The following is a 44,287-nucleotide window of genomic DNA, read 5'->3' as shown; positions in this document are numbered from 1 at the left end:
ATACATCGGCTCCCGCTCTCGCACCAGCACCACCCTCGTGCCGCCAGTCTGCTCGCTTCTCGACTTCAACGCCGCCACCCGGGCCTACGCCATTTATGCTGGTTCCCGCGCCAGCAACACCATCGCGCCGTCCGCTTGCTCGCTCCTCGCCTTCCCCAGTGCCGCTCGTGCCTACGCCGTCGCCAGCATCCGCCCCAGCGCCGCCCCATAGCAGCTCCAGCCGCCAACGCGGCTTGCGCACGACCGCGAACACCGCCTGGGGCGTCTGCGCGTCCGTGCACTTGGCCAACACGGCCTCGCTCACGCTCACCCACTCCGCCGCCTCGCCGGCCGGGCTCGTCCGCAGCTCGCTCAGCTCGTCCGGGATGCCGCGCTCCGACGAGTACGCGACCGTCTCCACCTCGGCGCCGGAGCGCAAAGCCTCGAGCACGAGATGCGTGCCCTCCACCAGAAACTGCCCAAGCTGGTCCCGCCCCTTGCGCTCCAGCAAGCGGCTCCACGTTTTTACTTTAGCGTTTTGTAGCGATGCGATTTCCACCGAACCTGGCTCCTTCATACGTTCTTAAGTCCCTCACTCCGAAAACTGGCGCTCAAATTGCTGCAAATTATCGTTCCGTCCCACGACGACCAATATATCCTCCGGCTTGAGCCGATCGTCCGCATGCGGGGCAATGTTCATTTTGTCCCCCGTTTTGATCGCCATCACGTTGCAGCCGTATTGGGCCCGAATGTCGAGCTCCCGCAGGTTTTTGCCGATCAACCCGCTGGTGGCGCGAATCTCCACGATGGAATAGTCTTCGGACAGCTCGATATGATCCAGAATGTTGGGAGAAATCAAATTATGCGCCACCCTCACGCCCATATCGCGTTCCGGGTATATGATTTTATCCGCGCCGATCTTCTTCAGCACCTTCCCGTGCAGTTCATTCTGCGCCTTCACAATCAGGGTTGGGACACCCATGTCTTTCAAAATAAGCGTTGTCAGAATGCTGGACTGAATATCCTGGCCGATTGCCACGACGACGACATCGAAGTTCCGAACGCCGAGAGCACGCAACGCATCCTCGTCCGTCGAGTCCGCTTGAACCGCATGAGTGACCCAATTCACCACTTCATGCGTACGGGACTCGCTGGAGTCGATTGCCAGCACTTCATACCCGAGTCCGTGCAACGACTTGGCGACACTGGAGCCGAAACGCCCCATCCCGATAATGGCAAACTGCTTCGCTTTCATACGCCCGCCTCTCCTCCCGCAACCGTGCAGATCGTCTTTTCCCGTATTATACCACAAGTTCCCCGCATCCCCATCCTCCGTTCGCCATACATGTTTCCGCCTCAAATGCAGCATCCTATTCCAGTTGCCTTATGCTGGCACAGCATACAGCGCCTACAAGTCGACCCTGGAGGAAATACGGCATGATTCACCTGAATTTGAGACAAGCGATCGTGAATCGGGTGCACGGAAAATCGGCGGGCGAGCTGCAGGAGCTCCTTACCGATTCGCTGCATGGAGACGAGCTGGCTTTGCCGGGCTTGGGCGTTCTGTTCGAGATCATCTGGGAGCATACCCCGGAGGATGTGCAGGCCCAGCTAGCGCAAACGTTGAAGGAGCAGCTCGACTTGCGGGAACCGGTCAGCCCGCTTGAAGAGCACCCGTCGACCACTCCGCTTAACTGAACCTGAGAATCCTGTATGCAAAGCACCGTTTCCGATTGTAGCAGGGACGGTTTCTTTGGCATGTTTGACATCTTTTATTAAAATTTGTATAGTTAAAATATCTATTTTAGCTATTATAGCTAAGGGGGCTTTGTTTATGAAGATAAGCTCCACTGAATTGCAGAACAATTTCGGGAAGTATTTGATGCTTGCGGCTCATGAAGATATTATTGTGACACGAAACGGAACCGAGATCGCGAAATTGTCCGGTATTATAGATGAATCATCAGATTTCGTAACTGTGTCGAAGTCGAAGTCGAATAAGGTGATGGAACAGCCGGCGCCTTATAACGTCGAGGGGCGCAAGGCAACTTTTGAAGAGTATATGGAGCTGGTTGAACATTCTGAAGACCGATACGAGTACATTGATGGGGAAATTTATTTGCTGGCGTCGCCCAGAACAGCGCACCAGATCGCTCAGATTGAACTGACTGTAATCCTTTACAACTGGTTTCGGGGGAGCAAGTGTACTCCGCTTGTAGCACCTTACGACATTAAGCTCTATCGGTCTCCGGAGAGGAAGAACGTCGTTCAGCCGGATATAATGGTCATTTGTGACCTGGAGGAGCACCTGGACGAGAATGATTACTACCAGGGCATCCCATCACTGGTAGTTGAAATCATTTCAGAAAGCTCACGTCGAAAGGATCTAGTGAAAAAGCTCGATCTTTACATGTGCTGCGGTATTAAAGAATACTGGATTGTAAACCCGTTGAATAAAGAGATTACCGTCTATTTATTCGAAAATCAATCCATCAGCCAGAATGTTACCTATAAAAATAACGAAATCGCGCATTCTTTCTTGTTTTCAGGACTAGCTGTGGAGCTCGCTGCCATTTTTAAAGGTTCCACTCCATAACAACAAGAAAAACCTGACCGTGAATTGTTTCACTGGTCAGGTTTTTTTCAGTCTATTTTCCTTCCATCATTAAGGCGCCGTCTCCAAAAACTTGGCGCTCGGCATTTTCTCCATCGCGGTCCGCATCGCGTACTCATTCTCGAACAAGGCCACGTAGTTGTCCTTCTTGTCCTTCACCAGCTGCGAGTTGATGCGGAACTTCGTCGGATCGAGCTTGTCGTCCACAACCCAGCGGGCGAACTGGAACGGCATCCGATGCAGCAGGATGTCGACCCCGTACTCGCTCTTCATCCGATGCTCCATCACCTCGAATTGCAGCTGCCCGACCACGCCCAGAATCATCTCGTCGAAGCCGCTCGTTGTGTGGAACACCTGCACGGTGCCCTCCTCGGTCAGCTGGTCGATACCCTTCAAGAACTGCTTCTGCTTCAGCGCGTTTTTGATCGTCACCTTGCTGAACAGCTCGGGCGAGAACGTCGGCAGCTCGTCGAACACGATCTCCTTGCCGGTCGAGAGCGAATCGCCGATCCGGAAGATGCCCGGGTCGAACAGCCCGATAATGTCGCCGGGGAACGCCGTGTCGACGATGTCGCGGTCTTGCGCGAGGAACTGCTGCGGCTGCGCCAGCTTGATGTCCTTGCCCGCCCGCACATGCTTCACGCTCATGCCGCGCTCGAACTTGCCCGACACGATGCGGAAGAACGCGATCCGGTCGCGGTGCGCCGGGTTCATGTTCGCTTGAATCTTGAACACGTAACCGGTGAAACCGTCGTAAGTCGGCTCGATCTCGCCTTGGCTGCTCTTGCGAGAAGCCGGGGATGGAGCCAGCTGCAGGAAGTTCTCCAGGAACGTCTGCACCCCGAAGTTGTTGATCGCGCTGCCGAAGAATACCGGCGTCAGCTCGCCTCGCAGCACTTTCTCGTAGTCGTACTCGTCACCTGCCACGTCAAGCAGCATCAGCTCCTCCTGGAGCTGGTTGTACAGGTGCTCGCCCGCCATGTCGCGGATAATCTCATCCTCGTAGCCGCTTACCTTCTGCACGGTGATCTCCGAATGATCGTCGCCCTTGAACAGCTCGACCTGCGTCTTCACCCGATCGTACACGCCGCACAGCTGCTTGCCCGAGCCGATCGGCCAGTTCATCGGATAGGAGCGGATGCCTAGCACATTCTCCAGCTCCTCCAGCAGCTCGAACGGATTGCGCCCTTCGCGGTCCATCTTGTTGATGAATGTGAAAATCGGAATACCCCGTTTGCTGCACACTTGGAACAGCTTCTTCGTCTGTGCCTCGACCCCTTTGGCCGAGTCGATCAGCATCACCGCGCTGTCCGCGGCGGTCAAGGTCCGGTACGTGTCCTCGCTGAAATCTTGGTGACCCGGCGTATCGAGAATGTTGACGCGATGTCCGTTGTAGTCGAATTGCATCACGCTGGACGTAACCGAGATCCCGCGCTGCTTCTCGATCTCCATCCAGTCCGAAGTGGCGTGTTTGCTCGCCTTCCGTCCCTTGACCGTGCCTGCCAGCCGAATCGCGCCTCCGAACAGAAGCAGCTTCTCGGTCAAAGTCGTTTTCCCCGCATCGGGGTGAGAAATAATCGCGAACGTGCGCCGTTTCTCGATTTCTTGCAGCATATTGGCATCCAGTGCATTCGTGCTCATGTAAAAAAGTCCCTTCGCTTAGCGTAATCTTTACCTATTATATCCGTTTCAATGGGCAAATGTAAGGGAAACGCAGAAGAACAGGCTATCGCCTACTCATAGCCTGCTCCCATTCGCCCCGCTATTTTATTGGCGCAGCGTCTTTCACCGAAGACATCTCTACAACCTCGGCTTCGCGCTGACCGTTCACCGGCCACCAGCGATAGCCGTCCCGCTCCAGCAGCTGCTGTGCAGCCACCGGCCCCCAAGTGCCGGCCGGGTACATGTACAGCTCGTTCTCTTGCGACTTCCATGCCTGCTCGATCCGGTCGACGAACTTCCAGGCAAGCGCCACTTCATCCCAGCGGGTGAAGTACGTGTGGTCGCCGCGCGACGCGTCGTACAACAGCCGCTCATAAGCTTCCGGCGTATTGATGCCGACCTCGGCGCTTTGGCTGAAATCCATCGCGATCGGCACGATCGACCATTGCGAGCCGGGGCGCTTGGCGTTCATCTTCAAGTAGATGCCCTCGTTTGGACTGACTCGGAACACCAGCAGGTTCGGCTCCAGCTGCGTCTTCTGGGCGAAATATATATTGTCCGGCATGTTCTTGAACTCGACGACGACCTCGGTCGTCTTGGCCGGCAGCCGTTTGCCGGTCCGCACATAGAACGGAACGCCGGCCCAGCGGAAATTATCTACGTACACACGTGCGGCGAAATACGTCTCCGTATGCGAGTCGTCAGGCACCGCATCCTCGTCGCGATAGCCCGGTACCGACTTGCCCTTGTGCGTGCCGCTCGAATATTGGCCCCGCACGACGTTTTGCTGCACATCCTCATCCGACTTGTAGGCTCGGAGCGAACGCAGCACCTTGACCTTCTCGTCGCGAATATCTTCCGGATGCAATCGGCTCGGCGGCTCCATCGCCATCATCGTCACCATCTGCAGCATATGGTTCTGCCCCATGTCGCGAAGCGCGCCGGAATGGTCGTAATAGCCGCCTCTCTCCTCGACGCCGACCGTCTCGCTCAGCGTGATCTGGAGGTTGGCGATATATTTATTGTTCCACAGCGGCTCGAAGAAAGCGTTGGCGAACCGGACCACTTCGATATTCTGCACCATTTCCTTGCCCAGGTAATGGTCGATCCGGTACACTTCCTCCTCCCGGAACACCTGGCGGATCTGATCGTTCAGCTGCTGCGCGGAGGCCAAATCGTACCCGAACGGCTTCTCGATAACGAGACGGTTCCATCCTTGACGGGAATCGAGCAAACCGCCGGATTTCAAGTTGAACGAAACATTGCCGAATAGCTCCGGCGCCAACGCCAAATAGAACAGGCGATTCCCGTCTGTCTTGAACTGGTCGTCCAGCTGGTCCGCCAGATTGCGCAGCTTGACGAACTCGTCGACATGGTTGATGTCGAGCGACATGTAATGGAAGTGGCTAGCGAACGCCACCCAATTATCGTCGCCATCCGCCTTGTGGCGGGCGAACTCCTGGATCGAGTTGTACAGGTCCGTACGGAACTGCTCGTTCGTGCGGCCGCGACGGGCCAAGCCGACTACGGCGAAGTTCTCAGCGAGCTTGCCTTCCCGGTACATGCTGTACAGCGCCGGGAACAACTTGCGTCTAGCCAAGTCGCCTGTCGCTCCGAAAATAAAATAAACCGCGCCTTCGGAACGTTCCGGAGCGCCGATCGCATTTATGGTCACAGTCATCACTCTTCTATGTAAGATTGGACGGGTAAATGAGAAAGCAGCACCCCGCCATGGTTATGTATTGTAGTGTAGCATATTGATGCTGGACAATCCATATTATCCGTTCCCCGCAAAAAATGGGCGATCATCCCATAGGCCAACAACCACGCGCTAACGCCTCCAGTCGAATAGCCTATAAGCAGATTCCTAAGGAGGTGAGTCAATCCCCATGCAGCTGTATCACCCGATCAGCCATGAAGAATGTCAGCCGCTCCTCGGCATGCCGGTATGCGCCATTATGCAAGATGGCACCCGCCATTACGGCATCCTGAGCCGAGCCGAGAACGGCAAAGTCTACCTGAACGAAGAAGCCGCGAACGGAACCTCTCCCATCACGGCCTCCCCTGTGAAATCGAAGGGCAAAACTCAAGCAAAAACGAAATTGAAGGCGAAAGTGAAGGCGAAAGGAAAAGCTTCCCACGCGCAAACGCAAGCACTCTCCCCGGCAAAGGGCACCAAACCGACCGTATCCAACTTCGGCGTTCCGGAGGAAGAAGGCTTCGAGCGCGGCTTCGTACCGTTCTCCCCCTTCCGAAACCGCGTCGTCTTGGACTTGGCGACGATCGCTTTCCTGTTCCTGCTATTCCTCTAGCAGTCGTATGACGAGACGCAAACTGCCGATTCCCGGAGAGCTTCAAAGCTTTCGCGAGAATCGGCAATTTGGCTTTTATCGCAGCGGCTTCTCCAGCTCGTAGGTATCATACTGATCGATGTACTGTCTCGTCACATACCCTTTACGGACATAAAAGCGCTGCGCGCCTCGGTTGGCCTGGTCGACATACAGCACCGCCTTCGTGCATTTGTTCCGCCGCCCGAAGCTCTCCGCCGCTTCCATCAGCCGCGAGCCGAGTCCTCGGCCCTGTGCATGCCGATCCACCGCCAGCATATCGATGTTAAGCGTCTTCCCGCGAAGCAGACAGCAGACGAACCCAACCGGCTGGATTCCTTTGCGCAGCAGCACGAAGGTCGTTCCCTCGCTCAGCCGTTTGGACAACGTTTGCCGATCCACCGTAATGCCGGGCATCGTGCGCTCGGTATACGGAAGCAGCTCGTTTCTCACGATGCGCAGTATCGTCCGGTCATCCCGCTGCGCGATTCGTCTGGTGATCATAGCTCCTTCATCTCCCGCCTGTTCGGCACCGGCTCAAGGCAGATGTCTCTACTACTGTATGCGGAGGACGGGGGGGCCGTTTGTGCGGCAACACAAAAAAACGGCTGTTTGCCGTCTCCTCGCCCTGGATTGCTATAGGTTCGACGGGTTATTTCCGCCATTTCTTGCTCATCGCCCATGTGAAGGCTACTGTCAGCACGATGAAAACGATCAGTACCGTTGCTTGCATTCCGCTCATTCTGCTTGGTTCTCCTTTATTCCAACCTGACCCGACAGGAGGATGCTACTCGGCGAGTCCGTTCTTAAACGCGTAAATCGCCGCTTGGGTGCGGTCTTCGACTCCGAGCTTCGCCAGGATGTTCGTGACGTGGAACTTCACCGTCTTCACCCCGATATACAGCTCGTCCGCCACTTCCTGATTGGATTTGCCCTTGGCAATCAGGCGAAGCACTTCCATCTCGCGCTCCGTCAGCTCCTCGTGCGGAGCCGCCGCCTGCTTCGGCTGGCGGAAGCGGTTCATCATCTTCGCCGCAACCTGCGACTCGAGGATCGATTGCCCGCGCGCCGCCGCCCGAATCGCTTGGGCGATCTCGGACGCCCGCGATGTCTTCAGCAAGTAGCTGAACGCCCCCGCCTCGATGACCGGGTACATTTTCTCGTCGTCGAGGTAGCTCGTCAGCACGATCACTTTGCACTCCGGGTACAGCTGCAGCAGCTTCTTCGTCGTCTCGATCCCGTCCATGCCTTCCATGACGAGATCCATCAGCACGACGTCCGGCCGATACTCCTGCGCGAGCCGGATGCCTTCCATGCCGTTGCTCGCCTCGCCGACAACCTCGATCTGATCCTCCGTGCCCAGCACGGCCGCCAGGCCGATCCGCACCATCTCGTGATCGTCCACCAGCAGCACTTTAATCGGTTGCTCCATCGGTTTCTTACTCCCCTTCCTCTTCCGCCAATATCGGTACGCGTATCTCAATCCGGGTGCCTTTGCCCGGCGCGGTAATGAAGTGAATCGTGCCTCCAATCTCGTTGACCCGCTCCTTCATCGACTGGATGCCGTAGGAGGCGTGTTTGCCTTCGTCGAGCTCGAAGCCGACGCCGTTGTCGCGGATCGACAAGCGAATGCTGTCCGAAGGGCGAATCAGCTTGAGCTCCATCTGGGTCGCCTTGGAGTGGCGCAGCGTGTTCGACAGCGCCTCCTGGACAATCCGGAACAGATGATCCTCGATCCCCTTCGGCAGCCGGATACGCTCGTCCATGTCCCAGGCGATCGCGATCGGCACTTTGGCCTGCAGCTCCTGCAGCAGGTCCATGAGGCCCTGCGACAGCCGCTTGCCCTCCAAGTGGACGGGCCTTAGATGCAGCAAGAGCGCGCGCATCTCGGATTGGGCGACGGACGACATCTCCTCGATCAGCGCGATTTGGCGCTTCGCCTTCTCGAAATCCTTCTCTAGCGTCCGTCCGACCGCGGTGGCGGTCATCGAGATCGCGAACAGCTGCTGGCTGACCGCGTCATGGAGCTCGCGTGCGAGCCGCTGACGCTCTTCGACGACGGCGGAGACGCGGGCCTTCTCGGCCAGCTCCGCATTGTTCGTCGACAGCCGCTGCAGCGAGGATACCTGCTCCTCCCAGCGCGTGCCGATGCTGCGCAGCTGCTCGCCGAGGCGGCCGATCTCGTCGTAGCCGAGATACGGGATCGGGCGGCTCAAGTTGCCGCGCTCGAGATGCAGCATCGAGTCGCCTAGCTGCTCGAGCCGCCGCTTCGTGCGGCTGCCGGTCCAGAAGCCGTAGCCGCCTCCGATCACCACTACTGCACCCACAAGGATTAACATGAGCTTCGCCCCTTCGATCCAAGACGGAAAGGGGCGAACATAATCGTAATAGTAGAGCAGATAGACGACGGTGCCGAACAACGTGAGACTGAGAACAATCGACTCGCCCATACTGCGCCATATCATATTGGTCAGTTTCTTTTGCACCCGACGGTCCTCCGTCTACACGAGTTTTATATCAATATCCCCTACGAGATAGGAGACAATCAGTTTCACTTTCGTATCGCTGGCCTCGTAATTCGGCGATTGCCAGACGACCTTGTTCAAGACGCCGGTATCTTTCTCCCGCGCCGCTTCCACCCGCCCCATCAACACCGAGGCATGCACGCTGACCCCCAGATCCTCGGGGACGATAATGTCTACATCGCCGAGCACGCCTTGCACCAGCAGCGTCGTTTCCTTCTGCTCGGGCACCGCCAGCGACAAGTCGATGTACACTTCCCCGATCAAATTCCACAGGCTAGCGTTTTTCAGTTCCCATGATTCCTTGTTCCACTTGATGTTCTCGATGAGCGTATGCTTCTGGTAATACCCTTCTCCATTGTGAGCGCGTTTGGAGTTCATATAGAACCAGCCGAGCGAGATCAGAATGATCGACAGGATGAAGGCCATATGGCTGCTGAAAAACAACACCACGCCGATCCCCAGGATCACATAGCCGGATTTGTTGGGAGCGGTGCGGATTTTGTACAGCCCAAGCAGGACAAATATCAGGGCGGCCGTGGTATGAAAGCTGACATAATGCTCGATCAAAATAAATAGCCCCGCTGCAATCAGCACCAAAGCTGTGTTCCGATTCCGTTGGTCCATTGCCGCACCCCCCTTTCCAATTCGACTAATCACAGCGTTGGTCCCCTTATTAAGAAAGAGCCATAGGGACGACGTCGGCCGTCCTATGGCTGGCTTTCCTAAGAATATCATAACTCGGTCTTGCCTTCCAAGCTTTTACTTGGTCTTGCTTATTCGGCTGCAGCTGTCGCTGCCGGTGTCGCCGTCGGTGCTGTCGGTACTGGCGGCGCAACAGGTGCGATCGGAGCCGCCTTCCCTGCGCTAGCTCCGGAGATTTTCGCTTTCAGCGCTTGCAGCTGTTGATCTACGCGCTCTTGCTTCACCGCGTCTAACGCGGGGGCTGCAGGGGACAGCGTCGAAGGGGAAACCAGCGGCTTGCGGGAAATTTCAGCTTCCACCTCCAGCTGCATGATCTTCTCTTCCATGCGGTGGAATCCGCGGGATGCGCTGCCGCTCTCGATCGTGTTCGAGTAGCTCACTTGCGCCATCTGCTTCTTCGCCTTGGCCAATTGAGCGCGAGTGACCAGCTCGTTGCGCTTGTTGCGCATTTTGTAGAACTCGTCCTTCATCTCATGCAGCTGCTGGAGCAGCTCTTCCGCTTGAACTTTCGCTTGAGCGTGCATTTCGGTGTATTCGATCACCTTCTGATCGTGGTACAGCTTCTCTTCCAGCGCTTGGCGAGCGTTCGCCTCGTAGCCGCCTTTCAAGGCGTCCGCAGCCTTCTGCTCACGGTCGGCGCTCAGACGCACCGATTCGTTCACGCGCTCTTGCAGCTTGCGCTCATTGGCGATTTGGCGGGCTACCGTTACCTCGGCTTGCGCAATTTCCTCTTCCATGTCGCGAATGTATTGGTTCAGCATTACGATCGGGTCCTCTACCTTATCCAGCAGCTCATTTACCGACGCCTTCGTCATATCCTTGATCCGTTTAAATACTCCCATTGTTTACACTTCTCCCTTCTCATAGTTAGACAGTTTAGTTTTGAGTTCCTGAATTTCTTTCCACATGGCTTTTTTCTCGATATCGGACATTACTTCGTCGAGACGCGCTTTCTCGGTTGTCGCCGTCTGCGGATAAGCGGCTGCCGGCGGCATCGACTGTGCCGTAGCGTACGGCTGGTGCGGCATATGGGCATGCGGCTGGGCGTGCATGTGCGGCTGGTGCGCCGCCGAATATCCGTTCCATGGGCCGCTCATGAGCGGCGAGCCGAATGTAGGTTCCTTCGGGATGACCAAGGCTGCGATGAAGTACACTGCGATCATCGCTCCGCCGGTGAAGAACGTAGTAACGATGACGATGACTCGGAGCAAGGTCGCATCTACGCCCAGCATGTCCGCCAGACCGCCGCACAGGCCGAAGAGCTTCTTGTCTCGCTGAGAACGATACAGCTTCTTCATTTCAACCATCCTTCCTTCTCCAGCTTCTGTCTCAGCTGCAGCATCTCGCGTTCGATCGCTTGCTGCACGACCGCGCCGGACTGCATCAGTTCCTTGCCAAGGCCTCGCACATCTCGCAGCGAACGAGCTTCATGCTCCATGTTCGAGATGCGCTCTTCCAGCCGGGTAAATGTACCGCCGTTCACGCCGCCGCCCAAGCTGTTCATCCGGGCGTTCATTTGCTGCTGCAGGCGAACCGATTGGAGACGGGTCATGTAGTATTGGCGCTTGCTGAGCACTTCGTTGAAATCCAGCTTCAGCTGCTCAATCTTCTGCTCCAATTCGATGATCGACAATTTGCTTTCCTCATAGAGGGAGGCGTATCGATCGTATGTTTCTTCGTGTTGCAGTTTTTCCTGGAGCGCCATCTTGGCTACTTGCTCTTCGCCGGCCTTCAGGGCCAGCAGCGCTTGCTGCTCACGCTTCTCCTTCATTTGCTCCGCCGTCAGCACCTGGTGCCGGATCGACTGAGCGTGGACGAGCATTTGCTGGTACAGCCGCTCGCTTTCTTCAATTTGCTGCCGCTGCGCACTCAAGTATTGGTCGATCAGGCGAACCGGATCCTCCGATTGCTCGAGCCTCTCGTTCAGCGTCGCCACGGATATGTCTCTTACCCGCTTCATGATGCTCATGGAACTACCTCCTCTTTCACGATTCGTCTATATGGGATTGGGTTAGTAGGTGCCCGGACTACGCTTAAGCAAAGTGACGCCGTATCCGATCAAGCCCGCTGCAATCAGGATGGCGAACAGTCCGGAAAACTTTCCGAGCAGTGCCAGCAAGCCGATAATCAGGATCGCCCAGCCGAAAAACTTGCTGCCGTTGCGAATGCCGATGTACCCCAGTCCGATCATCGCGATCGGGAACAAGTAGCTCATCAGGTGACCCAGGCCGAACCCCATCTTTCCAAGAAGGATGAGCGCTCCGCACGCGATCAGGAACAGCGCCCAACCGGAGTTGCGATTGATTTTCATCTTCTCACCGCCTTTCGTTGTAGTGTGTTTCGTTCATGTCTTCATTTTAGGTCATCTGGCGTCAGGCTAAAACGGACCCTCGACGGTTTCTGAACTGGACCTTGGTCGAGTGGGCTCACCCACCTTCGGGTACCTGTGGAGACGGTCTGTAGGTGCTGAGGGGCGGTTGGAGGGCTTGTGGGATGGGATGGTGGTGTGGAGGGAACTATACGAAGACGAACAAGGTGGAGCTGACGATCAATACCGGTGCGGTCCCGCTAGCGTTTGCCCGGAATCGGGCCACCGCCTCGCAAACAAAGAAAGCCGCCGGGCCCGTTTCCACCCGACAGCTTCCCTTGGAGGTTCTTACTTAGATGCGGACTTCCGCACCGCCGAAGAGGGAATCCCAATTTCAGAATCATTCATACTCTCGCCCTTTTTCCACGATAAACCACTCGCGGATTTCACACGACCGTGCGCCGTGAATAACATAGGGATCTCGGGTTGCAAGCTCTTCGGCTTCCTCTATCGTCTCCGCCCGGTAAATAACCATTCCGCCCGATCCGTCAACAAACCGGCCTTTAGCAAATATTTGGCCCTTCTCCTCCAGAGCCACCATATACGCTAAATGATCAGGTCTAACTTGTTGATTGATCTCTTTATTAATGATTGGCAACGTAACGACAAAATGTTTCATATATTCAGAGGCTCCTTCTCCCAACAGTCACACTCTTCCTACAATTCGGCCAGCATACCTCCGTCAATGACCACACCGGAACCAATGATAAACTTGGCTTCATCACTTGCCAAAAAGCAAATAAGGTTAGCGATCTCTTCGGGTTTTCCGATTCGGCCCAGCGGTTGGGAGTCTTTCCATTCTTCGCTCAGATCCGCATTGAATAATCCTCCCAACTCCGCATATCGATTCAACATGCCGGTATCGGTGGCCCCCGGAAGGACTGCATTCACGCGGATCCCCTGCTTGGCATAATCGATGGCCATGCTTCGGGTCAGCGCCATCAATCCTCCCTTGGAGGCGGCGTAGGCAGCATAATTTCGTATCGTAGCCTGAGCATGTACGGAAGCGACATGGATGATCACGCCCCCACCTGCATCGATCATATGCGGAATCCCGTATTTTCCGAGCAGAAAGGCAGAAGTTAAATTGACATTGAGTGTCGAATGCCACTCCTCGACCGATAATTCCACAACTCCGCGTAAGGATTCTATGGCGGCACTATGGACGATTCCATCCAGCCGCCCGTAGGTATCTTTTGTTGTTTGGATCAACTTCAGAATATCGTCATGCTGCCCGACATCCGTCTTCACAAATACCCCTTGCCCCGCCAGACCTTCGATCTGCTCCAGGGTCTCTTCGGCATTCTTTTCCGACCGGTTCGCGATGACTACGCGAGCCCCTTCGCCAGCCAAACGGATTGCGGTTGCCCGCCCGATTCCGGTACCTCCACCGGTAACGATGAACACTTTTTTATGGAATCTCATCGCAGCGCATCCTTCTTTACGGATTTAGAATGATTTTGCTGAAATTGGTTTTCCCTTCCACTAAACTTTGAAAGGAAGCAGGGCCTTCCGTCAAGCTGCGGGCAGCCGTCCACGGTTCCATCCTGATATGACCGCCGGCCAACAACTGAACCGCTTGTTTGAAATCCGCATTGGTATACGAATAGGAACCGATGATGGATACCTCTTGCCGCACAAGGTGGCTCATCAGGATCGGAGTTTCCTCATGCCCCAAGCCGACCATAATGATTTTTCCACCGGAATGAATCGTTTGCAGAGCTTGTTGTCGAGTGGCCGTAACGCCGACACAATCAATGATCGTATCGATTCCTTGCGAAAAATAGTCATTCGCCCGGTTTCCTAATCGTTCCGGCTCAACAACCTCCGCCCCCAGCGCCCTGGCATGGAGCATACGCGACTCTTGCTTCTCGACGACCAGAACTCGATTGGCTCCCATTCTCTTCGCTACTTGTAATGTGAGCAGCCCGATGGCGCCGGCGCCAAATATAAGGACGTCTTCAAAAGGCTGCAGCCCTAGCTTGACGGCATGGATACAAACCGCAAGCGGCTCAGCCAAAGAAGCTAACGATGCGTTCATCTCCTTGGGAACGGAGTACAAATTGCTCATAGGTACAGCAACATACTCAGCAAAGGCACCGGACCGATGTATGCCGATCAACTCACGCCTGCGACAAAGATTATGTTTACCCTTCAAACAACGATCGCAGCTCCCGCAAGAGATCAGTGGGTTCACAACAACTTTATCCCCTACGGACCATTCTGAAGTTTGGACAGATTTTCCTATGATCTCAACGATTGTTCCGCAGAATTCATGTCCCATGATCAACGGAGGAATCCTCACGCTGCTATGACCCAAATACCCTTCCAATTCGCTCCCGCAAATGCCTACGGATTCCACTTGGATCAGGGCTTCGTTCGGGCCCGCCTTGGGTATCTCTTGTTCTTCGACGCTTATTTGCCGAGGTCCGTGATAAACCAGAGTTTTCATTGTTTCCTAGACCTCTACGCCATTCACGATATGCTTGGGACGCTCCCCGTTAAATAGTCGCTTTATCTCTAGTGCTGCATGTCGCTGCAATCGGTTTAGGGAACTTTCCGAATACCAGGCGCAATGGCTGGTTATGAAACAATTTTCAAATTGGAGAAGCGGGCTGCTCATCGGAATCGGTTGCTCTTCCAGTACATCCAACGCCGCACCCGCGATTTTGTTATGTTTCAACGCTTCCACTAAACTTTCGGTTTGGATTACTCCGCCCCTGGACGTGTTAACAAGGTAGGCGGTTGATTTCATTCGTTCAAAGGCTTCAGCATTAAATAGATGTTTGGTTTCCGTCGATAAGGGAAGATGAACCGAGATCATGTCGCTTCGTTCCAGGAAGGAATGCCAATCGACCTTCTCCGTATTCCACTCGTTGCATACGTTTTCCGGTACATAAGGATCGTAGGCGATCGTGTGGATTCCAAAGCTTTGGGCTCTCCTTGCCACATCTTTTCCGATATTGCCGAAGCCGGCTATTCCTAACGTTTTCCCTTGCAGCCCCATAATCGGTCGGCACGGAGTCGTTTGCCACACCCCATTGCGCACCTGGGAAACGATTTGCGGGATTTTCCGAACGCTCGATAGTAAGAGCGACATCGCATGATCGGCGACTTCCCCGGTCCCATAGTCGGGCACGTTGACAACCGGAATCTGTTTTTCTTTCGCCGCTTGAATATCAACGCTATCGACACCGACGCCATATCTTACGATGATTTTGCATCTCTGCAAGCTATCGACGACTTCTTTGGTTATCGGAGCTCTTTCGATTAGAATCGCATCCGCATGTCTGGTTAGTTCTATTACTTCATCCGGTGTTTTGCATTGTCCGGTTACAAATTCAAAGCCCATTGGGAGTAAAACCTCTTCTTCTTGATGCAAATCAGGGAAGCCATAGTCGGTCACCGCTACCTTGTACTTGGACATCTAGATCAACCTCTCCTTTGCGTTGACTATAGCCGGGCCATACTCTCCTGTGGTAACCGGAATATATTGCACGAAATTCATATCCTCGGCTTCGAATGCATGCTCCCACATCTTGCTGTACATTTCTTTCATAACGGCCTTCGATTCCGGACGGTCCGCAATATTGTGCATTTCATACGGATCGGATTCCAGGTCATATAGCTCGTCAAAATCGGTAGGATTATAGACGAACTTAAATTTCTTCGTCTTGACCATCCGGCTCGTATAGTATAATTCCGTGCCGTTACATTGGGCGTATATGCTGTCCCGCCAGTTATCCGGGGTTTCGTCGGACAGAAACGGAACCAGGCTGCGCCCGCTCGACCTGCCCAGCGGTTCCGCTCCAGTAAGTTCGATTAATGTAGGAGCTATATCCATGAGTGTCACAAATTGTTCGACGGCTCTCCCCGGATTTTTCACAAGCTGGGGAGAACTCATAATGAGAGGAACGCGATACCCTTCATCGAACATACTGATTCCTTTGCAGAATAAACCGTGTGCTCCCGCATGTTCTCCATGATCGGAAACGACGATAATCAGCGTATTATCCATCTGGCGGTTCCGCTCCAACGTAACCAGAACTTCTCCGAATAAATCGTCAATCAGCGTGCAGTAGCCCCAATAATGCGCAATGGATTCTTTCACTTCTTGTTCGCTTAATTGGCTGAACACCTTTCGCATGCGTCGATAGATTCGGGGTTTATCCTGCATATCGTCATAGTAATTGGGCGGCAGTTGGATAAGATCGGGATCATACATATTGGCGTACTTTTCAGGAATAACGAAAGGATCATGCGGACCGTTCGGACCGATATACATGCACCAGGGATCAACGCTATCTTGCAGCCTATCCAATTGCGATATGGCTTCATGCACACATTCATAGTCGTTTAACTCGGTGTAAGATTTGTCCGAAGTGCCATAAAGGGTGTAGCCTCCCCATCCGGGACGCAAGATCTCCCCGCGCTTTCGGCCTCTTTGGCCGCTTTCACAGTTCATTTCCCGGTACGCTTGTCTGCGTTTGCCCTGATCCAACTCCTGTTCCTTCAGGTACAATTCCGTCCACCCTCTGGATTGTGGAGTTTCCGTGGCCGAAACATGCCACTTCCCGGCATAATACATTTGATATCCACTCTCCGCCAATTTCTCGGAAAAGGTTTCGATCCCGGTGTTTAACTGGCTATGAATCGCCTGATCATTGGAGACGTTATTATAGATCCCATGCTGTGAAGGATAAAGACTTGTCATGAATGAAGCCCTTGCCGGACAGCAATGTGCCATTGGCGGATACGTGAATGGAAAACTGACGCCGTCTTCTTTGATTTTATCCATGTTCGGAGTTTGACAGGGGTGACCGGGGGATGTGACTTGGGCCTGCATTTGATCCGGCATAAAGATCAATAGGTTTGGACGCGTCTGGTTTTTCAATGGCTTTACCTCTCCTACTCTGTTTAGTTTACGGAAGCCCATAAATCGGTCATGGCGATCAAAGGGTTATGGCCCATATACTCGCGGCACGGCTGATTAAACTCTGTATAAGGTTTTCTTTGGAGTTCGGTCGGATGTCCTCCATGAGGATGATAGAACTCCCATAATGTCCCGGACTCAGAAAATTTCTCGGCTGTATGGTCCAAGGCGCGTTCCAGAATCACTTTGGCCGCATCGTTTCTCCCGTACAGGGTACACCCCCGTGCAACCCAATAGGTGATACTGTTCCAAGATGGCCCCCTCCACATGCGAAGTTCAAATGCCGGATCCTCCAGAGCGATGGTCGGAACCGGATGCTTGGTAAAAAACCGCTTTGGATTCAACAAATTTTCATCGATCACGCGATTCGCTTGCTCCAGGGTTGCCGCACCTACCATCATCGGCCACATGCCCTCAAAAGTAAGGCGGCGGCTCCCCGGATTACCGACCGACCAAATATCGTGGAATAGAGCCGTTTCTTCATCGAACAAAGCGCTGCGTATAAATTCCTTAAGCTGATCTGCCCTGATTTGCCATTTCTCGGACTCATCAGCCAAATCAAGAAGGCTCGCCCATTGGGCAGCGAAGACATGCATTTGATAAACATGCGCAGTCGCATCGACGCACGCATAGGGACCCGGTGTGATATGGTCATAACGAATTCCGTCATCGACACCGCTTTCCCATTCCTTTTTCCATAGATCGATATAATAATAACCTTCGTTTTCAGCCTTCCGTTTTGTTTCAAACCAACCGATTTGACGAACCAGGGCAAGATAAGCTGTTCTCAACAAATCGATATCTTCGTACAGGTCATGAAAATCCTGCACGGCCACCGGCCAATACGGAGGATGCCCCTTCACCATACTCCATTTCACCTCGCCGCCGCGGAACCAAATGCAGCCGGGGATCAATCCGTCGGAAGTCTGCAGGTTTAAGTAGTTTAAGATTTGGTTTTTGGCATGAACCGGCTGATAACGGAGCGTGTCCAAAGTCGCATGGGTTAGATCAATGTGACTGAATGCCGGACCGTAGCAATACCCCGTTCCGATTTCTTCCCATGGATATTGGAAGGGAGGCACCGGTTCCCGAGTGCACTTTTTATGAAGCTCTACCGCATATTCCAGCATCGATCTCCACTCGGGCTTGCCCATGTCATAGACTTGCTGTTTCAAACTTCGCATGAAAGTGTCTCCTTTATTGGTGATGCTTATTGACGAAAACGTAGGCGATCCGTCACGATTTCTCCTGTGGTCGGCCTGTGCACAGCTGGTTCAGAAGATCGAGCGAATGCTCCACGAGCAGTTCCCCGGCATCTTCCGCAACGTTACTGTTGCTTGTGATTCTGGGTTCATACCCTCCTTGCCGGTACGCTTCTCGCGTACAAATATAGGCGATGGCCGAACCGTTGGACAGTACGCTAATGGCGGTATAACGGAAGGGGGACCGTTCCTTGATCGCCAGACCGAATTCGACGAACGGTTCGCCCGGAAGTCCGACGACGGCCAGATCGCCCAGTCGAATCGTTTGCACTTCGAACTCCACCGTATCGACTTTGCTCGCTCCCGCTTCCACCAGCTCAAGGGCGAAGTTGTACTCGACAGATTCGCTTGATACCGTTTGCAGAATCTTTTGGGCGGCGGCCACTTCATCTCCAGTCGGCTTGCGGCAACCGACCGGAAACGATACCTTCCTGACATCCACAACGCATCGATCCGACGGGCGGATTTTCTCTCTTGTCTTCATGACCTCGCCGGCCAGGATACGACCCATCTTCTGATACAAATAGGACGGCTTCCGATAATCCGCTTCCAATCCGTTAATGAAATCGATCTGGTTCAGATTGCCGCACGCCCCTAAGAGGAACAGGCTGACTACATGCTCCCCATACGCATGCTTGAGCGTTCGGGAAATCTCGCCCGGAAAGTCAGCGCTGTAGTCTGTCCCCCCCACAACATCCGTATGGCAAGCAAAATTGGTTACGACTCCTATCGGTTGTCCTTGCACATCGTCGATTCGCACAACGGCGACCTGAGGATCTATCGGGCCTAACACATGATCGATCCCGGGATTCCGCAAGCCGGGATTCGTGCGAACCGTTCCATCTTTCATGCGGAACCTTCGGTTGAAAGAAATGTCGGCTTCATATCCGGCACCTACGCCGATTCTCGCTTCCACCCGGTTGCGATAGGCCATGATCCCTGCATCCGCCGCTTTAACCGCCAGCCATGACTGGTAAGATTCATCCGCTTTATAGAAGGTCGTCGTCATCACAGGGGGTCCTGTGTGTATATGCGTCGCGGTAACCATCACGTGTTCGCCGGGAATGCCGGTCCGTTCGCTAACCCGCTGACGGATCGCGTTTACGACCGGCCTGGTCACGGTAATAGCGTCCAGCGAGACGATAGCGGCAACCGACGCGCCGGATTCGATCACGAGCGCTTTTGCATACAACGGATCCCGAATGCCAGTCGATCTGCGGTCTTCAAAATATCCGGGCAGGCTCGCTCCGATCGGCGGCGTGATCTCCAATTCGCACATCCCGCACTTCATCATTCCGTTTCCTCCCCTTTATCTCTTGTCACCTGTGGATGCTTTTCCCGGATCATGAGGTACTGAACTTTTGTGCCCATGCCTGTCCCCGTTACTCCTCGATCCGCTGCAGGATATACCCTCCTGCGGAACGCATACTTCCGCCCGCAGCCATGTACCTCTTCAAATTTCGCTGCAGCAACGTGTTTTCAGGCAAGAGTCGGATTTCGCATGGATCGCAGTGAAATACGAATCGATACAAGCCCTCATCTGTCCCTAATACCGGAAATAGACTAAACCTCCGTTGGAATTGAACCAGGTTTGACGAATCATCCAACAGGAATTGCAGCTGCGGGTCCATTAACCAGGAGCTGCAAGTAAAGGCGTGAAATCGCTTCTCTGGATAATGCGCAGCAAAAAATGCAGCAGCTAGCGACAAGGACTCGCCGCACAGCTCATGCGTCAGCTTCCCTTCTCTCGGAATATGAACGCTAAGCACAGCATCGTCCGGTTCCAGAACAAGCCGCCACTCGATCTTGGGAATCGACACAGCCTCTCGTTCGACGCATCCTTCCCAGGTGACGGGATGCCCTTCAAGATGTTGAGCCGTTTGGCTAAAGCTCGCAACCCAGGAACGGGGTCCGTCGAATCGACCGTTCGTTCCGTCCACAAGTCCATCTTCCCTGTACGCGATTCCCGGTTCGGAGAAGGCGATCCGGCTGCCGTTATGTACATGTTCATAAACGCGTACATGCGGGCCCAGCGTGGTGATTTCGTATTCGAGCCGGCCAAGCTTGTATATCTCTCCGTGGAAATGATGGAGCAGCCAGTGCAAATAGAAGGTGCCGAATCCGTTCTGTCCCGTTCGTTCCTTGTACAGCTTCATGCAGGAGTCCACCGCCGACAGCGTATCGACAATCGCCGATTCCGGGATGTTCCTCCGTTCATAAATCTCAAGCAGCTGAGGGTAGCCGGATAACAGCACGACGACCGGAAACACGTTGGATCGGTTTCCTCCATTCGCGGCGGCTGCGTCAGTCGGTACCGGCCATATAGAAACCTTCTCCCCCCGAAAGTCAGGCCGACGGAAGAGGATGCAGTGCCAGAGCCAGAACAACCCGATCCGATCGTCGCTTTCCCGAATCCAGTCCATCGTATCGGCCACCATCCGCGCATGGTCTTCCGACAGCATGATCTGTTTCCTGATCTTTACAAGGTAATCGCTCGTTAAGAAGGGGATTACGCCAACAGGAAACGTATCTGCCGCATAGGAAACGTTTCGTTCCCATACCTCCGGGAATTCCTGACGGCCGACGACGTTCCTCAATTGCTGCAGCGTGATCATCTACGCCTCACCGCCAGCGAAAAATTCATGCTGCAGTCTTCCGGTTTCCTCGTCATCCTTAATAAGCTTGACAGCATGCGCCGCTCGCTCGGCAAGCAGGGTGATGAGTTCTTTTCCGATGTCCTCGCTTGAGCCCTGCGGATCCGCCGCGTAATTGTTGGGGTATTCCGCATACCAGTAGTTCCATGTGGATACGCCTGCTTCTTTAAGTTCGAGCAATCTCCCGCGATTGCGGAAATCCTGGTCGTGGATCCGTTCCATATGCACAAGATGCTTATTGACGCCAAGTACGAAGGAGGTCTCGATAAATCCCGCATGTCCGCCGGCATTTTCCGATGACGCGGTTTCCGTGACGATGCCGCGATCGATCTCATTCAACCTCGACAAACCGCCGCCCTTGTCTTCCCTCAGCTGTTTCAGCGCATCATCCGACATGGCCCGCATGCCGTAAACCACATAATCCTTTTTAGTTTGGAGCGTACTTTGAATATAGTACTGGACAAATGCCATGTTTCCGCCATGCGCGTTTAAGAGCAGGATTTTATGGAACCCGTTGCGGGCAATTTCCCGGCAAACCTCATCCAGCAGACGAAGCAGCAGCTCATGACTCAGGCAAACATTGCCGGGAATATGCTGCGCCCCTGCCAGCTGTCCGAAATAGAAGCCTGGGAAGACGACGGCCGGCTCAAGCTTGGCGGCTTCGACTGCAACGGTATGCGCTTGGAATAAATCGGTGCCGAGCGGCAGATGCGGGCCGTGTGATTCAAGCACACCCATCGGCACTATACAAACGCCCTTTACGCTTCGACAAGCCTGCGCCAAGTCCGGCGCGGTCAAATGCTCCCATTGCATATGCAAAACTCCTTATTGGTCGGATCCGGATCATGCCTATTACACTTCTTCCAATCGGCCGGATTTTTCGGCCCTCGCCATGGCGGTGATGATTTGAATTCCCTCGACAATGCTTTCCGTATAGACGTCCTCTTCCATTCGGTCTCCTTGGATCGCTTTGTAGAACACATCCCACTGGTAATTCCCATGTAAGTCGGCGCTCACATGCCTGCGTTCGATCATTGATTTATTAGCCGCATCTTTCGTAATCAGCGACAGGTGCGACACGCCATTGAATGCGTCTGCTTCGAGGGGCTCGATATTGCGACTAATGGTTCCCCTTTCAAAGTTTAGGAGCATCGAGTTCTTATAGCTCTGCCCGTCGCCGATACAGAAGGAGGCATATATGTTGCCTATGGCGCCGTTCTCGAACAGGATGCCGAGCTGTGCATTATCCGGCGTCGGACGCTCTGTGAACATCCGCGAATGCATGACCTGAACCTGCTTCGCATTCCCAAATAGCTGCACGAGATCGTTGATCAGATAGATGCCGAGTCTGAAAATAGGAGCGACCGGACATTGGTTGGGATCGTCATACCATTTGCCATCGGCCTTTTCCCGATAATTCGCCCACACGTCGCAGCGGCATCCGATCAGTTGACCTAGGTTATGCTCCCGAATCCAATCCTTGATCTGCCGGAGATCGGCGGGCAGGACCGGCGAAGGCGAATTCATATGTACAATGCGACCGGCCCGCTTCGCCCTCTGCAGAATCTCCAGCGCTTGAGCGGCATCCGTTTCAAACGGCTTCGTGGTCATCACATGTTTGCCCGCGGCGATGATGCGGCCAATCAGCTCCGCGCGCCCGGCCGGACCGGTAAACAGGGCGACCGCCTCAATCTCGCGATCCTGCAGCAGGTCGTCAAGCGCGAAGTACGCCTTGACTCCATACTGCTCGGCTATCGTCCGCGCTTTCTCTTCGAACACATCGCAAACGGCGGCGATTTCGAAATACGCTTTACCTCTATCCGCCGCTGATAGACTTTGAAGCATATGTCTGCCGAAATTGAGGCCTACTACGGCTATTTTGATCCTGCTCATGACCCGACCTTCTTCCGCATGTTTTAGAGCTTGATACCTGCCTTTAGGATCGTGCGATAATAATAAAAGATCGGATAATAGTATTGGGCGAACTTTTTCGGACTGTCTCCCCAAAAAATGAGCGCATCGCCTGATCTTTCCCTTTCTTTCCCTCCTTGCGGAGCAGCCTTGATTGCCTCTTCGAATGTGACTCGGCCGGCTTCCAGATATTTGGAGTCGCCGGTAAATTCGTAGGCGTAGGAGAGCGATTCCAGACAGATCGGATTGCTGTGCAGATGCTGCGTGCTCGGCAGTTCTTTATAATAGAACATGCCCGTTTCTTTCACGTAGCAATGCTCCACATAATCCTCCATCGCGTCCACGATCATTTGCTTGATCCGTTCTTCCGGGCGGATTCGATAATAGCGCATCAAGCTGTTGACGGCGATACAGATCATGAAGCCGGAACGAAAAACCACATGGCCCGCCGCTGGAGCCAGCCAGGCGCCGTACTTATTTTTCCAGGCTTCGAAATGATCGACGATATGGTAGGCGGATTGCAGCCATTTCTCGTCATAGGTCTCGTTATAGAGGGCTCCCAGACTGCGAAGCGCCCAGCCGCTTTCTCTTGCGGAAATGCCGCCCTCGCCTTGGTAACGGGGAGTTGCCAGCAGCCTCCTTACATTTTCTCCGATGCCTATTGCCGCCTCGAGTGCGGATTCTTCTCCGGTCAGGTGGTAATAATCAAGCAAGCCTTCTACCCACTCATGACATACTTTAACTTCGCCCGTTACATGGTCGGCTGAATGCATCACTTGACCTTGATAACGAAGGGGATCAGGACTGTAATGGAGAATATCCACATCTTTCCAGTGCTCTGCCGCTCTCAGCAAATAGTCGTAAAACCTTCTTTTCCCGGTTCTCGCATACAGGTGCATCATGGCATGCGGCAGATCATATTCGTTATTCACCCAAACCCAATCACCGCCGCCTCTGCCTTGAGACGTATAGTTTATATCCGGCGCATCGCCCCAATACAGCATGCCATACGTCTTCGCGCGTCCGTCAGCCATACGATAAAATGCGCGTTCCACCCAATCTTTCGTTTGATCGCCGGGAATTGATTCGATCATGCCGGCGCGCTCGAACGCAGCGGACTCCAGAATAGGATGATCCGCAAGCTGGAATTGCAGACTGCGCACATTCACCTCTTCCAGCGTTTCGTCCCCGCCATGCACATGCAGGAACAATCGGTGTGTTTTGCCCATCCCCTGCAGCATCGTGATCGGATGTCCCGCAGGAATGATGCCGACGGTAATTTCTTCCTCTGTAACATCCAGCGATTTAGGGCAATTTTGCAGGGCCTGAAACAACGTAACGCTAATTCCGCCTTGCTGCTGTCCGGACAGATCCACCCAGAATGTACCCGCAAACGTCTCCGGCTGGTCTTCGATAAATTCTTTTTCGAGAAGCTCAGCTGTAAATGTACACGACAACCGTTCTCCCGCCGATCCGCTCTTCATCCTGCGATCGACTTCGGCGCGGCTAATCCCCAACCGAAGCTGATCGGATGTCACAATATTCGGCGTAGTACGAACATACAGCTCAGCAGCATGAATCACCTGCTCGCTTTCGGGCTCCTTATTGACAATCTGATAATCGATCGCCAGCCAAGGCTTGCCGGCATACGCATAGATCCGGACGACAAAATCAAACCAGTGGCTCTCATTGGCGCGACTGCGGTGCTTTCCTTTGGCTTCCACAGCGCAGCGGACCGGACCTGATTCGATGATACGCCAGCCTTCTGCGGAAATCTCGCAATTATACTCTTGATTGGATGCATCTCGAAGCGATGGCCCAACCACATCATGAGTGGATACACATCCCTCTCGCTTCAACGAGTGGAATAAACCCGTTCCTCCCGGAGCCGTCAATTCGGCTTCTATCGCACCCGTGCGGATCACAAACGTTCCATTGTCCCGATCGATCGTTACCGGTTCCGAAGGCGCTGCCGTAACGCGATCCGTCGAAATAGTGAATCGTTTGCCCAGATTGGCCGGAAGATCGGCAAGAAAATGCACCAACAGCCATTTTACGGAACCATCGGGCCACTTGGCGGTTACCCTTGTTTGCGTTGGTACGGCCGCGTTGCCGTCAAGGACAGATACTCTTGTGGAATCGGTTAATACCCCTTCCGCGAAAGGCACCGCAATCATGCTTGGTTCCTCACGCCTTGGATACATGGAAATCTTTTCAAAATGCAGCGATATCATGAGCGCATCTCCTTCTCCGTCAAGCTTCGAAATAAACAATACGACCTTCATCGGCCGATATACGCGCCTTGAGACAGGCCTCCGTTACGAGGAAAGATTGTTCGGCGGTTACCTTGCACGGGCCTTCCCCGCGCACTTGTTGCAGGAAATCCGTGAATATTTCCCGCTTCGGGAGCAGGGGCATCTCCCGTATCCCCGGCTGAGCATCATTGATCAATAAGACTTTGCCTGCCTGGGCCTCCAGCACGCCTGTCGTACCGACAATCCGGATTCGGTCGTCATCATGACTGGAAGCTTGCCTCGGTCTCAAGTAATCGATCGTGGCCGAACCGAATACTTCATGGCTGAATGTAAAGTGACACAAGGCCGTGGATTCCAAATCTCCATGACCGTTATTGGCTTTGGTAGAATGGGCGGCATAAACCGAATAAAATTTCTCTCCGCTAAGCGCATGCATCCAATCGATGGCATGGCTGCCTACCCAAGGGATGGTGCCCCCGTAGGTTTCTCGTTTCGTATATAACGCACTGCGTTTCCCCAATTTGTATGATTTTTGCGCATTCATTAATCGGATTTCGCCAATCGATCGTTCCTCGAGTAGGTTTTGTACGGTAAGAAACCAATCTTCGTATCGGATACCCAGCATGGCGGCCAAATGTACGTTGGACTTGTCGTAAGCCGCTCTAACAAGATCCAAATCTTCCAATGTGGTAGCGATCGGTTTCTCGACAAAGACATGAATGCCTCTGTTCAGCGCTTCAATCGCAACGGCCGCATGATCGTTAAAATGACAGGCGACAGCCGCAATGTCAGGCTGCAAGTCGTCCAGCATTTGGGTATAATGCTGATACTGAATAGGCGTATACCCATAATCTCCGGCAAGCTTCAGGAGACTCTCCGTTTCTTCGCCTTGGGATCCCGGGGCGATCCCGATCAAGTCCGCATCGGTCTGGCCGCGCAATCCCTTCAAGACGTATCCGGTATGACCCGTCGAACCAATCAGACATACTTTCATAAGTGGCCTCCATCGCAATCACGTTGTAATGAACCCGAAACATTCTATATCTGCAAATCGCGATTCTAAATAGGAAGGCAGCTGCTGCCTTCCTATTTAGAGTTTTTTTGGCCTTCCTGGATTATTAAGAAGCTTTCAAAGCACGTTGATACGCCGCATTATAAGTCTTGACCAGTTCATCCAAGCCGCGTTGTTTCAATTCTTCGACGTATTTATCGAAATTAGACAACGGTTCCTGCCCGATGATGAACTTGATCATGTACTCGCTCGTTTTGTCCATAATCGGCTGCAGGTTTTTGGAAACGATATCCTGCTCCGCTTGCGTAAAGCTCAGTTGCGGGTCCTGCTTGGTCCAATCGGGCTTTGAAGTCTCTACGGCAGCGGCCAATAGCGTGCCTTCATTGCGATCCTTGAACAGGTTCTCCATCGGAGCGGTAAAGAAAAATCTGGATGTGCCTAAGCCTATATTTGTGAGATTATTCGGCATATCTTTCTTGAACTCTTCCGTATATTGCGGTTTTCCATCCTTCATGGTGTAGCTCGTGCCTGCAATGCCATATTGCGTCAGAAGCTTGCCTTCAGGACTGAACAAGAAATCGAAATATTTGACAATCAGTTCCGCGTTTTTGGATTTGGACGAGACCGCCATAACTCCCTTCAGACTGTAATCCGGCAATAGCTCTCCTTTTCCGTTTTTATCCTTTAGCGCTCCTCCGCCCACCATCTTGGCTTTCGGATTTTCTTTCTTGAGCACATCGGTGAAGAAATCGGTGCGGCCCGGGTTGAAGAAGACGGATCCCACATTGCCTTTGCTAACTTTGGCTTCCCATTGCTGCTTGGATATGATCGCAAATTCAGGATCAATTAATTTTTCATTGTATAATTTGTTCAAGAATGTCAGCGCGTCTTTCATCCCGGGAAGAGCAGGGCCGAACTGATATACGCCTGCGCTGTTCAAATACATGCGCGGATCCGCTCCAAACGATCTGAAGATCGGGAAGTTGTTATACCCTTGCGGAGCGAACGGTATCGTGTCCTTGCCGCCCAATTGCGCATCTTTGAAAGCCTTGAGGACTTTATAAAACTCATCTGGCGTTGTAGGGACTTTCAAATTCAACTGATCCAACCAATCCTGCCTGTATTGCGGAACGGCAGCGGTGGTACCTGGCATAGTGAAATAGGGAATTCCGTAGATTTTCCCGTCGGAAGCCCGTAAGGAAGCCTCTAAGCCCTCATCCTTGATCGATTTCATGATGTTGGGACCGAACTTTTTGAGCAAGTCGTCCAGCGCCAAGAAGGCTCCGTCCATGCCGTACTTTTTCGCCGAGGCGATGTCCGAATCCATGACATCCGGCAAATTTCCGGAAACCAGGGTCACCTTGAATTTATCGGTGTAGCTTGCTGTGGGAATGTTGGTCAATTTCAGCTGTACATTCGTCTTTTTTTCAATTTCGGCAAAAATAGGTTCATTTCCCGATTGCGGTTTCGTATCATGGGCGGCGGAGAAAATTTCGAACGAACCCTTTTCCTTCAGCGGAAATACGGCTGCAGGCGATGCACTTGACGCCGTACCGGCAGACGGCGCCACGCTTGGGCTTGACTGCGCGCCCGATCCTGAATCCGAGCTGCTGCATCCCGCAGCGCCGATCACCATAGCCGATCCGGCCGCCATCAGCCAAGAGATTTTCTTGAATCTCCTCATTTTTCGAACCCCTCCTAAAATTTTTTCGAGATTTATGGTAAAAAGCTTGCGCTTCTTCACCCTTTCAGCGATCCGATCATGGCGCCTTTGACAAAATATTTCTGGATAAACGGGTATACGAGGATGATCGGCAAAGCAACGATCATGATGGTTGCATATTTGAGTGGTTCCGCCATAAGGATCGTCTCCGTGCCCATGCCCTGCCCCCCCGTGATATCGGCCGTTTGTCCCAGCAATACGATCTTTCGCAAAAATAATTGCACGGGATACAAGTGCTCACTCTGCAAATAGATCATTGCCGGAAAATAGCTGTTCCAGTGACCGACGGCATAAAACAAGGCAATCGTTACGAAAGCGGGCATGGATAACGGCAATAGGATGCGAAACAAAATATGCATCGACGACGCGCCATCGATCGTGGCCGCTTCTTCCAGCTCTTTGGGCAAGTTTTCAAAGAAGGTCTTCATCAGAATGACGTTCCATGTACTGACGGCGCCTGGAATCAAGAGCGCCCAATAAGTATCCACCATGCCAAGCGACTTCACAATCAAGAAGGTAGGAATCAAACCGCCGGAAAACACAAGCGTGAATGTAATCATGATCATGAATGGTTTGCGGAATACGAGATTCTTCCTGGAGAGCGGATAAGCCATTAAGCAAGTAAGCAACATATTGATTGCCGTTCCGACCACGGTATAGAAGACGGTGTTCGCATATCCGATTCTTAATTCCGGGTAACTTAATATGGTTTTGTACGCCTTCAAGCTGAAGCCGACCGGCCATAAAAAGATTTTATTTTTCAATACCGCTGTCGGATCGCTGATTGAGGACGAGAAAACGTATAGAAACGGATATAAGGTAACGATCACGACGAACCAAACGAGGATCCGCGAAACATTGGCAAAGATTCGGTCTCCCCAGCTATCGGCGATTTTCATTGGATGTGCCCTCCACCTGGTTTACCATATACTAGTTTCCGTTACTTTTTTGCTGATTTTGTTCGCCGTGAACACGAGAATGAGACCTACGACGGAATTAAACAAGTCGACCGCTGCTGCGAAGCTGAACTCGCCGGAAATCAACCCTCTGCGGTAAACGTATGTCGACAGCACATCGGCCGTTTCATACGTGACCGGATTGTATAACAGAATGATGGATTCAGCGCCGACGCTCAGGATATCGCCCAATTGCAAAATGAGTAAGATGACGATGACAGGTAAAATTCCCGGGAGCGTAACATACCAAACTTTTTTAAGCTTACTGGCTCCATCTATGGAAGCGGCTTCATACAGTTCCGGATTAATCCCCGCTATCGCCGCTAAGTAAATGATCGTACCCCATCCGACCGATTTCCATATGCCCATGCTGATGAATATGGTCCTGAAATAATCTGGAATCATAAGAAACGAAATCGGATTGACACCGAATAGGCCCAAAAGTTTGTTCACGAGCCCGGTGGATGGCGAAAGAAAATTGACGACAAGTCCGGCAATGACAACGATAGAAATAAAATGCGGCAAAAAACTGATCGTCTGACTAATCTTTTTGAACCAGGCATTTCTCAATTCATTGAAAGCAAGCGCTAAAATAATCGGGGCTGGGAAGGCAAACAGGAGTTGATACACATTGATGAGTAGCGTATTTCGGATCAGCCGCCACATATCCGGCCCTTGAAAAAACTCAATAAAGTACTTGAATCCCACCCACTCGCTGTGAAAAATGCCTTTGTACAGATTGTATCTTTGAAAGGCAATGAGGACTCCATACATGGGGGCATACTTAAAAATTAGAAAATAAAGGATTCCGGGAAGCAGCATGAACAAAAGCAAGCGGTCTCTTTTGATTAAACGTAAGGTTTGTTTCAATTCATCGCCCTCTCTTGATCGCAACCATTCGAATGTCTTCTTTTTCGCATCGTGTTGGATCTGTCAACTGTTTGTTAAACCGATCATAAAAGCGGTTTCAATTCGATTCAAGCATTCAATTTCCAACGGGAATTCAAATTCTACATTCTGGGTAAACGGTCTCCTTACACAGTCGGTCATGTTTTTTCTGCGACACTCATTTTCTACATTTGCTCCGCAACAGCCCCCGGCAAAATTAAAACAGCCCCGCAATGCGGGGCTGTTTATCAAGACGAGATGTCTCTGAATTTCCCAGGCGTCATCCCTTCCTGTTTTTTGAAGGTGGTAATAAAAGTATTTTTGTTCAAGTAGCCGACTTTTTCCCCAATCTCGTCAATATGGAGATTTTTTTCTTTAAGCAGCAGCTCTTTGGCATGTTCAATACGCACCTGATTGACATATTGGACAAAATTAACGCCGGTCTGGTCTTTAAAATAGCGGCTCAAATATTTGGGATTCAATTTAAAATGATCGGCAAGTGTGGTCAAAGAAATATCGCTGTGATAATGGGATCCGATATAAAGAATCATCTGATTCTTTAATTCGTCGTTCTTGCTCTCCTTTTTCCCGTACAACGTTTCGATCATATACCGGTAGATGCCAAAGACTAAGTCCTTCATGCTGTCCAGGCTCACTATTTCTTTGTTCATGTAAATGCTGATGACGGCTTCGTCAAACACTTCTTCGTTATTGACGCTGCTCCTTTGGATGATTTTGTTTGCCGTAGCCATTAGGGTGTTGTACAGATCGTTCAAGAGCTGATAGGTCTTAATGGCCTGTCTATTCCTGTCTATGATTTCATTCAATACCTGCTCGAGCTTGACATAATCGCCGGAAAGGACGTTTCCAATGATTTTCTGTTCCAGATCGATCGGATAATCCACAAACTTTTGTACGAAGTTGATGTCTCTATGTTGAATAAGCTGGATCGTTTTGTCCAGTTCACGGTAATTTAAGGCTTCCAGCGCTTCTTCGTAAGATCGGTTCACGGTCATTAAATCCTCACACGGTCTTCCTATGCCTAGTGCAATGGTACAGCGAAAGTTTTCAGGCAATTCGGAAATTCCCTTCATGGCCGCCTGCAATTTCAGAGCGAGATAGTCTTCTTTTTCATAATTGGCCAAAATGGAAATTTGATTTCTGCCTATATTCGTTACCATGCAAGAGATATCGTCTTCGTTGTTCAATGTCTGATTAAACACTTCGATAATGCGGCTATTAAAATTCATTTGTTGGAAAGTGGTGCTTGAAGGATCGGTCATCTCGATCTTGACCGCGATAACCGAAAAGTACGGATACTTAGAGCCTGCCGCCGAGACTGGCCTGACCTTCATCCGTTCTTCCGGTATGCCCAGGATCATCGTTTTCGCATAATAATCCTTCAAAAGTGAAATATGCTCCGTTTCGCTTTGCATCAGCTGTTGATTTCGATCCGTAATGTAATGGATGTGGTTCGAGATCAACTCCAATTCGCTTATTTTTTTCTCCTTTTTCCAATCCGCCCCGGACTTATCGAATTGGAACGACCTCACGATTTCACCGATCGGCTTGTATAAGTTTTTAGCCAGGAAGATGGACAGCATAACGCCTAAACTAAGTAGGAATAAACTGGTGATCACCATCCAATTTCGTAAAAAGAAAACCGGCTTTAAAACATGTGCCGCCGACGAAAACGCGATATATTTCCAATCCGTTACATTGGAATGAAACTGGGAAACGAAGTAATCGTTATATCGAGCTCGATTGGAAGGGGTTTCAACCAAAGTCTCATTAAAAAAAACCTGCATCTGCCGTTCCGAGAATTGTTCAACAAATGGGTTCGTATCCGATTCAATGATCGGTTGAAGCTGATCGTTTAAGATATAAAATCCGGTTTGAGCGTCCGTTGGATTCACGGAATTAATCATGGATACAAATTTATTCTCGTTAATTAAGACGACAATGGTCCCCCTGATCTCATCGTTGTAAAGGGGAAACGACAATAAAACAACGATATAACGGTTGCCTTTCCCAGACCCGTCTTTCAGCCTGAAGGTGCCCAGATCTTGAAAGACATTTCGATCCTGCAATTTCTGCAGCAGTTGTTCTTGATCATTCATTTCGGGTTTATACACATAGTTGAAGAAATAATCCGGATAATATAAACCCGACTCCGTGATAATCCAATTCTTATCCTTATAATAAACGTACACATCGTCAATAAAAGATTGCGTACCCTTGATGCGATTTAATGTTTTGGTAACGTCAAGCAATTTCAATGGATTGCCGGAATCGACATCAACGGTCAACGAAATTTGATACAAAGTTTGCTTGACTTCCTCCATTTTCTGCTCAATGTTGACATAAACATGCTTCAACAAGATATCGTTGTTCTTTTTCACTTCCTCTTGAAGCGCATTCGTGAAAAGAAAATAAGCCAAACTTCCAAAGATAAGGATTGGAACCAAGATTAAAACAATAAATGAACTCAAGAGCTTAAAAAAAACACTGCTCGTATTTGGAAAATGCACGTGCAGCCTTCTATTCTTCATCTCGATGCACCCCCTGGAAAAAGATCAAAAGCGAACTCCAATCAAGTTCTTCCCCCATGATTGAACCCTTGCCATTCGGAACCTTCACCAGTTGTTTTGTGGATTCTTTGTGCCAATATAGAATACGGGGACACAAGAAGTCAATATAGTTTTCTGCAAATATACAATAATCTGTTAACAAAGAATTTAACTGTCGAAAAAGCGTTCAATGCCGTCAGTATACGGAATTGGACGTTTTTCAAACATAGGGATTGTGGAATTTTCACTATCCGTGTGGAATTTGAATGATTGATTTCATGTCGGTCTGCTTGTAAGTTAATCATGACATCGCTTACACAACAAACACATCTAAGGGAGGAGGAGGTGACAATAGCTGCTTAAGGCTTGTTAAAAGTAGCAAGCGAAAAAATAATTCATAGGAGGCAGAGGTAAGATGATTATTATGATTAAGAAACGCTTAATAAGGACTAGAATTGGACGATTTATTTCAATCCTTCTAGCTCTAGGAATGCTGTTCAATTATTCGAGCGGACTTACGATCACCGCAAACGCGACTCCTTCCCTATCGTGGGAGCTGGACTATACCGATTCTTTTACCTATATTGACGAGATTTTGAAAGATCCAGAAAATGTCGTTCCAACCCCCTTCAATGAATGGAATATGATTAACTTTTCACGGTATAACGGCTATTCCGGAGAAAGATTACTTAACGCTACGGGGACTGGCAGTATAGGAGTCGAAGCCCCGGAAGGGCAGTATTACTTTGGAGTGGTGATCATAGCTGCGGAGGGTACAGATCCTACCCTGTCGCTGAAATTGAACGGTGTGGTTAAAGCTGCGTTCAGTGCGCCTTATCCGGACAACCGTTATTATCTATACTTCACTGAGACGCCTGAGAATTTCAACGAAGGCGATAGTGTGGTGGTAGACGCGAATGGTGCTCAAGCCCGTGTCGCCGGGTTCGTTTTTACCGAAGTTAAGCCCGACGCAACTAAAAGAGGATACTCGATCGACGATGTGGCTGCTGTGTATCAGCCGGGTTTCCCTTACAGAACGGACGGGAAAACGGCCATTCGCTTTACGTGGACCACTTCATGGGCAGCCACGGGCACAATAGAAATCACCGGGGGCAGCCTGAGCGGCACCCTAATCCTTCCCTTTAATACGGAAGGGCGGCTGCACCGTATTGACTGGTTTGACTTTGAGCCAACGGAGACTTACTCCTGGACAATCAAAACAACCGATCTTGACGGAAATCCAGTTACTTCAGGACCGCATACGGTAACCGCCAGTCTTCCGGTTCATTCTGGAACTGTTGCTGGTACGCATACAATCGCACTTCCTATAGTAAACAACTCGGATAGTGACCTGACGAAGTGGCCGACTCGCACCAGCGTACCCTTTGCTGAAGGAACGCTTTACAGCGATAATTACGTGAGAGTTGTCGATAGTGTGTATGCCCCCGTCCTTGCACAGACCTCCGTGTTAGGGCGATGGGACGACGGTTCTGTCAGATGGCTTGAGGTCGAGTTCATAACCGATATAACGGCGGGAGCAACGAAAAATTATACCTTGCAGTACGGTCTGAGTGTTGAGAATGAATCTTCCGGCAGCCTAGTGACTGTGACGAACAGCGTATATGAAATTAATACCGATTACCTGAAAGTCCAAATCGATCCCCAAAACATCAGTATTCCCGGAAAAATATGGATGGATTTGACAGGCAGCGGAACTTATTCAGGAAATCCCATAACACAGAATGGAAAGGCTTCTGTCACCATCGAAAACGGAAATATTTTTACATCCATAGGCGCAGCTGAAGAAGTGCGGGTAGAGTCAACAGGGCCTGTTCGTGCCACAATTTATGTCAAGGGACATCATAAAAGGAATAATTTCCCTCAATCTCAGTATGAAATCCGTATTCACGCTTATAAAGGCTCACCTCTCCTTTGGTTGGAATACACCCTCGGCAGCGATGGAAACTCCGCCTTTACGAAGATAAAGTCTCTCACTCTCGATATACCTATTGTGGAAGGGGTTGATTCCGCTAAAATTGGCGGCGAAAATGGTACTGTTCATGAAGTGAATAATTTGACATCTCCCGCCGTTCTGTCCCAGATGAAGGACAGCTCTTATACCGTAACAGGCGGGGTGTACGGATCCAGAGCTGACGGATGGGTGGAGCTTGCCTCCGACACGGCTGCTACCACAATTGCCACCAGGTACTTCTGGCAGAATTACCCGCAGCAGATTAAAATCAGCCAGGATAAGATAAGCATAGATATTATGCCTCCGTTCCAGACAAGCGATTATGCGACTGACACTAGCAGCCAAATGGAAAAGGATAAGCTGTATTACCATATGCAAGAAAACTTATATAAGTTGGCTGCGGGTATGAGCGTGCGTCATGATTTTCTGCTGGCCTTTGGGCAGGAAGCAAGCAATGTTCCTACAGAGTATGTGAACAGCGCGCTGAAAGCGGATTTGGATAGGGATGTGTATGTACAGTCCGAAGTATTTGGTGCTATGAGTACGGATCCCGGTCACTTTTCTACTAAGCTGGATGAGGTTTCAGCAAATCATATCAGCACCTATAAAAATGGCCTCGATGCACAAAGGGCATACGGGATGCTTAATTTCGGCGACTGGTGGGGAGAGCGTGTGGTCAACTGGGGCAACCTGGAATACGACCTCGCCCAAGCGCTTCTTCTAACCTATGCTCATACGGGCAATAAGGACGCATTTATCCTCGCGGAGCAAGGTGCGTTGCATCAGATGAACATAGACATTAAGCGCGTGCATTGGGATCCCGCTCTAATCGGTCATCAAACCAAACACTCTATGGGTCATGTGGGCGTGTACTTTAATGCAAAGCCCAGTTATGGAAGCAATGCGATAATTCTCAGTGAAGGAGACTTGGGGCACAGCTTTATCTCGGGTTTGGTCAGTTACTATGAGATGACGGGTGACCGAATGGCTCTTGAGTCCGCGATCAAGGTTGCGGATCAATTGATCGGCTTTGACAGGGATATCTTAAAAGGCCTTAATCATTTCAAAGATTGGACGTTTGACTTTGACCGGTATATCGGCTGGCCGCTTCTGCTTTATTCGTCGGCTTATGAAGCCACCAGAGACCCGTACTATCTAAATGCCAGCCGCCTGATAATCAGGGAAGCTATAGACACCCAAAGCGCTGAAGGAGCATGGTTAAAGGTGATGGTAGACGAATGCAAGAACAGCATCCCCTCTCAGTGCTACGGTATTATGACGTACCAGTTTGGCATACTTACCGCCGGCATATTAGAATATTACAAACTAACAGGCGACGAGACAATACCTCCCATGATTGTAAAAGCGGTCCAAACCTTTTTCGATTACAACTACGATGAAGCAGGCAGGGATATCCTCTATCTTAATGAAAGTTTACAAGCTCAAAAAGAATATTGGGCCGACGCCATGGCTCCGGCCTTGGCAGCAGCGTATGAGTTCACGAAGGACGACCCGGAATTAGCGAGTTTTAATGACAAGGTTGCGTATGTGTTTGCAAGACTCATGACATCCCGATTGGAGATGACCACTTCAGGGGACAACGGCAAAAATTTGGGAATGCTCCTAAGATTCGACCCCCTCGCCATGAAAACGGCTGACGAAATCTATGAAATTATACCCAAGATTAGCGTACAGTCGATCGAAGTAGAGCCGACCGATATTGAAATTGAGGTGAGTGGACATTACGATCTTATTGCAACGGTATTACCCTCCGATGCGTTATACGGTAAGATCGAATGGTCGTCCAGCAACACGGCCATTGCCACTGTAACATCTGCCGGACGGGTGGTAGGAAGATCAGCCGGAACCGCTATAATAACGGCTAATCTATACGGCAAAAAAAGCTCCATCGTCGTTACGGTCACCAATCCTGCTCCTGTAAACAGCGGGCAGCTTATTACGATAAACCCGGCAACAGCTCCGTTAGGTGCCACCGCAGCCGGTCGAGTCTGGTTCGCAGTAAATGTCCCTGCTGGGGCTAATGCACCTGTAATTTCAGTCTATAACTCGAATCAAGCTGTAGTGACGCCTAATTCAACGGGTACTCAACGTGGCTATTGGTTCTGGAACTCAGCAAATCTTAATACGGCCAATGGCCTAGTACCGGGAAATACCTACACTGTAGTTATTACAGCTACGTTAGGTAAGGCTACGGAAACTTATACGGCAAGCTTTACTGTGGGTAGCAGCGGAAATCAATATACAAACCTCGTTATGTTCAATGAGGTAAGGGTTATGGATTATGACCCGGTGCTGTTCACAGGGAATAAGGTTTATCCCTATGTAAATCCAAGCGCTCATCGCGGGTTTTATGCCACGGTTGTAGAGAATGTTTACACTACGGCTGTCGTTACTAATTCTATGGGGAACGGGATTGCCGCAGCCCAACATGAGATGACCCCCCCACCATGGACGATGGATTGGAGAGCTGTAAACACTACTCCTGTTGGCGACTATAACCTTACTGTAACGGCATTGTCCGGCGGAATTACGGAAACCTATACTGCCACCATCACCTTTACTGATACAGGTTATGGCGATGCACGGTATACTACTGCTTTGTCAAATGGAAGGTACAAGACGGAGTATGCCGAATTCTTGGAAGGGAAGCCTAGTCACAACTACGATGGCAACATGAGTTTTGCGATTCACTTCACAACCCTTCCTGTTGCTACAGGCACAACGAATTCGACAAACCCGGCACAAGGTGTGGAGTTTGAATACAGGACGCTAGAGCACATTACACCTTCATATGAAATATTGCTGAACGGCGTCCCGACTGCCGCTGTTTGCCAGATTGACGAGGAAACGGGCGAAGGCACGATTACCGTCTCCCTGAACGCTCCCTTAAATGACAACGATGCTATCGTGTACAAATTGACTCCCGGCAATACATTTGCCTCAGGGTTTGTCAGCGGAGGCTATGTGTACTCGCCGTAGTGGTGGAGTGTATGGGGCTGGGACAAAACTAGCCAAGAAAAATAATTAAAAATGGTTCCAACCATTGGACTTGGGTGGTTGGAACCATTTTTTGTGAGCTATTTCATTCTTAGATGGCTCATCGATTATTTATGGTAGCATGCTTTGTTAACTCAACTTTCGCAGCATGAAATCGGCAATCAAGCCTTGATGTAGATGGGCAATGCAGACATCCATTGCTGGAGTTGACGCTGAATCAGGGCTGAAAGCCTTCTGCCTGCTTTTGTAGCCACTTCGTTGATCAGATCGAGCAGTTGTTGCAAGGCAATTGCCCAATCCATCGTCCCTACTTCATCGCACAGCAAAAATAAAATAATCCGCCGAAGGAGCGAGCATCCGTACTTTGCCGATACTGCCAACTGTTCATCAAGACGTAAGATGCGGTTGCTCCGGCTGCCAAAGCGCGATCCAGCATGGAGGTTTATTCGGCCAGCCGATTCCTCCGGACGAATGCGCATCGATACAGTTGTCATGGTTTCCCCCATCTCCTCACTCGGTTACATACTTACTTGGTATGCACTTCTCCACCTGGATACAGCGTCGGGCTAGACAAACGTTTCGGCTGCAGCAATGGTCCGCCGCTCCGCTGCGCTATGTCAATCGGCCGGCTAGCATAAAGCTCCGCCTTCCCCTCGCCATACACGATCACCTGCTCGGTGCCGGATCCGGTCAAGTCCGTATGGACCACGTAGCCCTCCATCGGGAAGGAGGCGACCGACTGCATGTCCCCGTCATACAAGGTCGGGTACACCCCGCCGCCACGGCGATAGGCCAATATGTAGTCCAGCCCGCAGGTTAAAATCGCGGTCCATCGCCCACAGCTTGTGATACCGGCCCTTCAGGATCACTTCGCCAGCAAAGGCGCCGCCCGATAAATTCGCGACCCCTTGCGCCTGAAGGGGCGGGCAACCGCGATCCCATACTTGAAAGTCCCATCTCTTCGCTGGCAGGCGAAGGTGTCGATCGTCCCGACCGCCGTCCCGGAGGAATCCTCGGCTATGAATCGAAACGTATCCCCGAGCTTCTGCTGCACGGCGAATTTCGAACCACAAAGCATCAAAAAAGCAACCGCCCGCACCTGGACGATTGCTCGCTCAACCCACCTACAACCGCTGCACTAACAACTGCCCAGACACACGACTGCTGCACCTACAACTGCTGCACTGCCAATTCCCTGCCCACCCGATGCGACTCGTACATCGTGTTGACCACTTGCACGACGCTGCGCGCGTACTCGCCGCTCACGCTCGGATCCGCGTCGCGATCCAACGCGTCCAGCAAATCGCGATACTGCAGCACGAACGTATCCCCCAGCTCCGGCAGCTCCACCGGCTCATACTTGCCGTCTCGGCTGATCCACAGCCCCGAACCGGTCGCGAGCCGCAGCATCCCGTCGGTGAACAGGAACTCCGCCTCGTTGCGGTTCACCCCGCCGTAGCCGCTCTGCGAGATCGTAGCCGTCACGCCGGACGCCGTCTCCACATAAGCGAGCCCGCTCGATTCAACGTCGCCGACAGGGAACCCGTAGGTGAACGAGGCTTTCACCTTCACGATCGGGCTGCCCGTCATCCATTGGATGCGGTCGATCGAATGCGTGCCGAGGTTGGTGAACACCCCGCCGCCCGCTTGAGCTTTCCAGTAGCACCACTGCGGCCGATTGGGTTGGTAGTATTTCATATGCCGCATGTCGTTGATCGTGATCAGCTCGCCGAGCTGCTTCGATTCGATGATCGATTTGGCGACGATATTGTCCCGAATATAATGAATCGTATGCCCGACCATCAGCTTCAGCTTAAGCCGGCGATAGGCGTCGATAATCGCATTGCAATCCTCGAGCGACGGCGCCATCGGCTTCTCCAGCATCATGTGACAGCCCTGCTCGGCGCACCAGATCGACACTTCCCGATGCAGAAAAGGAGGAAGTGTGTTGACGACGATGTCCGGCTTCTGCTCCAGCACCATCTCCTGATAGTTCGCATAAGCCTTCACACCGTACTGCTCCGCCGCTTGTTCGGCCCGCTCCCGCACAATATCCGCCACGCCGACGAGCTCGAGCTGCTCCAGCTTCTCAATCGCCTTCAGATGACCGCCCGAAATATTGCCGGTTCCGATCACACCGATTTTGTATCTCATTGTTCGCACAACCTTTCAACGCCAGCTTATCAGTCCTATAACAATTGTAGAGTTGCCCGAACGCAGGGACAAGTCGATTAATTGTCTTTTTACCGCAGGAAGAATAAGTTCCCCCGCCGAGGACAACCTAGCCCCAAGCCCAGCCCCTGCTCCTTGCCAAACCGTCCGTTAACCGAACAAGCCAACCAACAAAAGGAGACTCCACGCATGCGCATGCCAAGCAGCCACAGCTACTGCCACACATTCCGTCGTGCTCCACGTAAGTATCGTACCGCCTTGTCCTTTATCCTAACAATCGCCGTACTGCTAGCCGCTAGCTCAACCTCCAACTCAGTCACAGCAGCACCTTCCCAAGAGGCGCAAGTGTTCGACATCAAATTGGGCAAAATCGTCCATACGTTCCCCAATACGCCAGAGCTCAGGCTGGAAGTGGAAAAATGGATAGGCTCCATCGAGGGATTGGTTGCCGCCGTCAACCCGGAGCCGTTAGAGGGGGTCATTATCCGTATCCCGTTGAACCCGGTGCTCCAGATCAACAACGAATGGCTCCGAAACCGAGCCGTGCAAGCCTTCCTGTTCGTAAGCCATTCGACTGTCGACAAACCGGCGCTGCTGCTTCTGGACGAACAAGAGCAACCGATGGTGTACAGGCTGAAAATGAGCGCAGGACCGTTCCTCGACCAGTACGGCCTTCGACGCTACTTGGACTCCGGCATGGTCAGTAATAATCCGACAAATATGTAGATGTTCTAGGAACCAGCAGCTCCAGCATCTCGATCGTACGCGCCTCCGCCTTCAACCGCCCGAACCGATGAAGCGCGGAAGGTCGTTTGTACCCCATCAGCATGGCTGTTAGCGTCCCGATGTCGCAGGCGAACTGCAGCTCCGGCGATGCGTCGACCTCCCCTTCAACATCAACTCGCTTAACAGCCGCCCGACCATCCGCCGCTACAGCCCACTCAAAACAACCGTCGTTCCACGGTGCTTGCCGATCCGTTATTTTTACCTGCAAGCTAACGCTTTCGCCGACCCCTTCAAATCGATACAACCCCAAAAACCCGGCCACATCCACAAGCCTCGCCATAAAATAAGGTGTTGTGACCATCCGAGCGTCGGGATTGTCCAGCAGGAAAGGAAGCGGATCGTCGGCAGGCACTTTCAACGTGATCGTCTGAAACATCGAATCGTGATGGACGATAAACTTCCACAAGCCGGCCCAAGCGTCCATATCCAACCAGATCAGTTCGCCGATTTTCATCTGGCGGTTTTTCATTTCATATAACATGTACCCGCGCGCCCGGCCTTCACCGTCCCGATACACGACAGCCTGCCCTTTCTTTTGCCGGAACACAAAATACTTCCACCACCGCGCATCCCGAGCCAGCATGCCGTTATATTGCGCCGCGTAAGCCTCGTAGATCCCGCTCAGCAGCTCCGGGTCTCGAGCCACTCGTGTCATCGTACCGGAAGCCTCAAGCCCCTTGGGCAAATGCGAAGCATCCAGCTCGTACTCGACATAGTCGATGTACAGCTCCCACCCATACTTGCGATAAAACGAAATGGCAAACGGATGCAAACAAGAGATCGTCCGCCCTTCCGCTTTCATCACTTCCAGCCCTTTGCGCAGCAGCCTGGCCACCATCCCCTGCCGCCTGAATTCCGGCCAAGTCGCCACACTCGCCACGCCGCCCATCGGAATCGGTTGACCGTTGATGTAGAGCTGCAGCGGGTGAATCGTCATTTTTGCCGCCATTTTGTCCCCGACGAAGCAGCCCCAGATAGAGCCCGGCAACGTGAATGATTTCCGTTCGGCGCGTTCCTCCTCGGTCAGTTCATATTGAAAGGCGAAGCAGGACAAATCCAAGCTCTCATCCAGCTCATCCTCTCGCAACGGCCGTATGACTTCCTTCCATTCCATCTCCATCCTTCTTTTCTCCTCTCTACTCAAAAATAAGCCAAAAGTCATGCGAGCGGGTAAAATCCGCCCCTTCCGAACTTCTTTTTTCCGACAAAACCTGACAACGCACATCGTCAATCGAAAACATAACGCCGAAAAACCCGAAGGATCTACGACAAAGGGCCCACACTGCTGTTTTCCGATCGTTCATGGCCCACAACTGGTAATATTTACAGCTTAATTTACCAAAATTAACTATGGTATATTCAGGCTGAAATGCTGTCCAAATCATACCAATTATTTAACGATGAAAAGGAGACTGCTAGCTGAATGAAATCCAAATCGATCCTCTTGACGCTGCTGCTGGCTTTGCTGCTTACCGTCTCCCCGATGCAAGCAGGAGCGGCCTACTCGATTCCCGTCGAGCAAATTACCGTTGTGGCCACGGTCAATTTCCGAGAAGCTCCTTCCACAGCCGGCGAACGTATCCGCTATTTGCAAAAAGGGGAAACGCTTACACTGTTAACACGCGTAAACGCCAGCTGGCTGCAAGCCCGCGATGAGAACGGCGTGACCGGGTACGTCTCCTCGTCCAGCCAGTATGTATCGCTCCAAACCGTCCTGTTGTACCCGGAGCCGAACGGCCGTATTGTGAGCTCGGTTTCTTTTCGGGAAGCTCCTTCTACGGAAGGAACCCGCACTCGCTACCTGCAAAAAGGCGAGCCGGTATGGATCCTGGAGCAGGTGAACGCCTACTGGTACAAAATCGCCGACAACAACAGCATAATCGGATACATAAGCACGAGCGACAAGTATGTGGACAGTGCGTTTGCACCTGCTGCTCCGGCTCCAGCACCAACGCCGACGCCTACACCAACTCCGACACCGACGCCGAAACCAACGCCGACGCCAACACCGAAACCAACACCAACGCCGACACCGAAACCAACGCCAACACCGACACCGAAACCAACGCCGACGCCAACACCAACACCGACACCGAAACCAACGCCGACACCGAAACCAACACCAACACCGACACCAACGCCAACACCGACTCCTAAGCCAACTCCGGCGCCTGAACCGAATGGTACGGTTGTGAGCTCCGTTTCGTTCCGCGAAGCGCCTTCTACGGACGGTACGCGTATCCGCTACCTGCAGAAGGGCGAGTCGATATGGATTAAGGAGAAGGTCAACGCCTACTGGTACAAAATCACCGATAGCAAAAACGTAGTCGGATACGTCAGCACCGATACCAAATACATAAGCACGACCTACATGCCGCCTACACCGCCTCCGATCGACCCATCGGCCGCCGCCAAGAAAGTGATCGACGCCGGCCTGAAATATTTGGGCACGCCTTACGAATTCGGCTCCGACCGGAGCGATACGTCGACGTTCGATTGCTCCGACTTTGTCCGGCAAGCGTTTCTCGACGGGATTCAACTGAAGCTGCCGAGCGACTCCAAAGCCCAAGGCAACTACGTCAAGGAGCATAATGCGATCCAGACCGACTGGCGCCAGCTGCAACCGGGCGATTTGCTCTTTTTCATGGATTACATGGGGTCCAAAGCTTCCGATTATGCCGGTGTCGACAAGTCGAAAGAAATCATTTCCCACGTAGGCATCTATATGGGCGAAGGAAAAATGCTGCATACCTATTCCGTCAGCTCAGGAGGCGTTCGTGTAGATTCGATCGCAGGCACCGCCTGGGAGCACCGGTACTTGTTCGGGGGCAGCACACTGCCCTAAACAGCACGTCCAGTACGCATATTATGGACAACCAGTAGACATTAGCGGAAAAACTGGGCCTTTACCCTAGGGCATCTGTCCAGTCTCACCGGCTCAAACTGCATATGATGCATTATCTGGAATCCGAAAGGAGGATGCGATCATGGGTGCAGTTGGTGGATTTGGATTTGGAAATTGTATTGGCATAATTTTGGTTCTGTATATCCTGCTGGTGATCATAGTTTGCTCCGGTTGGTGCTAATCTGAGGCCTTCGAATGCCTCCCTGGGAAAAGGCATACCACAAGCCGCAAGCGGCTTGCCGGTATGCCTTTTTTCCTGTGGACGGGGGAGATCAGCTATAGCCTGATGATCCGTACGACGGCGCCCGGCTGCACGCCTTCCCCTCCGGGAGGGACGACGATCAGGCATTCGGCCTCGCGCAGCGATAGAAGGTCGCTCGACTTGTTCCCGGCGCAAGGCATCGCATAGACGCGCCCGCCATTCAGCCGGAGCTTCGCGCGTACATAGCGCTCGAGGGCGATGCCTTTGATCGGGGCGCCGTCCAGTATCGCTTCTTCGTAAAGCTGGAGCGGTGCAGGCGGGCCGGGATGCGTCGATGAAAGCGACAATTGGGCCGCTGTCGCTCGCGGCTCGCCCAGCAGGCTTTGCAACGCCGGCCGCACGAGCAGCCGAAAACCGACCAAGCAGGCGCCGGGATTGCCCGACAGCGCGATGAGCAGACGGTCGTTCCTGCAGCCGGCGGTCGTCGGACTGCCGGGGCGCATCTGCACCTTGTTGAACAGCAGCCGGCCGCCCCAGGTATCGAACAGGTCGACCATCACATCATGGTCGCCTACCGAGACCCCGCCGCTCGTTAACAGCATGTCGTACTCACCCGAGTCGAGCGCCTGCCGCACGACGGGCAGCACGTCCTCCAGGCGGTCGGATACCGCCTGGAGCTGCTCAGCTTCGCCGCCGGCCTCGGCGACGAGCGACGCCAGCATCGCCGAGTTGCTGTCGCGGATGCGGCCGGGCGCCAGCGGCGAAGGCGCATCCACCGGCAGCAGCTCGGCGCCGGTGGCGAGCACGGCGACGCGCGGCCGGCAGCGCACGGCGACGCGGGCGTGGCCGAGCGACGCCAGCACGGCGAGCTCGCCCGCGCCAAGCGGCGTG

Annotated in this window: 40 protein-coding genes and 1 pseudogene; 7 read left to right on the top strand and 34 right to left on the bottom strand. The window is 52.3% G+C overall.

Annotated features, from left to right (window positions below; genetic code table 11):
* Together PKO02S_RS18695 and PKO02S_RS18690 are read right to left on the bottom strand one after the other, a co-directional pair.
* On the bottom strand, positions 1-538 hold a 538-nt coding region (locus tag PKO02S_RS18695), incomplete at its 3' end, for an RNA methyltransferase substrate-binding domain-containing protein (protein ID WP_281280441.1).
* Between the two features lie 33 nt (positions 539-571).
* Positions 572-1,348, bottom strand: a complete 777-nt coding sequence (locus PKO02S_RS18690; RefSeq protein WP_127585361.1) for a potassium channel family protein — start codon at positions 1,346-1,348, stop codon at positions 572-574.
* A gap of 68 nt (positions 1,349-1,416) precedes the next feature.
* On the opposite strand from PKO02S_RS18690, the gene sspI reads away from it, so the two are divergent.
* Together sspI and PKO02S_RS18680 are read left to right on the top strand one after the other, a co-directional pair.
* Complete coding sequence (sspI, locus tag PKO02S_RS18685; RefSeq protein WP_246067118.1) at positions 1,417-1,677, top strand: small acid-soluble spore protein SspI; 261 nt, start codon at positions 1,417-1,419, stop codon at positions 1,675-1,677.
* 136 nt (positions 1,678-1,813) lie between these two features.
* Positions 1,814-2,575, top strand: a complete 762-nt coding sequence (locus PKO02S_RS18680) for a type II toxin-antitoxin system prevent-host-death family antitoxin (protein ID WP_127585360.1) — start codon at positions 1,814-1,816, stop codon at positions 2,573-2,575.
* A gap of 69 nt (positions 2,576-2,644) precedes the next feature.
* Here the strand turns inward: PKO02S_RS18680 and PKO02S_RS18675 are convergent, their stop codons facing one another.
* Together PKO02S_RS18675 and zwf are read right to left on the bottom strand one after the other, a co-directional pair.
* On the bottom strand, positions 2,645-4,234 hold the full coding sequence (locus PKO02S_RS18675) for a peptide chain release factor 3 (RefSeq protein ID WP_174819928.1): 1,590 nt from the start codon (positions 4,232-4,234) through the stop codon (positions 2,645-2,647).
* Positions 4,235-4,355: 121 nt separating this feature from the next.
* Positions 4,356-5,930: a glucose-6-phosphate dehydrogenase gene (gene zwf / locus PKO02S_RS18670; protein ID WP_246067117.1), complete on the bottom strand. Its 1,575-nt coding sequence runs from the start codon at positions 5,928-5,930 to the stop codon at positions 4,356-4,358.
* 214 nt (positions 5,931-6,144) lie between these two features.
* Between zwf and PKO02S_RS18665 the strand changes: the two genes are divergently transcribed.
* On the top strand, positions 6,145-6,567 hold the full coding sequence (locus PKO02S_RS18665; RefSeq protein WP_127585358.1) for a hypothetical protein: 423 nt from the start codon (positions 6,145-6,147) through the stop codon (positions 6,565-6,567).
* Positions 6,568-6,642: 75 nt separating this feature from the next.
* Here the strand turns inward: PKO02S_RS18665 and PKO02S_RS18660 are convergent, their stop codons facing one another.
* From PKO02S_RS18660 to PKO02S_RS18625, 8 genes are all read right to left on the bottom strand, one after another.
* Positions 6,643-7,086 (bottom strand): GNAT family N-acetyltransferase, encoded by a 444-nt coding sequence (locus PKO02S_RS18660; RefSeq protein WP_127585357.1) that lies wholly within the window; start codon positions 7,084-7,086, stop codon positions 6,643-6,645.
* A gap of 283 nt (positions 7,087-7,369) precedes the next feature.
* On the bottom strand, positions 7,370-8,014 hold the full coding sequence (locus PKO02S_RS18655; protein ID WP_127585356.1) for a response regulator: 645 nt from the start codon (positions 8,012-8,014) through the stop codon (positions 7,370-7,372).
* Between the two features lie 7 nt (positions 8,015-8,021).
* Positions 8,022-9,047: a sensor histidine kinase gene (locus PKO02S_RS18650; protein ID WP_127585363.1), complete on the bottom strand. Its 1,026-nt coding sequence runs from the start codon at positions 9,045-9,047 to the stop codon at positions 8,022-8,024.
* 36 nt (positions 9,048-9,083) lie between these two features.
* Positions 9,084-9,731 carry a cell wall-active antibiotics response protein LiaF gene (liaF, locus tag PKO02S_RS18645; protein ID WP_127585355.1) on the bottom strand — a complete coding sequence of 216 codons (648 nt, stop codon included), beginning with the start codon at positions 9,729-9,731 and terminating at the stop codon, positions 9,084-9,086.
* 149 nt (positions 9,732-9,880) lie between these two features.
* The gene (locus PKO02S_RS18640; protein ID WP_127585354.1) at positions 9,881-10,651 is read right to left on the bottom strand and encodes a PspA/IM30 family protein; all 771 of its coding nucleotides are present in this window, start codon (positions 10,649-10,651) and stop codon (positions 9,881-9,883) included.
* Positions 10,652-10,654: 3 nt separating this feature from the next.
* On the bottom strand, positions 10,655-11,116 hold the full coding sequence (locus PKO02S_RS18635; RefSeq protein WP_127585353.1) for a PspC domain-containing protein: 462 nt from the start codon (positions 11,114-11,116) through the stop codon (positions 10,655-10,657).
* Positions 11,104-11,778: a PspA/IM30 family protein gene (locus tag PKO02S_RS18630; protein ID WP_127585352.1), complete on the bottom strand. Its 675-nt coding sequence runs from the start codon at positions 11,776-11,778 to the stop codon at positions 11,104-11,106. Before PKO02S_RS18630 ends, PKO02S_RS18635 begins: the two co-directional genes overlap by 13 nt.
* 42 nt (positions 11,779-11,820) lie before the next feature.
* On the bottom strand, positions 11,821-12,120 hold the full coding sequence (locus PKO02S_RS18625; RefSeq protein ID WP_127585351.1) for a LiaF transmembrane domain-containing protein: 300 nt from the start codon (positions 12,118-12,120) through the stop codon (positions 11,821-11,823).
* A 182-nt stretch (positions 12,121-12,302) separates the two neighbouring features.
* Here PKO02S_RS18625 and PKO02S_RS32450 point away from each other — a divergent pair, with 182 nt between their 5' ends.
* On the top strand, positions 12,303-12,473 hold the full coding sequence (locus PKO02S_RS32450; RefSeq protein WP_164821540.1) for a hypothetical protein: 171 nt from the start codon (positions 12,303-12,305) through the stop codon (positions 12,471-12,473).
* 44 nt (positions 12,474-12,517) lie between these two features.
* Here PKO02S_RS32450 and PKO02S_RS18620 read toward each other — a convergent pair whose 3' ends face one another.
* The 16 genes from PKO02S_RS18620 to PKO02S_RS18545 all read right to left on the bottom strand — a co-directional run bounded on the left by PKO02S_RS18620 (position 12,518) and on the right by PKO02S_RS18545 (position 32,323).
* On the bottom strand, positions 12,518-12,796 hold the full coding sequence (locus PKO02S_RS18620; RefSeq protein WP_127585350.1) for a YciI family protein: 279 nt from the start codon (positions 12,794-12,796) through the stop codon (positions 12,518-12,520).
* Between the two features lie 38 nt (positions 12,797-12,834).
* On the bottom strand, positions 12,835-13,602 hold the full coding sequence (locus tag PKO02S_RS18615) for an SDR family NAD(P)-dependent oxidoreductase (protein WP_127585349.1): 768 nt from the start codon (positions 13,600-13,602) through the stop codon (positions 12,835-12,837).
* A 16-nt stretch (positions 13,603-13,618) separates the two neighbouring features.
* Entirely contained in the window at positions 13,619-14,629 is a 1,011-nt protein-coding gene (locus PKO02S_RS33675; protein WP_127585348.1) for a zinc-dependent alcohol dehydrogenase, read from the bottom strand.
* Positions 14,630-14,635: 6 nt separating this feature from the next.
* On the bottom strand, positions 14,636-15,604 hold the full coding sequence (locus PKO02S_RS18605; protein WP_127585347.1) for a C-terminal binding protein: 969 nt from the start codon (positions 15,602-15,604) through the stop codon (positions 14,636-14,638).
* A complete protein-coding gene (locus PKO02S_RS18600) occupies positions 15,605-17,071 on the bottom strand; it encodes a sulfatase family protein (RefSeq protein ID WP_164821539.1) in 1,467 nt (488 codons plus the stop codon).
* Between the two features lie 23 nt (positions 17,072-17,094).
* Positions 17,095-18,294 carry an MGH1-like glycoside hydrolase domain-containing protein gene (locus PKO02S_RS18595; protein WP_127585345.1) on the bottom strand — a complete coding sequence of 400 codons (1,200 nt, stop codon included), beginning with the start codon at positions 18,292-18,294 and terminating at the stop codon, positions 17,095-17,097.
* Positions 18,295-18,346: 52 nt separating this feature from the next.
* Entirely contained in the window at positions 18,347-19,666 is a 1,320-nt protein-coding gene (locus PKO02S_RS18590) for a neutral/alkaline non-lysosomal ceramidase N-terminal domain-containing protein (protein WP_127585344.1), read from the bottom strand.
* Positions 19,667-19,754: 88 nt separating this feature from the next.
* Positions 19,755-20,987, bottom strand: a complete 1,233-nt coding sequence (locus PKO02S_RS18585) for an acyltransferase domain-containing protein (RefSeq protein WP_127585343.1) — start codon at positions 20,985-20,987, stop codon at positions 19,755-19,757.
* Complete coding sequence (locus tag PKO02S_RS18580) at positions 20,988-21,839, bottom strand: creatininase family protein (RefSeq protein ID WP_127585342.1); 852 nt, start codon at positions 21,837-21,839, stop codon at positions 20,988-20,990.
* Between the two features lie 39 nt (positions 21,840-21,878).
* Entirely contained in the window at positions 21,879-22,919 is a 1,041-nt protein-coding gene (locus tag PKO02S_RS18575) for a Gfo/Idh/MocA family protein (protein ID WP_127585341.1), read from the bottom strand.
* A 23-nt stretch (positions 22,920-22,942) separates the two neighbouring features.
* Entirely contained in the window at positions 22,943-25,114 is a 2,172-nt protein-coding gene (locus PKO02S_RS18570) for an exo-rhamnogalacturonan lyase family protein (protein WP_127585340.1), read from the bottom strand.
* Between the two features lie 76 nt (positions 25,115-25,190).
* Entirely contained in the window at positions 25,191-26,186 is a 996-nt protein-coding gene (locus PKO02S_RS18565; protein WP_127585339.1) for a Gfo/Idh/MocA family protein, read from the bottom strand.
* Between the two features lie 124 nt (positions 26,187-26,310).
* On the bottom strand, positions 26,311-27,888 hold the full coding sequence (locus tag PKO02S_RS18560; RefSeq protein WP_127585338.1) for an extracellular solute-binding protein: 1,578 nt from the start codon (positions 27,886-27,888) through the stop codon (positions 26,311-26,313).
* Between the two features lie 56 nt (positions 27,889-27,944).
* Complete coding sequence (locus PKO02S_RS18555; RefSeq protein ID WP_127585337.1) at positions 27,945-28,826, bottom strand: carbohydrate ABC transporter permease; 882 nt, start codon at positions 28,824-28,826, stop codon at positions 27,945-27,947.
* 21 nt (positions 28,827-28,847) lie between these two features.
* On the bottom strand, positions 28,848-29,549 hold the full coding sequence (locus PKO02S_RS18550; RefSeq protein ID WP_307720029.1) for an ABC transporter permease: 702 nt from the start codon (positions 29,547-29,549) through the stop codon (positions 28,848-28,850).
* A gap of 470 nt (positions 29,550-30,019) precedes the next feature.
* Positions 30,020-32,323 (bottom strand): helix-turn-helix domain-containing protein, encoded by a 2,304-nt coding sequence (locus PKO02S_RS18545; RefSeq protein ID WP_127585336.1) that lies wholly within the window; start codon positions 32,321-32,323, stop codon positions 30,020-30,022.
* Positions 32,324-32,756: 433 nt separating this feature from the next.
* On the opposite strand from PKO02S_RS18545, the gene PKO02S_RS18540 reads away from it, so the two are divergent.
* A complete protein-coding gene (locus PKO02S_RS18540; protein WP_127585335.1) occupies positions 32,757-37,313 on the top strand; it encodes an exo-rhamnogalacturonan lyase family protein in 4,557 nt (1,518 codons plus the stop codon).
* 179 nt (positions 37,314-37,492) lie between these two features.
* On the opposite strand, the pseudogene PKO02S_RS18535 reads toward PKO02S_RS18540, so the two are convergent.
* The 4 genes and pseudogenes from PKO02S_RS18535 to PKO02S_RS18520 all read right to left on the bottom strand — a co-directional run.
* Positions 37,493-37,728, bottom strand: a pseudogene (locus PKO02S_RS18535) (IS4 family transposase); the annotation flags it as partial.
* 129 nt (positions 37,729-37,857) lie between these two features.
* Positions 37,858-38,127, bottom strand: a complete 270-nt coding sequence (locus PKO02S_RS18530; protein ID WP_127585334.1) for a hypothetical protein — start codon at positions 38,125-38,127, stop codon at positions 37,858-37,860.
* 69 nt (positions 38,128-38,196) lie between these two features.
* The gene (locus tag PKO02S_RS18525; RefSeq protein ID WP_127585333.1) at positions 38,197-38,409 is read right to left on the bottom strand and encodes a hypothetical protein; all 213 of its coding nucleotides are present in this window, start codon (positions 38,407-38,409) and stop codon (positions 38,197-38,199) included.
* Positions 38,410-38,501: 92 nt separating this feature from the next.
* Positions 38,502-39,485 carry a Gfo/Idh/MocA family protein gene (locus tag PKO02S_RS18520; protein WP_127585332.1) on the bottom strand — a complete coding sequence of 328 codons (984 nt, stop codon included), beginning with the start codon at positions 39,483-39,485 and terminating at the stop codon, positions 38,502-38,504.
* A gap of 207 nt (positions 39,486-39,692) precedes the next feature.
* Here PKO02S_RS18520 and PKO02S_RS18515 point away from each other — a divergent pair, with 207 nt between their 5' ends.
* Positions 39,693-40,229, top strand: a complete 537-nt coding sequence (locus PKO02S_RS18515) for a hypothetical protein (protein ID WP_127585331.1) — start codon at positions 39,693-39,695, stop codon at positions 40,227-40,229.
* On the opposite strand, the gene PKO02S_RS18510 is transcribed toward PKO02S_RS18515, so the two are convergent.
* Positions 40,204-41,409, bottom strand: a complete 1,206-nt coding sequence (locus PKO02S_RS18510) for a GNAT family N-acetyltransferase (RefSeq protein WP_164821538.1) — start codon at positions 41,407-41,409, stop codon at positions 40,204-40,206. The two genes, PKO02S_RS18515 and PKO02S_RS18510, sit on opposite strands and share 26 nt — an antisense overlap.
* Before the next feature lie 303 nt (positions 41,410-41,712).
* Between PKO02S_RS18510 and PKO02S_RS18505 the strand changes: the two genes are divergently transcribed.
* Positions 41,713-43,134 (top strand): C40 family peptidase, encoded by a 1,422-nt coding sequence (locus PKO02S_RS18505; protein WP_127585329.1) that lies wholly within the window; start codon positions 41,713-41,715, stop codon positions 43,132-43,134.
* Between the two features lie 336 nt (positions 43,135-43,470).
* Here the strand turns inward: PKO02S_RS18505 and PKO02S_RS18495 are convergent.
* Positions 43,471-44,287: molybdopterin molybdotransferase MoeA (locus PKO02S_RS18495; protein WP_164821537.1), on the bottom strand; the 817-nt coding region annotated here is incomplete at its 5' end.

The sequence above is a fragment of the Paenibacillus koleovorans NBRC 103111 genome, from assembly GCF_004000845.1.
In the GTDB taxonomy this organism is placed as follows: Bacteria; Bacillota; Bacilli; order Paenibacillales; family NBRC-103111; genus Paenibacillus_AA; species Paenibacillus_AA koleovorans.
This window is presented reverse-complemented; position numbering and strand designations above follow the sequence as displayed.

Excerpts from the sequence above, each read along its gene's own strand:
- PKO02S_RS18545 (WP_127585336.1), bottom strand. The coding sequence starts at position 32,323 with ATGAAGAATAGAAGGCTGCACGTGCATTTTCCAAATACGAGCAGTGTT.
- PKO02S_RS18605 (WP_127585347.1), bottom strand. The coding sequence starts at position 15,604 with ATGTCCAAGTACAAGGTAGCGGTGACCGACTATGGCTTCCCTGATTTG.
- PKO02S_RS18525 (WP_127585333.1), bottom strand. The coding sequence starts at position 38,409 with ATGCTTTGTGGTTCGAAATTCGCCGTGCAGCAGAAGCTCGGGGATACG.
- PKO02S_RS18585 (WP_127585343.1), bottom strand. The coding sequence starts at position 20,987 with ATGATCACGCTGCAGCAATTGAGGAACGTCGTCGGCCGTCAGGAATTC.
- PKO02S_RS18660 (WP_127585357.1), bottom strand. The coding sequence starts at position 7,086 with ATGATCACCAGACGAATCGCGCAGCGGGATGACCGGACGATACTGCGC.
- PKO02S_RS18640 (WP_127585354.1), bottom strand. The coding sequence starts at position 10,651 with ATGGGAGTATTTAAACGGATCAAGGATATGACGAAGGCGTCGGTAAAT.
- PKO02S_RS18555 (WP_127585337.1), bottom strand. The coding sequence starts at position 28,826 with ATGAAAATCGCCGATAGCTGGGGAGACCGAATCTTTGCCAATGTTTCG.
- PKO02S_RS18680 (WP_127585360.1), top strand. The coding sequence starts at position 1,814 with ATGAAGATAAGCTCCACTGAATTGCAGAACAATTTCGGGAAGTATTTG.
- PKO02S_RS18510 (WP_164821538.1), bottom strand. The coding sequence starts at position 41,409 with ATGGAGATGGAATGGAAGGAAGTCATACGGCCGTTGCGAGAGGATGAG.
- liaF (WP_127585355.1), bottom strand. The coding sequence starts at position 9,731 with ATGGACCAACGGAATCGGAACACAGCTTTGGTGCTGATTGCAGCGGGG.
- PKO02S_RS18505 (WP_127585329.1), top strand. The coding sequence starts at position 41,713 with ATGAAATCCAAATCGATCCTCTTGACGCTGCTGCTGGCTTTGCTGCTT.
- PKO02S_RS18615 (WP_127585349.1), bottom strand. The coding sequence starts at position 13,602 with ATGAGATTCCATAAAAAAGTGTTCATCGTTACCGGTGGAGGTACCGGA.
- PKO02S_RS18580 (WP_127585342.1), bottom strand. The coding sequence starts at position 21,839 with ATGCAATGGGAGCATTTGACCGCGCCGGACTTGGCGCAGGCTTGTCGA.
- PKO02S_RS18520 (WP_127585332.1), bottom strand. The coding sequence starts at position 39,485 with ATGAGATACAAAATCGGTGTGATCGGAACCGGCAATATTTCGGGCGGT.
- PKO02S_RS18625 (WP_127585351.1), bottom strand. The coding sequence starts at position 12,120 with ATGAAAATCAATCGCAACTCCGGTTGGGCGCTGTTCCTGATCGCGTGC.
- PKO02S_RS18595 (WP_127585345.1), bottom strand. The coding sequence starts at position 18,294 with ATGCGAAGTTTGAAACAGCAAGTCTATGACATGGGCAAGCCCGAGTGG.
- PKO02S_RS18570 (WP_127585340.1), bottom strand. The coding sequence starts at position 25,114 with ATGATTGCGGTGCCTTTCGCGGAAGGGGTATTAACCGATTCCACAAGA.
- PKO02S_RS18550 (WP_307720029.1), bottom strand. The coding sequence starts at position 29,549 with ATGTGGCGGCTGATCCGAAATACGCTACTCATCAATGTGTATCAACTC.
- PKO02S_RS18540 (WP_127585335.1), top strand. The coding sequence starts at position 32,757 with ATGATTATTATGATTAAGAAACGCTTAATAAGGACTAGAATTGGACGA.
- PKO02S_RS32450 (WP_164821540.1), top strand. The coding sequence starts at position 12,303 with ATGGGATGGTGGTGTGGAGGGAACTATACGAAGACGAACAAGGTGGAG.
- PKO02S_RS18630 (WP_127585352.1), bottom strand. The coding sequence starts at position 11,778 with ATGAGCATCATGAAGCGGGTAAGAGACATATCCGTGGCGACGCTGAAC.
- PKO02S_RS18635 (WP_127585353.1), bottom strand. The coding sequence starts at position 11,116 with ATGGTTGAAATGAAGAAGCTGTATCGTTCTCAGCGAGACAAGAAGCTC.
- PKO02S_RS18515 (WP_127585331.1), top strand. The coding sequence starts at position 39,693 with ATGCGCATGCCAAGCAGCCACAGCTACTGCCACACATTCCGTCGTGCT.
- PKO02S_RS18665 (WP_127585358.1), top strand. The coding sequence starts at position 6,145 with ATGCAGCTGTATCACCCGATCAGCCATGAAGAATGTCAGCCGCTCCTC.
- PKO02S_RS33675 (WP_127585348.1), bottom strand. The coding sequence starts at position 14,629 with ATGAAAACTCTGGTTTATCACGGACCTCGGCAAATAAGCGTCGAAGAA.
- sspI (WP_246067118.1), top strand. The coding sequence starts at position 1,417 with ATGATTCACCTGAATTTGAGACAAGCGATCGTGAATCGGGTGCACGGA.
- PKO02S_RS18655 (WP_127585356.1), bottom strand. The coding sequence starts at position 8,014 with ATGGAGCAACCGATTAAAGTGCTGCTGGTGGACGATCACGAGATGGTG.
- PKO02S_RS18560 (WP_127585338.1), bottom strand. The coding sequence starts at position 27,888 with ATGAGGAGATTCAAGAAAATCTCTTGGCTGATGGCGGCCGGATCGGCT.
- PKO02S_RS18690 (WP_127585361.1), bottom strand. The coding sequence starts at position 1,348 with ATGCTGCATTTGAGGCGGAAACATGTATGGCGAACGGAGGATGGGGAT.
- PKO02S_RS18675 (WP_174819928.1), bottom strand. The coding sequence starts at position 4,234 with ATGAGCACGAATGCACTGGATGCCAATATGCTGCAAGAAATCGAGAAA.
- PKO02S_RS18565 (WP_127585339.1), bottom strand. The coding sequence starts at position 26,186 with ATGAAAGTATGTCTGATTGGTTCGACGGGTCATACCGGATACGTCTTG.
- PKO02S_RS18590 (WP_127585344.1), bottom strand. The coding sequence starts at position 19,666 with ATGATGAAGTGCGGGATGTGCGAATTGGAGATCACGCCGCCGATCGGA.
- PKO02S_RS18620 (WP_127585350.1), bottom strand. The coding sequence starts at position 12,796 with ATGAAACATTTTGTCGTTACGTTGCCAATCATTAATAAAGAGATCAAT.
- PKO02S_RS18650 (WP_127585363.1), bottom strand. The coding sequence starts at position 9,047 with ATGATATGGCGCAGTATGGGCGAGTCGATTGTTCTCAGTCTCACGTTG.
- PKO02S_RS18575 (WP_127585341.1), bottom strand. The coding sequence starts at position 22,919 with ATGAGCAGGATCAAAATAGCCGTAGTAGGCCTCAATTTCGGCAGACAT.